This window comes from Kitasatospora sp. NPDC057940 (assembly GCF_042887425.1).
Lineage (GTDB): Bacteria > Actinomycetota > Actinomycetes > Streptomycetales > Streptomycetaceae > Kitasatospora.
This window is the reverse complement of the sequence record NZ_JBHVPH010000029.1, coordinates 1-56,593: the sequence shown is the minus strand read 5'-3', so window position 1 is coordinate 56,593 and position 56,593 is coordinate 1. Positions and strand designations below refer to the sequence as shown.

The window sequence follows — 56,593 nt, the reverse complement described above, 5'->3', positions numbered from 1 at the left end:
GACGAAATCGATGAGGTCCTCGAGTCGAATGCGGAAGATTTCGTCCGCGGATTCGTGCAGAAGGGCGGGCAATAGCCCGTCCCCGGTATTCGGGAATTCACGGTCGTGCCCGTCGAGGGCGGTCGGGCGGCGAGGGCCGCCCGACCGTCCGGCACCGGCCCCCTGCGCGCGTGGACAGTGATCGCCGGGCGGGTAGGGTGCGGGCAACGCGAGCTTCAAGCTACCTGGAAGGAATCGTGTGGAAGCCAACACTCGTGGCACCGGGCGTCTACCGGCTGCCTTCCTGACCCCGGGGTCCTCCTCGTTCGTGGACTTCCTCGCCGAGCACCGGCCGGAGCTGATCCCCGGCCACCGCGGGCTCCCCGCGGGGACCGTGGTCGACGCCCCGCACGGGACCACCATCGTGGCCGCGGTGTTCGACGGCGGCGTGGTGATCGCCGGTGACCGCCGGGCGACGATGGGCAACGTGATCGCCCAGCGCGACATGGAGAAGGTGTTCCCGGCCGACGAGTACAGCGCGGTCGGCATCGCCGGGACCGCCGGCCTCGCCATCGAGATGGTCCGGCTGTTCCAACTGGAGCTGGAGCACTACGAGAAGATCGAGGGCGCGGTGCTCTCGCTGGAGGGCAAGGCGAACCGGCTCACCGCCATGATCCGGGGCAACCTGGGCATGGCGATGCAGGGCCTGGCGGTCGTCCCGCTGTTCGCCGGCTACGACCTGGACCTCGGCCGCGGCCGGATCTTCAACTACGACGTCACCGGCGGGCGTTCCGAGGAGCGCGGCTTCGCCGCCACCGGCTCGGGCTCGGTCTTCGCCCGCGGCTCGATGAAGAAGCTCTACCGCGACGGCCTGACGGCCGACCAGGCCGCCACGCTGGTGGTCCAGGCGCTGTACGACGCGGCCGACGACGACTCGGCCACCGGCGGCCCCGACCTCGCCCGCAAGATCTTCCCGATCGTCTCGCTGATCACCGAGGACGGCTTCCGCCGGCTCACCGACGCGGAGGTCACCGAGATCGCGGTCGCGATCACCGACGAGCGCCGCTCGCACCCCAACGGCCCGCAGGCCCCGCTGCTCTAGCCATCACCTCTCAGGAAAGGGACGACCGCCGGTGTCGACACCGTTCTACGTCTCGCCCCAGCAGGCCATGGCGGACCGCGCGGAGTACGCCCGCAAGGGCATCGCGCGCGGCCGCAGCGTGGTCGTGCTCACCTACGCCGACGGCATCGTCTTCGTCGCGGAGAACACCTCCAGGGCGCTTCACAAGGTCTCCGAGATCTACGACAAGATCGCCTTCGCGGCGGTCGGCCGCTACAACGAGTTCGAGAACCTGCGCATCGGCGGCGTCCGCTACGCCGACCTGCGCGGCTACTCCTACGACCGGGCCGACGTCACCGCCCGGGGCCTGGCCAACGTCTACGCCCAGACGCTCGGCACCATCTTCTCCTCGGTCGGCGAGAAGCCCTACGAGGTCGAGCTGATCGTGGCCGAGGTCGGCCGCACCGCGGACGAGGACCAGATCTACCGCCTCACCCCGGACGGCTCGATCGTCGACGAGAAGAACTACGTCGTGGTCGGCGGCAACGCCGACTCGATCGGCAACTACCTGGGCCAGCGCCACCGGGCCGGGATGAGCCTCACCGAGGTGGTCCGGGCCGCCGTGGACTCGCTCGCCCGCGACCCCAACGGCGGCAGCCCGCGCGCCCTCACCCCGGAGCAGCTGGAGGTGGCCGTCCTCGACCGCCAGCGGTTCCAGCAGCGCAAGTTCAAGCGCATCCTGGGCAACCAGCTCGCCCGGCTGCTCGACGGCGACCAGTCCGCCGAGTCGGACGACGAGGACAACCCGGCGGACACCGCGCCGGAGTAGCAGTGCCTGCGGAGTCCCGTACGGCGGCCGGAAGGAGGCCGTACGGGACTCCGGTGCCCCTGCGGCGGCCCAGTCGTCGTGGAGGCGGTTTCGGACAGCTCCGACACAGAATGGAGTGCTCATGGACCGCCGGATTTTCGGGCTGGAGAACGAGTACGGCGTGACCTGCACGTTCCGCGGGCAGCGCAGGCTGTCGCCGGACGAGGTGGCGCGGTACCTGTTCCGCCGGGTCGTCTCCTGGGGCCGCAGCAGCAACGTCTTCCTGCGCAACGGCGCCCGGCTGTACCTCGACGTCGGCTCCCACCCCGAGTACGCCACCCCCGAGTGCGACGACGTGGTCGAGCTGGTGACGCACGACAAGGCGGGCGAGCGGATCCTCGAAGGGCTCCTGGTCGACGCCGAGCGGCGGCTGCACGAGGAGGGCATCGCGGGGGACGTCTACCTGTTCAAGAACAACACCGACTCGGCCGGCAACTCCTACGGCTGCCACGAGAACTACCTGGTGGCCCGGCACGGCGAGTTCTCCCGGCTGGCCGACGTGCTGATCCCCTTCCTGGTGACCCGCCAGCTGATCTGCGGCGCCGGCAAGGTGCTGCAGACCCCGCGCGGCGCGGTCTACTGCGTCAGCCAGCGCGCCGAGCACATCTGGGAGGGCGTCAGCTCCGCCACCACCCGCTCCCGCCCGATCATCAACACCCGCGACGAGCCGCACGCGGACGCCGAGCGCTACCGCCGGCTGCACGTGATCGTCGGCGACTCCAACATGTCGGAGACCACGACGCTGCTCAAGGTCGGCGCCACCGACCTGGTGCTGCGGCTGATCGAGGCCGGCGTGGTGATGCGCGACCTCACCCTGGAGAACCCGATCCGGGCGATCCGTGAGGTCAGCCACGACCTCACCGGCACCCACCAGGTGCGGCTCGCCAACGGGCGCGAGGCCAGCGCGCTGGACATCCAGGAGGAGTACTACACCAAGGCGCTGGAGTTCGCCGACCGCAAGGGCATCAACACCGGCACCATCGGCCAGGTGCTCGAACTGTGGGGCCGGACCCTGGAGGCCGTCCGCACCGAGAACCTGGACGACGTGGCCACCGAGATCGACTGGATCATGAAGTACAAGCTCATCGAGCGCTACCGCGAGAAGCACCAGATGAGCATGTCCAACCCGCGGGTGGCCCAGATCGACCTGGCGTACCACGACATCCACCGCCGGCGCGGCCTGTTCTACCTGCTCCAGGGCAAGGGCCAGGCGAAGCGGGTGACCACCGACCTCAAGACCTTCGAGGCCAAGTCCATCCCGCCGCAGACCACCCGGGCCCGGCTGCGCGGGGACTTCATCCGCCGGGCGCAGGAGCAGCGCCGGGACTTCACGGTGGACTGGGTGCACCTGAAGCTGAACGACCAGGCGCAGCGCACGGTGCTCTGCAAGGACCCGTTCCGCTCGGTGGACGAGCGGGTGGAGAAGCTGATCGCCGGGATGTGAGCCCCGCGGGGGATCCCAGATCTGTGATCAAGGCGGTGTCCGGCCCCGGTGGTGTCTACCGGGGCCGGACACCGTCCGGGCATACGCTGTCCGTCGAAGTCAGGAGAGCCGACCTCGATCGACAGTTAGGACCACCGTGCGCCGCACCGCCGGTTTGCTACTCACCCTGCCCCTGCTGCTGGCGGTCGCCTGCAGCAGTTCGCCCAAGGCGGCCGGCCCGGCGACTCCGTCCGCGGCGAGCGCGCCTCCGACGGTGCCCGCGCCGGTCGGCGAGGCGTCGCCGATGCCCACGCTCTCGGGGGGCGGTTTCGGCAGCAAGGCCACCATCACCCTCCCGGAGGGCCAGCCCGGCGGCCAGTTCGTGGTGAACACCGTCACCGAGGGCGAGCGGTCGACGGTCAACAAGGGCGACTGGGTGACGGTCAACTACACCGCGAAGGACTGGACCACCGGCAAGGACCTGCCCAGCTCGTACGACCCGAACGGGAAGCCTCAGCTCTACCAGGCCGGCAGCGGGCAGCTCGTGCCTGCGCTGGACCAGAGCGTGATCGGCAAGAAGGTCGGCAGCCGGCTGCTGGTGGTCGCCCCGCCGGCGGCGGCCTTCGGCGAGCAGGGCAGCACCCAGCTCGGCGTCAGCAAGGGCGACACCGTGGTGTTCGTCCTGGACATCATGGAGAGCCTGCCGCAGGACTCCACGCTGACCGGCGCCATGACCCCGCCGCCGGCGACGATGCCGCAGGTCAAGGACAACGGCAAGGCCCCGGTGACGATCACCGTGCCGGCCGGGCAGGCCGCGCCCACCGACCTGGAGCAGGCGGTGCTGATCAAGGGCGAGGGCAAGCAGGTCAAGAGCGGGCAAACCCTGGTGGTGCAGTACACCGGGGTGCTCTGGAACAACGGCCAGCAGTTCGACGCATCCTGGACGCACGGGGGCGCGCAGGCGGTGCAGATCGGCACCGGCAGCGTGATCGAGGGCTGGGACAAGGCGCTGGTCGGCCAGACCGTCGGCAGCCGGATCCTGCTCGTGGTGCCGCCCGCGCTCGGCTACAAGGACCAGGCGCAGGGCTCGGTGCCGGCCAACTCGACGCTGGTCTTCGTGATCGACGTCCTGGAAGCCGTTTAGGGAAGCGGCTTAGGGAAGCGGTTTAGGGCGGACACGCTCTAGGAAGTCCCCCCTGGGATTCCGTACGCTTGGGCGGACGCTCGTACAACGAAGCGTCCGCCCTCATCCTGAGCTGTCATACTGCCCTCGCACTGTGGCAGGCGCCGCCCGGCGTCGAGGTCCGGGGCGGACGGTGCGACGGCAGACCGGCAGTCAGCACGCCGGTCGCAGACCTGGAAGACCTCGTGGCGAGATGGATGGGGAGTCATGACTGAGAAGACGCCGAGCCCGGGCGGGGCCGGCACCGCGGCGAACGACAGCTCTGCGGGTGACCCGGCCGCCTCGCGTCCCGGCGGCCCGCTCCCGGGGGACGGCGAGTCGATCGTCGTCCCGCCGTCGATCCTGAAGCAGCAGGCCGGCTGGGCGCAGCCCGGCGAGCAGCCGCGGGCCTCGGGCGGGACCAAGACGGACGACACCCCGCAGATCTTCGCCTCCACCGTGCGTCGGGGCGACACCTCGGAGGCCGGGTACGACGAGAACCCGCCCGGGGTGGGCCGGCTGGGCGTGATCCTCGGCACGGTGCTGGCCGTGCTGCTGGCCGGCAGCGCCGTGACGCTGTACCTGGTGAACAAGGACGGCAAGTCGGACACCGCCGCCAAGCCGGCGGACGCAGCCAAGAGCGCGCCGCCCACGCCGACCGCCGACCCGGTGCCGCCGATCAAGGACAGCGCCAAGGTGCTGCCCACCGTCACCGGTGACTTCGGCAAGAAGGCCGAGATCCAGGTGCCGGGCGAGGCCTCCGACGGCTCCTTCGTGGTGAAGGTGCTGACCGAGGGCACCGGCCCCAAGGTGGACAAGAACTCCTGGACCTCGGTGGACTACACCGCCAAGGACTGGACCACCGGCAAGGACATCCCGAGCTCGTACGACAACAACGGCAAGCCGCAGATCTTCCAGGCCGGCACCGACGCGCTGATCCCGGCGCTGGACCAGGCCGTGGTCGGGAAGAAGGCCGGCAGCCGGGTCCTCGTGGTGGCCCCGCCGGCCGCCGCGTTCGGCTCCCAGGGCAAGGCCGACATGTCGATCGGGGCGAAGGACGACCTGATCTTCGTGATCGACATCCGCAACGCCAACGCGCCCGACTCCATGGTGAGCGGCACCGTCACGCCGCCGCCCGCGGACTTCCCGCAGGTCAAGGACAACGGCAAGAAGCCGGCCGAGATCACCCCGGTGGCCGGCGCGAAGGACCCGACCGAGCTGAAGTCGCACGTCCTGATCAAGGGCACCGGGCCGGCGGTGGAGAAGGGCGAGAAGGTCGTCGTCCAGTACACCGGCGCGCTGTTCAAGGACGGCAAGATGTTCGACTCATCGCTCAGCAAGGGCCAGGCGTTCTCCTTCCCGGTCGGCGGTGGCCAGGTCATCCAGGGCTGGGACCAGGGGCTGGTGGGCCAGACCGTCGGCAGCCGGGTGGAGCTGGTGATCCCGGCCGCGCTGGCGTACGGCGACAAGGGCCAGGGCGACATCCCGCCCGGCGCACCGCTGGTCTTCGTGGTGGACATCCTGGACGCCGGTCAGGGCTGATCCACTTTCGGGTGACAATGGTGTGCGTGTGACCTTCAGGTCCGGCCGCGTGGCCGGACCACCCCGGGCGGTGGGCGCCCGTACCGTGGTCCGGGAACGGACCGGGGTGCGGGCGCCCGCCGCTTGGTCGTGACTGCAATGCGAAACGTGAGAAGAGGGACTGTGAGCGTCAACCTCAACGAGAAGCCCGAGATCGACTTCCCGATCGGCGACGCCCCGGCGGACCTGCAGATCCGCGACATCGTCGTCGGTGACGGCGAGGAGGCCAAGTCGGGCCAGGTCGTCAAGGTCCGCTACGTCGGCGTGACCTTCGAGACCGGTGAGGAGTTCGACTCCAGCTGGAACCGGGGCACCGCCCCGTTCTCGTTCCCGCTGGGCGCCGGCCGCGTCATCAAGGGCTGGGACCGCGGTGTCGCCGGGATGAAGGTCGGCGGCCGCCGCGAGCTGACCATCCCGTCGCACCTGGCCTACGGCAACCAGTCGCCGACCCCGCTCATCCCGGCGGGCTCGACCCTGATCTTCGTGGTCGACCTGATCGGCGTCTGAGTCGTTCCAGAGCGTGGGCCGAACCCCGACCGGGGTTCGGCCCACGGTCGTCTCCGGAGGCGGCTTTTGCACTGCGTACCGCTACCGGTACGGTCGGTCCCGCCGGGTGACGACCGCCCGGCGGGCGCACCCCGCGCACCCCGCGCACGCGCGGCACACCGGAAGGGTCAGCGATGGCGATCGCCAAGGCAGAGCGGCTGATGAATCTCGCCCTGTGCCTGATGAACACCAGACGTCCGCTCTCCAAGAAGGAGCTGCGGGAATCCATCGAGGCGTACCGCGAGGCCTGGCAGAACAGCAGCGAGGACGCCTTCAACCGGATGTTCGAGCGGGACAAGGACGACCTGCGCGAACTCGGCCTGGTGATCGACGTCGACGAGAGCGCCCTGGACGGCGAGCTCGGCTACCTGGCCCGCGCCGACCGCAACCGGCTGCCCGAGATCGCGCTGGACGCCGAGGAGGCGGCCGCGCTGACCCTGGCCGCCCGGGTCTGGCAGCAGGCCAAGATGTCCGGCGCGGCCAGCGGCGCGCTGCAGAAGCTGCGCGCCGCCGGGGTGCCGTTCGCCGAGCCCGAGGGCCGGACCGCCCTGGAGCCGCGCATCCCCGCCCGGGAGGCCGCGTTCGAGCCGCTGCTCACCGCCGCCCGGGACCGCCGCCCGGTCGGCTTCGAGTACCGCAAGGCCGGCGCCGCCGCCGGCGAGCTGCGCACCGTCGAGCCGTGGGCGCTGGAGTGCTGGCGCGGGCACTGGTACCTGGCCGGGTGGGACCGCGACCGCGGTGACGCCCGGGTGTTCCGGCTCAGCCGGATCACCGGCAAGGTCCGGGCCAGGACCGGCGCCTTCCTCGGCACCGTGCCCGAGCACGTCGACGTCCGCGCGACCGTCGCCAAGTTCGCGGGTGAGGGCGCCACCGCCACCGCGACCGTCCGGGTCCGCCGGGGAGCGGGCTTCCCGCTGCGCACCAAGGCGCTGAGCAGCGCGCGGGTGGACGACGGCTGGGACGAGCTGGAGATCCCGTACGGCAACGGGCTGGGCGCCGACCTCGCCGAGTTCGGGCCGGACGTGCTGGTGCTCGGGCCCGAGGAGCTGCGGGCCGACGTGATCGACCGGCTGCGGGCCGTGGCCGGGCTGGACGTGGTGAACGGAAGCGGAGAGGTTCAGGCGTGAGCAACGCGATCGACCAGACGCGGCGGATGCTGTCGCTGGTCACCTACCTGCGCGAGCGGCCCGGCGCCGAGGTCGCCGAGGTGGCCCGCGCGTTCGGGATCTCCGAGCGCGAGCTGATCGGGGACCTCAACGTGCTGCCGATGTGCGGCACCAGCTTCCGCGGCGGCGACCTGCTCGACATCGACACCGACGGCGAGCGGATCTGGTGGCACAACGTCGACGACGTGGCCCAGCCGCTGCGCCTCGCCGCCGACGAGGCCACCGCGCTGCTGGTCGCCGCCCGTGCGGTGGCCGGGTTGCCCGGCCTGCGGGCCGGCGACCGGGAGGCGCTCACCCGGGCCGTCGTCAAGATCGAGAACGCGGCGGGCGAGAGCGCCGCCGGCAGCGCCCGGGTCGGCGTGACCTTCGAGGCGGAGGGCCACGTGTTCGCCGACATCGACCGCGCGCTCAGCGAGGGGCGCCGGCTGTGGCTGCGCTACTACTCGCACGGGCGCGGCGGGATGACCGAGCGCGAGGTCGACCCGATCCGGCTGCTCACCGAGGGCCACACCTACCTCGAGGCCTGGTGCCGCACCTCCGAGGACCACCGGATGTTCCGGCTGGACCGGGTCGCCGAGATCCGGGTGCTGGACGTCCCCGCCGACCCGCCGCGGCGCGAGCCGCGCGACCTGAGCGGCGGGCTGGTCAACCCGTCCGCGGACGACCCCGAGGTGGTCGTCGAGGTCTCCTCCGGCGGGCGCTGGGTGGCCGAGTACTACACCCACGACCGGGCCGAGGAACTGCCCGACGGCGGGCTGCGGATCACCCTGCGCAGCGCCGACCCCTCCCAGCTGCGCCCGCTGGCGCTGCGGCTGGGCCGGGACGGCCGGATCGTCTCGCCGCCCGGGCTGGCCGGGCAGGCCCGCGCGGCCGCCCTGGAGGCGCTGGCCGCGTACGGGGAGCAGACCGTCGCCGACGGGGAGGGGCGGGTCTGATCGGTGGAGCCCGGGACCAGATTCAAGGTGTACTGCTCCGAGTGCCGGGAGAAGGTCGAGCTCCCGGCGGAGGAGTTCCGGCTGACCCTCGGTCGCACCCCGGCCCAGGCGCACTACAGCTTCGGCTGCCCGCTCTGCGGGGCGGCGGTGCGCAAGCCGGCCGGGGAGAAGATCGTCGCGGCGCTCATGGGGGCCGGGGTGCGCACCATGCGGCTCGTACCGGCCGAGGGGTAGCGGGCGCTCTCCTGCGGACCGGGCCGGGGGGCCGGGCCCGATAGGGTGGGGCGCATGTCCTGGATGCTCGTCGCCGCCGTCCTGCTCGCCACCGCGGGCCTGCTGGTCCTCGGGGTGCTCGCGATCCGGCTCTGGCTGGACGTGCGGGCGCTGGCCAAGGGCGTGGACGCGGCCTCGCGGGCGCTGGCCGAGGCGGCGGGGGAGCTGGCGGAGGCCGTACCGGGCCGGTAGGCCGTCCGGCGGCGCCCTTCCGGTGCTGCCCGCCGGGGAGGCCGTCCGGAAGTGCCGGTCCGGAAGTGCCGGTCCGGAAGTGCCGGTCCGGTGGTGCCGGTCCGGTGGTGCCCGTTCGGTAGTGCCCGTTCGGTAGCACAGGAGGGCCGTCGGTGGTACGGGGGCTGCTGCGGGGAGGCCGGGGCGGGTTACGCTCTCAGATGGCTCCTGCAGATGGCTCCTGAACTGCGCACCGGGGCCGCTGTCCTGTTCGGGCGGCCGTCGTCGTGGCGTCATCCGCAGCGGTTACCATCCGCGGCGGGGGGCCCGACGGGTCGCCATGAGTGAAGGTGGTCGCGCAATGCGCATCTCGATGACCGCGATCGTGGTGGTCGTGATTTTCGCCGTCCTGCTGTTCGGCGCCAAGCGGCTGCCCGACCTGGCTCGCTCGCTCGGGCAGTCGATGCGGATCCTGAAGAGCGAGGCCAAGGCCATGCGCTCGGACGGCGCCGAGGAGGATTCCGCCGCGACGCCGCCCCCGGCGCCCCGGGTCGACGGCGGTTCGGCGACGACCGCGGCCAGGACCATCCAGGCGGCTCCGGGCGCCTCGGGCACCGCCCGCCCGGTGGCCGAGCCCGCCGCCGGGCCGTCCGCGGCCGACGGCGACCGCCCGCACTGAGCGCGGCGCACGTGACGAACGCGACCACGGAGGCCCGTCGACCGGCGGGCCTCGACGCACGAGTTGAGGACCGGGGTTGAGCAAGCTCTCCAAGGCGTCGAAGGCGTCCAAGGATCCTGAGGGGCGGATGGCCCTCACCGACCACCTGAGGGAACTGCGCAACCGCGTGGTCAAGTCGGTCCTGGCGATCGTGGTGATCACCATCGTGGCGGCGATCTACCACAGGCAGATCGAGAACTTCCTGCTGGAGCCGCTGCCGCGCTGCACACCGGAGACCGCCGACCAGTTCAAGGGCAAGTGCGCCCAGGTCTCCAACATCGGTCTGACCGCCGGTTTCACCTGGATGCTCAAGGTGTCGCTGACGGCCGGTGTGGTCGCGACCGTGCCGATCTGGCTCTACCAGGTCTGGGCCTTCGTGGCACCCGGTCTGCACCGGCACGAGAAGAAGTACGCCGTCATCTTCATGCTGTGCGGGGCGCCGCTCTTCCTGGCCGGTGTGGGCTGCGCCATCCTCGTGCTGCCGACCACCGTCGACGTGCTGATCTCGTTCACCCCGGACAAGACCACGCCGATCCTGCCGCCCGAGGACTACCTCGACATCGCCACCCGGATGGTGCTGGTCTTCGGCCTGGCCTTCGAGTTCCCGCTGCTGCTGGTCATGATGAACATGGTCGGCATGGTCAGCGGCAAGCGGCTGCTCGGCTGGTGGCGCGGCATGGTCATGGGCATCACGGTCTTCGCCGCCTTCGCCACCCCGAGCGCCGATCCGGTGAGCATGCTCACGCTGGCCGCGCCGATCTGGGCGTTCTACTTCCTCGCGGTGGGCATCGCGATCTACAACGACAAGCGCAAGGAGCGCCGCAACCCCGACGCCGGACTGAGCGACGAGGAGGCCTCGGAGCTGGACCTCTCGGTGCAGCCGGTGGCCGGTACGGAGATGGTCGAGGCCTCGGCCGCGCCGACGGCGGGCGCCCCGGTGCCGGCCGCCCGTCACGAGCAGATCGACGACATCACCTGAGCCGGTAGCGCACCCTGAGGCCCCGGCCCGCCGCCCGACGCGGTGGGCCGGGGCCTTTGTGCTGCTCCGGCCCGGTTTCGGGATTCGGCGGGTGGTCTTGGCAGGGTGGATGGCATGTGACATATTACTGACGTGCTCAAGACCCAGAGACCTCCCCTGGATGTCGTCGTGGTCGGCGCCGGCGTGGTCGGCGCCGCCTGCGCCTACTACGCGGCCCGCGCCGGGCTCGCCGTCGCCGTCGTCGACCGCGGGCCGGTGGCCGGCGGCACCACCGGTGCCGGCGAGGGCAACCTGCTGGTCTCCGACAAGGAGCCCGGGCCCGAACTCGACCTCGCCCTGCTCAGCACCCGGCTCTGGCGCGACCTCGCCGAACACCTCGGCGCGGCCGTCGAGTACGAGCCCAAGGGCGGCGTGGTGATCGCCTCCACCCCGGCCGGGCAGGACGCCCTGCGGGCCTTCGCCGTCGGCCAGGCCGCCGCCGGCGTCACCGCCGAGGAGATCCCCGCCGAGCGGCTGCACGAGCTGGAGCCGCACCTCGCCCCCGGCCTCGCCGGCGGCTTCCACTACCCGCAGGACGCCCAGGTCCAGCCCGCCCTCGCCGCCGCCCACCTGCTGCGCGAGGCCCGCCGGATGGGCGCCGAGCTGATCACCGGGGAGACGGTGACCGCCGTGCACCGGGGGCCGGACGGCGCCGTGCGCGGGGTGCGGACCGACCGCCGCCGACTCGACGCCCCCGCCGTCGTCAACGCGACCGGCACCTGGGGCGGCGAACTGGCCGGGCTGGCCGGGGTGCACCTGCCGGTGATGCCCCGCCGCGGCTTCGTCCTGGTCACCGAGCCGCTGCCGCGGATCGTCCGGCACAAGGTCTACGCCGCCGACTACGTCGCCGATGTCGCCAGCGGCTCGGCCGGGCTGCAGACCTCCGCCGTGGTCGAGGGCACCCCCGGCGGGCCCGTGCTGATCGGCGCCAGCCGCGAACGGGTCGGCTTCGACCGCACCCTCTCCCAGGAGGTGCTGCGGCGGCTCGCCGCCCAGGCCGCGGCGCTCTTCCCGGTGCTCGCGGACGTCACCGTGATGCGCACCTACCGGGGCTTCCGCCCGTACCTGCCGGACCACCTGCCGGCCATCGGCGAGGACCCCAGGGCACCCGGGCTCTACCACGCCTGCGGGCACGAGGGCGCCGGCATCGGGCTGGCCCCGGCGACCGGCCTGCTGATCAGCGAGCAACTGACCGGCAAGCAGCCGGAACTGGACCTCGCGCCGTTCCGGCCGGACCGCTTCGCGGCGGACGCCGGGGCCTGAGCCCGGGTTCCTCGACCGCCGTCTGCCTGCCTGCTGACCACGCTCGTTCGTCGACCGCCCCCGCCGTGTCGACCGCCCTCGTTCGTCGACCAACCCCGGAACGGAGAAGCCGCCGATGCGCCGCACCCCCGCCGACCTGGTCCGGGCCGAACCCGGCCCCGCCCACCACATCGAGTTCGACGGCCGACCCGTCCCGGCCCTGCCCGGACAGTCGATCGCCGCCGCGCTCTGGGCCGACGGCGTGCTCGCCTGGCGCACCACCCGGGTCGGCGGCCGGCCGCGCGGGGTGTTCTGCGGCATCGGCGCCTGCTTCGACTGCCTGGCCACCGTCGACGGCCGCCCCAACCAGCGCACCTGCCTGCTCCCCGCCGAACCCGGCACCACCGTCACCACCCAGGAGGGCAACGGCCGTGCCGACCTCGCCGTCTGACCGGACCGCCGCCGAAGCGGCCCGACGCCCCGACCTCGCGGTGATCGGCGCCGGCCCGGCCGGGCTCGCGGCCGCCGTGACCGCCGCCGACCTCGGGCTGCGCTGCGTCCTGCTGGACGCCGGCCGCAGCACCGGTGGGCAGTACTACCGGCACCCCGCGCCCGGCCTCGGCGCCGCCCGCCCGGACCGGCTCCACCACGGCTGGTCCGTCTACACCGGACTGGCCGACCGGCTCGCCGCGCACGAGCGGGCCGGGCGGGTCCGCTTCCTCGGCGGCCACCAGGTGTGGGCGCTGGAGCGGACCGGCGACGGCTTCGCCGTGCACGTCACGCGCGGACCGGAGGCCACCGGCCGGGCCACCGTCCCGGCCGCGTCCGTGCTGCTCGCCACCGGCGCGTACGAGCGCCAGCTGCCCTTCCCCGGCTGGACGCTGCCCGGGGTGGTCACCGCGGGCGGCGCACAGGCGATGCTCAAGGCCGGGCTGGTGCTGCCCGGGCGGCGGATCGTGGTGGCCGGCAGCGGGCCGCTGCTGCTCGCGGCGGCGTCCTCGCTGGTCACCGCCGGGGCCGAGGTGCCCGCGGTCGTCGAGGCCACCGACTACCTCGGCTACGCCCGGCGCCCCGGCGCCCTGGCGGCCGTCCCCGCCAAGCTCGTCGAGGGCGCCGGGCACGGGAGCACGCTGCTGCGGCACGGCGTGCGGCTGCGCCCGCGCAGCGCCGTCGTCGAGGCGCACGGGACCGAGCGGGTCACCGCCGTCACGGTGGCCCGGCTGGACGCCGACTGGCGGCCGGTGCCCGGCACCGAACGCCGGATCGCCTGCGACGCCGTCGCCGTGGGCCACGGGCTGCTGCCGCAGATCGACCTGGCCACCGAACTGGGCGCGGCCACCAGGACCGCCCCGGACGGCGCGGTCGGGCTCCAGGTCGACGCCCGGCTGCGCACCACCGTGCCCGGCCTCTGGTCGGCGGGGGAGACCAACGGCGTCGGCGGCGCGGACCTCGCGATCGTGGAGGGCGAACTGGCCGCGCACGCCGTGGCCGACCGGGCGCCGAAGCCGGTACTGCTGCGTCGCCGGGCCCGGCTGCGGAACTTCGCCGACCTGATGGCCGCGGCCCACCGGCCCGGCCCCGGCTGGACCGGCTGGCTGCGCCCGGACACCGACGTCTGCCGGTGCGAGGAGGTGCCGGTCTCGGCGATCCGGGAGGCCGTGGACGAGCTGGGCGCGGGCGATCCGCGCACCGTCAAGCTGCTCACCCGGGCCGGGATGGGCTGGTGCCAGGGCCGGATGTGCGGTCCGGCCGTGGCCTGCCTGGCCGGCTCGGGTGAGCCGGGGCCGGACCGGCGGCCGCTGGCCTGCCCGGTGCCGCTGTCGCAGCTGGCGGCCGGGCCGTCCGGGCCGTCCGGCGACGCCCGCGAGGCCGACAAGGCCGACAAGGCCGGCGACTCGGCCTGAGGTCCGTCGAACACGCGGGCCGGGGACTCTTGTCTCCGGCCCATCTCCTCTAATAAAATGTCACACCTCACCAAGGAGCTCACCGTGTCCAACACCCCACACGACACCACCCGGCCCTGGCGCGGCATCATGGTCGCCACCACGATCCCGCTGCGCCCGGACCTCTCCGTCGACTACGACGCGTACGCCGAGCACGTCCGCTGGCTGATCGAGTCCGGCTGTGACGGCGTCGTCCCCAACGGCTCGCTGGGCGAGTACCAGACACTCACCGCCGAGGAGCGCGCCCGCGTCGTCGAGGTGGCCGTCGAGGCGGCCGGCGACGGCTCCCGGGTGATGCCCGGCGTGGCCGCCTACGGCAGCGCCGAGTCCCGCCGCTGGGCCGAGCAGGCCGCCGAGGCCGGCGCCGGCTCCGTGCTGCTGCTGCCGCCGAACGCCTTCCGGGCCGACCACGCGTCCGTCCGGGCGCACTACGCCGAGGTGGCCAAGGCCGGACTGCCCGTCGTCGCGTACAACAACCCGATCGACACCAAGGTCGACCTCGTCCCCGCGCTGCTCGCCCAACTGCACGGCGAGGGCTCGATCGTCGCGGTCAAGGAGTTCAGCGGCGACGTCCGCCGGGCCTACGAGATCGCCGAACTGGCCCCCGGGCTGGACCTGCTGATCGGCGCCGACGACGTGCTGCTGGAGCTGGCGCTGGCCGGCGCGGTCGGCTGGATCGCCGGCTACCCCAACGCCCTGCCGGAGGCCAGCGTCGCGCTGTACCGGGCCGCCGTGGCGCACGAGCTGGACACCGCGCTGCCGCTGTACAAGTCGCTGCACTCGCTGCTGCGCTGGGACTCCAAGACCGAGTTCGTCCAGGCCATCAAGCTGTCCATGGACATCGCCGGGCGCACCGGCGGCCCGGTCCGCCCGCCGCGCCAGCCGCTGACCCCGGACATCGAGGCGGCCGTCCGCGCGGCCACCGAGAAGGCGCTGGCCGAGGGCCTGGCATAACCGGGAGACCTCGCCAGGCCGGCTGAGGGGGCAGCCGGCCCGGCCCCCACCCACCCGATCCCGCGTACGGTCACCACCTCCGTACGCCCACTCCGACGGGAGTCGTCAGAGCCATGCGCAGCCGTCACGTGTTCCACGCCGTCGACTCGCACACCGAGGGCATGCCGACCCGGGTCATCACCGGCGGCTTCGGCGTCATCCCCGGCGCCACCATGGCCGAGCGCCGGGTGCACTTCCAGCAGCACCTGGACCACTTCCGCACCCTGCTGATGTACGAGCCGCGCGGCCACGCCGCGATGAGCGGCGCCATCCTCCAGCCGCCGACCCGGCCGGACGCCGACTTCGGCGTGCTCTACATCGAGGTCTCCGGCCTGCTGCCGATGTGCGGCCACGGCACCATCGGCGTCGCCACCGTGCTGGTCGAGACCGGCATGGTGCCGGTGGTCGAGCCGGTCACCACGGTGCGGCTGGACACGCCCGCCGGGCTGGTGATCGCCGAGGTGCGGGTCGAGGACGGCGCCGCCACCGCCGTCACCATCCGCAACGTGCCGTCCTACTCGGCCGCGCTGGACGCCAAGATCGAGGTGCCCGGGTACGGCACGATCGGCTACGACCTGGCGTACGGCGGCAACTTCTACGCCGTCCTGCCGCTCGCCGAGTTCGGGCTGCCCTTCGAGCGCGAGCGCAAGCAGGACATCCTGGAGGCCGGGCTGGCCCTGATGGCCGCGATCAACGCGAGCCCCGACCGCCCGGTGCACCCGGAGGACCCGTCCATCCACAGCTGCCACCACGTCCAGCTGCTCGCCCCCGGCTCCACCGCCGAGCACTCCCGGCACGCGATGGCCATCCACCCCGGCTGGTTCGACCGCTCGCCCTGCGGCACCGGCACCTCGGCCCGGATGGCGCAGCTGCACGCGCGCGGCGAACTGCCGCTGGGGCGCGACTTCCGCAACGACTCCTTCATCGGGACGACCTTCATCGGGCGCCTGGTCGAGGAGACCGAGGTGGCCGGGCGGCCCGCCGTGGTGCCCACCGTCACCGGGCGGGCCTGGGTCACCGGCACCGCCCAGTACTTCCTCGACCCGCGTGACCCGTTCCCGGCCGGGTTCCTGTTGTAGAGCTGTCTGAGGCTGTTTGAAAGAGGAGCCGGCCCCTGGGGGAGGGGCCCGCTCCGACGTCCGCTGAACCACCTTCGAAGGGCTGCTGGTCGTGACCATCACCTCGTACAACCCCGCCGACCCCGCGGACCTCGTCGTCGCCGTCGAGGAACCCGGCGCCGAAGCCGTCCGGGCCGCCGTCGCCCGGGCCAGGGCCGCCCAGCCCGGCTGGCTCGCGGCCGGCGCGGGCGCCCGGTCCGCGGCGCTCGGCCGGCTCGCCGAAGCGGTCGAGGCGCACGCGGACGAACTGGCCGGGCTGATCGTGCGCGAGGTCGGCAAGCCGCTCGCCGAGGCACGCGGCGAGGTCGCCCGCACCGCGGCGATCTGGCGCTACTACGCGCAGGCGCCGTTCGCGCCGTCCGGGGCGGTGCACGAGACCGCCGCCGGGCCCGGGCTGCTGCTCACCCGGCGCCGCCCGTACGGCGTCGCCGGGCTGATCGCACCGTGGAACTTCCCGCTGGCGATCCCCACCTGGAAGGCCGCGCCGGCGCTGGCGGTCGGCAACACCGCGGTGCTCAAGCCGGCGCCCGAGGCGACCGCCTGCGCGCTGCGGCTGGCCGAACTGGCCGCCGGGGCCGGGCTGTCCGAGGACGTGTTCACCGTGCTGCCGGGCGGCGCCGAGGAGGGCGCGGCGCTGGTCGACACGGTCGACGTGGTCTCCTTCACCGGCTCGACCGGCGTCGGCCGGGCCGTGGTGCGGGCCGCCACCGAGCGCGGCGTGCCGGTGCAGGCCGAACTCGGCGGGCTGAACGCCGCGCTGGTGCTGCCGGACGCCGACCTCGGGCAGGCCGCCGCCCACCTCGCCGCCGCCATCGCCGGGTACGCGGGGCAGAAGTGCACCGCCACCAGCCGGGTGATCGCGGTCGGCGCCGCGTACGAGCCGCTGCGCGACGCCCTGGTCAAGGCGCTGGAACTGGTCGACGACACGGTCTGCGGGCCGGTCATCAACGCCGCCGCCCGGGACCGGCTGACGGCCGCCGTCGACTCGGCCGTCGCCGCCGGTGCCACCCTGCTCACCGGCGGCCGGGCACCCGAGCGGGACGGCTGGTACCTCGAACCGGCGCTGCTCACCGACGTGCCGGCCGAACACCCGCTGGCCCGGGAGGAGTTCTTCGGCCCGATCGCGCTGCTGCACGCCGCCGCCGACCTCGACGAGGCGATCGCGCTCGCCAACGACACCCCGCACAGCCTCTCCACCTCCGTGCACAGCCGCAGCCTGGACGTGGCGCTCGCCGCCGCCGACCGGCTGGACGCGGGCATGATCCGGGTCAACGCGCCGTCCAGCGGCGTCGACTTCCACCTGCCGTTCGGTGGCGCCAAGGGCGCCGCCCACGGCGAGCGCGAACAGGGCCAGGCGGCGCTGGACTTCTACACCGTCAGCCGCACGGTCAGCCTGCTGCCGGGCGGGGGCGCGTGATGCTCGTCCGCACCGTCGACTACCACGCGGCCGGTGAGCCGTTCCGGATCGTGCTGGACGGAGTGCCCGCGATCCCCGGCGACAGCGTCGCCGAGCGGCGGGCCATCGCGCTCGGCGCCGGCGGCAGCGCGACCGCGCCCCGGCCGAGCGCGCTGGACGACGCCCGGCAGCTGCTCAGCCGCGAACCGCGCGGCCACGCCGGGATGTACGGCGGGTTCCTGGTGCCGCCGGACGACGACGAGGCGCACTTCGGGGTGCTGTTCTGGCACAAGGACGGCTACTCGACGGCCTGCGGGCACGGCACCATCGCGCTCGGCGCCTGGGCGGTGGACTCCGGGCTGGTCGCGGCCCCCGCCGACGGCGTGGCCCGGGTGCGGATCGACGTGCCGTCCGGCCGGGTCACCGCGCTGGTGCACCGGGCCGGCGGGCGGACCACCGGCGTCACCTTCCGCAACGTGCCCACCCGGGTCGCCGCCCTGAAGTTGCCGTTGGCCACTTCACGGGGCACCGTGGAGGTCGCGGTGGCGCACGCGGGCGCCTGCTACGCCTCGGTGCCGGCGGCCGCCCTCGGCCTCGCGGTCGAGACCGCGCAGCTGTCCGAACTCACCGCCGCCGGGCGGGAGATCAGGGAGCTGCTGGCCGGCGCGGAGGCGGTGGCGCACCCGAGCGACCCGCTGCTGTCGGGGGTGTACGGGGTCATCCTGTTCGACGAACTCGTCTCGGAGGACGGTGTGCTGAACCAACGGAACGTCACCGTCTTCGCGGACGGGCAGATCGACCGCTCGCCCTGCGGCTCCGGGACCTCCGCCCGGCTCGCCGTCCTCGCCGCCGAGGGCCGGCTCGCGCCGGGGGAGGAACTGCGGCACGAGTCCGTCATCGGGACGGTCTTCACCGGCCGCGTCCTGCCCGGCGGCGACCCGCTGGACGGCGGCGTCGTCACCGAGGTCACCGGCAGCGCGCACCGTACCGGCGAGCACGCGTTCGTCCTGGAGCCGGACGACGACCTGGGCGCGGGGTTCCTGCTGTGACCGCGCCTGCGAACCCTCCTGTGAACCCGCCGGCGAAGCCTCCTGTGGACCCGCCTGCGAACCCTGCTGCGCCGCTTCCCGCGCCGCCTCTTGTGCCGCCCGGTACGGCGGCTGAGCCGCTCCAGTACGCCGTGCCGGGCGTCGGCGGGGTCGGGCCCGCGGCAGCGGTGGCGGCGCTGGAGCAGGTGCTGCTCGACGGGTTCGACCCGGAGCCCGCACCGGCCCGCTCGGCCGTCCCCGTCCCGGCCGGCGAGCTGCTGATGATGCCGGCCGCCGCCGGCCCGTACGCCGGGGTGAAGATCGCCGGGGTCGCGCCCGCCAACCCCGGCCGGGGGCTGCCCCGGATCACCGGCAGCTACCTGCTGCTCGACGGGCCCACCCTGCAGCCGCTCGCCCTGCTCGACGGCGCCGCGCTCACCACGCTGCGCACACCCGCCGTCACCGCCGTCGCGCTGCGCCGGCTGGCCGCGCCGGACGCCGCACACCTGGTGCTGTTCGGCTCCGGGCCGCAGGCGTACGGGCACCTGGACGCCCTGCTGGCCGTCCGGCCGCTGACCAGGCTCACCGTGGTGGCGCGGGACGCCGGACGGGCCGGGGCCCTCGCCGCGTACGGGCGGGAGCTCGGACTGGCGGCCGGGGTCGGCGGGCCGGAGGCGGTCGCCGAGGCGGACCTGGTGGTCTGCTGCACCACCGCGCGCACGCCGCTGTTCGACGGCGCCCTGGTGCCCGCGCACGCCGCCGTCGCGGCCGTCGGCTCGCACGAGCCGGACGCGCGGGAGGTGGACGAGGTGCTGGTCGGGCGGGCCGAACTGTACGTGGAGGCACGGACGGTGGCGGCGCGCGAGGCCGGCGACCTGATCATGGCGGGCGTGGCCGGCCGGCAGGTGTGGAACCTGGCCGAGCTGGTGCGCGGCGACGCGCTGGTGCCGGATGGGCGGCCGCGGTTCTTCAAGAGCGTCGGCATGGCGTGGGAGGACCTGGCGGTCGCGGCGGAGGTGTACCGGAACACCGGGGCCGGCTGACCTTCAGTCCCCGAGGAAGTGGAGCCAGCTGCCCGGGGTGGCGGCGCAGTGGGCGAGCAGGTTGCGCAGGTCGCGGACGGCCGCCCGCTCTTCCTCGGTGGTGCAGCGGGCGAGCAGGACGGTGGCCTCCTCGAAGGCGGCGCCGGCGTCCTGCTCGTTGAACCGGGTGTCGCCGTACGGGTCGATCCGGCCGAGCCGTCCGGGCCGGTGGTCGGCCGGCCGGGCGTGCGCGGCCAGGGCGGCGGCGAGGGCCGGGCCGTGGTCGACCGAGAGGTGCAGCAGGGTCGGGGCGGACCGGCCGCCCTTGTCCGGCCGGCCGTCGTACAGGGCGATCTCGATTCCCAAGTCCGTTGCTCCTGGCGGGTGTCGGGGGCTGTGAAGCGGGTGTCGGGGGCTGCGAAGCGGGAGTCGGCCCGGCGGGAAGGGATCCCCCGCCGGGCCGGCTCCGTATGGGCGGGCGGGCGACAGGTCGTGCGCCGTCGGTCGTTGTCACGGCCGGCGGCCGCTGCCACCATGGGTTTCGGCCGGGGCCTCGGGTGCTGAGGGACCGTTCGAATCGTGGAATGTTGCGCACTCAACGTAACGTGACATTGTACGCTGGTGTTCTGCACCCACCCGGAGGAACACCATGGCCGACCTCAAACCCCGCACCCTGATCTCCGTACAGGAGCGGCTTCGCGACCAGGTCGCCCACGCGCTCCGGGCGGCCCTGATCTCCGGCGAACTGCGCCCCGGCGTCGTCTACTCCGCACCCGCGCTCGCCGCCGACTTCGGCGTCTCCGCCACCCCCGTCCGCGAGGCCATGCTCGACCTCGCCCGCGAAGGCCTCGTCGAGGCCGTCCGCAACAAGGGCTTCCGGGTCACCGAGCTCACCGAGCGTGACCTCGACGACTACACCGAGATCCGCGCCCTGATCGAGGTCCCCACCGTCGGCCGGGTGACGCGCACGGCGACCAAGGAGCAGCTGGAGCGGCTGCGCCCGCAGGCCGAGGAGATCGTCGCGGCCGCGCGCAAGCACGACCTCATCGGGTACCTGGAGGCCGACCGGCAGTTCCACCTGGACCTGCTGGGGCTGGCCGGCAACGCCCGGCTGGTCGACGTCGTCAGCGACCTGCGGAAGCGCTCGCGGCTGTACGGCCTCAACCGGCTCGACGAGCGCGGCGAGCTGACCTCCTCGGCGGAGGAGCACCTGGAACTGCTCGACCTCATGCTGGCCGGCGACGCCGAGGCGGCCGAGGCCTGCATGACCCGCCACCTCAGCCACGTCCGCTCGCTGTGGGCGGGGCAGGACGAGGCGGCGGAGGAGGCCCGCCCGGCGCTGAAGCTGCGGGCGCGGTAGGGCTAGCCGGGGCTAAACCGCCCGTTCGGGTGAACAGCCTGGCGGCAGCGGACGGGCACGGGCGAAAAGGCGGGAGGATCCGCTCGTGTTGAACAGAGCGCTCGACATGGCGGAAGTCCTCTTCGAACGGTTTCCCGGGCACCGCGTGGAGGTGCTCGGCGGGGAAGTCTCCATCGAGCCCGTTCCAGATGTGGGCCACGCCAGGGTCCTGACCCGCGTGATGCGGGCATGCGTCAGGTCAGGTCTGGACGACGGGGATTTCGAGGTCTTCGAGCGGATTGCGATCCGGCTGCCCACCGGACCGGACGATTTCGCGATGCCGGATCTCTCGATCGTCGATGCGGCGATCCACGATCACCTCGTCACGTACAACTGCTACCACCCGAAGTGCTTTCGGCTTGTCCTGGAGGTGACCTCGGCGGCGTTGAGCAGCGACCTCACCAGGAAGCCCGCTGTCTACGCGAGGGCCGGGGTGCCGGGCTACGTCATCGTCGATCGTGTCGATCGGCGGGTCCTGGTACTGACCGAGCCCGTGAACGGCGCGTACCGGGGACAGGTCGTCCACGGTCCCGGGCAGGTGTTCACACTGCCCGGGACTGCGGTCACGCTCTCGGTGGACGAATTGTTGCCCTGAGTCAGGCGGCCGCCGGGACGGTCAGGCGGCCGTCGTGGACTTCGGCGATCTGGTCGACGGCCGTCAGGTGGGTGCGGTCGTGGGTGACCAGGACGGTGGCGGTGGCGCGGCGGTGGGTGAGGTCGGTGATGAGGTCGAGGACGGCGGCGCCGCGTTCGTGGTCGAGGGCGCTGGTGGGTTCGTCGACCAGCAGGACGGTGGGGTCGTTCATCAGCGCGCGGGCGATGTTGACGCGCTGGCGCTGACCGCCGGAGAGCTGGTGCGGGCGGCGGGCGGCCTGGTCGCGCAGGCCGACGGCGCCCAGCAGGTCCAGGGCCCGGGGGAGGGCGGTGCGCGGGGAGCGGCCGTCCAGGTGGGCCATCACCTGGAGCTGTTCGACGGCGGTGAGCGAGGGCAGCAGGTTGGCCTGCTGGAAGACGATGCCGATCCGGGTGCGGCGCAGCGCGGTGAGTTCGGCGCGGCCGAGGCCGGTGGTGTCGGTGCCGTCCAGCACCACCCGGCCGGAGTCCGGGGTGATCAGGGTGGCGGCGACCGCCAGCAGGCTGGACTTGCCGGAGCCGGACGGGCCGACGACGGCCGTGATGGAGCCCTTGGGGACGGTCAGCGACACGTCGTCCAGCGCCGTGAGCCGGCCGTCGCCGTCCGGGTAGGTGAGGGTGATGCGGTCGAGGGTCAGGCTCATCGGGCACTCCCCAGGGCGGTCAGCGGGTCGACGGAGGTGATCCGGCGGATGGACAGGGCGGCGCCGACCGCGCCGAGCGCGATCATGACGGCGGCGGGCAGCAGCAGGGTGGGCGCGTCGAGGACGAAGGGGACGGCGGAGCGGATCAGCGCTCCGGCGCCCAGGGCGAGCGCGGTGCCGACGGCGGTGCCGAGCACCAGCAGCAGGACGGCCTGGCCGAGGGCGTCGCGCAGCAGGTAGCGGGTGGAGGCGCCGAGGGCCTTGAGCACCGCGACGTCGCCGCTGCGCTGGATCGTCCAGACGGTGAAGAAGGCGCCGATCACCAGGGCCGAGATGGCGAACAGGAAGCCGCGCATCAGCTGGAGCGAGCCGTTCTCGGAGGTGTAGGAGCCGATCGCGGCGAGGGAGTCGTCGCGGGTGAGGGTCTCGGTGCCGTGGCGGGCGTCGGCGCCGTGCAGGTCGGCGCCCTTGGCGGTGGTGAGCGCGATGACGGTCGCGTGGCCGGAGCCGCCGGGGACGGCCTGCTGCCAGTCGGTGAGGCTGGTCCAGATCACCGGGGTGTGGCTGTACGCGGCGTCGCCGTCGACGGCCGCGACCTGGAGGCGGTGGCCGGCCAGGGTGAAGTCGGCGCCGGGGGCGAGGTCGCCCAGGTTCTTGGCGGCGGTCTTCGACAGGACGGCCTGGCCGGGGGCGATCCGGGCGCCCTGCGGGGCGAGCGCGGAGCCGTCCGGGACGCCGAAGGCGGACAGCGCCGTGGTGCGGGTCCCGGCGGCGGCCTTGGTGGTGGTGATGCCCAGCGGCTGGGCGGAGGTGACGCCCGGCTCGGCCGCCCAGGCCTGCCACTGCCCGGGGGTGACCTGGGAGTCGGTGAAGGAGAGCTTCTGCCCGTCGGCGGGCTTGCCGAACACCAGGTGGTCGGCGGACAGGCCGGTGATCGCGGAGATGTTCTGCCGGCCGAGTCCGGCGGTCAGTCCGGACAGCAGACCGACCAGTACGGTGATCAGCACGATGACGGTTCCCATCAGGGCGAACCGCCCCTTGGCGAACCCCAGATCCCTCCAGGCGACGAACACGGTGGGCCTTCCTGCTGAACGAGTGATTCCGACGCTTCCACCGTCCCGGAGAAGGGGCCCCGCGGGCATCGCACCGCGGATTGCATCCTCGGCATCAAAGGGCAGAAGCGGAGTTCAACCTTTTGATTGATGCCGGGGCCCGGTTCGGAACCTAGGCTGGACTGATGGCGACCGAACGATCCCGCACCACCCCCGTCGCCCGCGTCCTCCAGGTCTGCCTGCACCTGCTCGTGGCGGGCCTGCTCGCCCTGGCCGTCGCCCGCGCCGTCGTCGGCCGGGACGGCGACCCGGTGTCCGTCGCCGCCGCGGCCACCGCGATGGCCGCCGTGTACGCCGTCGGGCCCCGGCTGGCCGCCGTCCGCCGCTCGCGCCGGGCCGCCGCGCTGTGGCTGGCGCTGCTCGGCGTCACCTGGGTGGGCGTGCTGATCGCCACCCAGGACGGGGTGTGGCTGGCGTTCCCGCTGTACTTCCTGGAACTGCACCTGCTCGGGCGGCGCGGCGGCCTCACCGCCGTCGGGCTGACCGCCGCCACCGCCATCGCCGCCTGGTCCTGGCACCAGCACACCTTCAGCCTGCCCGCCGCGATCGGGCCCGCGCTCGGCGCGGCCGTCGCCACCGCCACCGTGCTCGGCTACCAGGCGCTGTACCGGGAGAGCGAGGAGCGCCGCCGGCTGATCGACGAACTCACCGCCGCCCGCGCCGACGCCGCGGCCGCCCACCACACCGCCGGGGTGCTCGCCGAACGCGAGCGCCTCGCCCGGGAGATCCACGACACCCTCGCGCAGAGCCTCAGCTCCATCCAGCTGCTGCTGCGGGCCGCCCAACGGGCCCTGCCGGAACGCACCGAGGCCGCCTCCGGGTACGTCGAGCAGGCCCGGCAGGCCGCCCAGGACAGCCTGGACGAGGCCCGGCGGTTCGTCCGCGCGCTCACCCCGCCCGCGCTCGACGGCGACCCGCTGCCGGTCGCGCTGGAACGGCTGTGCGCCACCACGGCGGCGCACAGCGGCCTGCCGGTGAAGCTGCACGTCTCCGGGGACCCGGTACGGCTGCCGGTGCCGCAGGAGGTCGCGCTGCTGCGGATCGCGCAGTCCGCGCTCGGCAACACCGTCCGGCACGCGCACGCCTCGCACGCCGAGGTGACGCTCAGCTACATGGAGGGCGAGGTGGCGCTGGACGTGTTCGACGACGGGGCCGGCTTCGACCCGGCGGCGGTCGCCGGGCGCAGCGGAGGGGACGGCGGGTTCGGGCTGCCGTCGATGCGGGCCCGGGCGCGGGCGCTCGGCGGCACCTTCACGGTGGAGTCGGCGCCCGGCGGGGGCACGGCGCTCGCGGTGCAGCTGCCGGTGACGGAGGGCGGGGCGTGAACGGGCGGAGCGAAGGCGGGCAGGGAGAAGGCGGGCGGGGAGAAGGTGGGCGGGGCGTGAACGGGCGGAACGAGGGAGGGCAGGGCGTGAACGAGCGCAGTGACGGCGGGAGCGGCGCGGTGATCCGGCTGCTGCTGGCGGACGACCACCCGGTGGTGCGGGCCGGGCTGCGGGCCGTCCTGGAGGGCGAACCGGACTTCACCATCGCCGCCGAGGCCGCGACCGCCGAACGGGCCGTCGAACTGGCCGCGGCGGGCGGGGTCGACGTGGTGCTGATGGACCTCCAGTTCGGGCCCGGCTCGGCCATGAACGGCGCCCAGGCGACCGCCGCGATCACCGCCCGGCCGGGCGCGCCCCGGGTCCTCGTCGTCACCACCTACGAAACCGACGCCGACACCCTGCCCGCGCTGGAGGCCGGCGCCACCGGCTACCTGCTCAAGGACGCCCCGCCGGAGGAACTGGCCCAGGCCGTCCGGGCCGCCGCCGCGGGACGCTCGGCGCTGGCGCCCAGCGTCGCCGACCGGCTGCTGGAGCGGATGCGGACGCCGGCGGCGGCGCTCAGCGCGCGGGAGACCGAGGTGCTGGGGCTGGTCGCGGACGGGCTGACCAACCAGCAGATCAGCCAGCGGCTGCACCTGAGCCAGGCCACGGTGAAGTCCCATCTGGTGCACGTCTACACCAAGTTGGCGGTGGACTCGCGGACGGCGGCGGTACGGGCGGCGCGCGGGCGGGGGCTGATCCGCTGAGCGTAGGGTGGGCCGGGTTCGAACCGTTCCCGGAGTGGAGGACCCCGATGGCCGTGCGTCTCGATGAACTTTCCGTGCCGGTGATCGGCGCGCCGATGGCGGGCGGGGCGTCCACCCCGGAGCTGGTGGCGGCGGTGAACCGGGCCGGCGGGCTGGGGTTCCTCGCCGCCGGGTACCGGAGCGCCGCCGCGATGGCCGAACAGGTCGCGCTGGTCAGGGAGTTGACCGGTGGGCCGTTCGGCGTGAACCTGTTCGTCCCGGCCCCGCCCGGCGATCCGGCGGCCGTCGCCGCCTACCGGGAGCGGCTGCGGCCCGAGGCCGAGCGGTGGGGCGTCGCGCTGCCCGAGGAGATCGGGCCGGACCGGGACGACTGGGAGGCCAAGCTCGCCGTGCTGCTGGCGGAGCCGGTCCCGGTGGTCTCGTACACCTTCGGCCTGCCGACGCCGCAGGAGGCGGCGGCGGTCCGGGCGGCCGGGTCGTTCCAGGTCGGCACCGTCACCACGGCCGCGGAGGCGCGGGCGGCGGAGGCGGTCGGGATGGACGCGCTGTGCGTGCAGGGCCCGGAGGCCGGCGGGCACCGCGCCACCCACCGGATCGGGGACGAGCCCGGCGACGTCCCGCTGCTGGAGCTGCTGCCCGCCGTCCGGGCGGTGACGGCGCTGCCGCTGATCGCGGCCGGCGGGCTGGGCGACGGCCCGGCGGTCGCGGCGGCGCTGCGGGCCGGGGCGGCGGCGGTGCAGCTGGGGACGGCCCTGCTGCGCGCCGACGAGGCCGGCACCTCGGCCGCGCACCGGGCGGCGCTCACCGAACTCCCGGAGACGGCCGTCACCCGGGCCTTCACCGGCCGCCCGGCCCGCGGCCTGCGCAACGCCTTCATCGACCGCCACGGTCCGTACGCCCCGCCCGCCTACCCCGAGGTGCACCACCTCACCCAGCCGCTGCGCGCCGCCGCGACCCGCCGCGCCGACCTCCAGTCCATGCACCTCTGGGCCGGCACCGCCCACCGGAAGACCCGCACGGGCCCGGCGGCGGACCTGATCGCGGAGCTGTGGGCGGCGGCACGGGCGGTGTGAGCGGCCGCCCCCCGGGCTCAGCTGAGGAGGTCGGCCATCCAGGATTCGATGGCGGGGGCGGTGCGGGGGAGGGCGTGGGACATGAGGTGGGCGCCGTCGGGGGTGATGACGAGGTCGTCCTCGATGCGGATGCCGAGGCCGCGGAGTTCGAGGGGGAGGGTTTCGTCGTCGGGCTGGAGGTAGAGGCCGGGTTCGACGGTGAGGACCATGCCGGCTTCCAGGGTGCCGTCGAGGTAGCGGTCGGCGCGGGCCCTGGCGCAGTCGTGGTAGTCGAGGCCGAGCATGTGGCCGCTGCCGCAGAGGGTGTAGCGGCGGTGGAGGCCGTTGTCCTCGGCGAGGGACTGTTCGGCGGGGATGCGCAGGACGCCCCAGTCGGCGAGGCCTTCGGCGATGACCCGCATGGCGGCGTTGTGGAAGTCGCGGAAGCGGGCGCCGGGGCGTAGCGCGGCGATGCCGGCGCTCTGGGCGGCGAGGACGAGGTCGTAGGCCTGCCGCTGGACGGGGGTGAAGGTGCCGCTGAGCGGGAGGGTGCGGGTGATGTCGGCGGCGTAGAGGGTGTCGGTTTCGACGCCGGCGTCCAGCAGGAGCAGGGAGTTCGGGTCGAGGGCGCCGTCGTTGCGGATCCAGTGCAGGACGCAGGCGTGGGCGCCGGAGGCGGCGATGGTGGTGTAGCTGGTGCCGTTGCCCTCGGCGCGGGCGCGCAGGTCGAAGACGCCCTCGATCCAGCGTTCGCCGCGGGGGTGGCGCAGGGCGGTGGGCAGGGCGCGGACGACGTCCTGGAAGCCGGTGACGGTGTGGTCGACGGCGAGTTGCAGCTGGTCGATCTCCCAGGTGTCCTTGACCAGGCGCAACTCGGCGAGGACGGCGGCGAGTTCGCCGTCCCGCGTGGTGTGGGCGCCGGGGCGTCCGGTGGCCTCGTCGACGAGGGGGTCGGCGCCGGCGAGGACGCGGGTGGGCGGCTGGGGGCCGGCGAGGAGTTTGTCGAGGTCGTCGAGGTGTTCGGTGCGCAGTCCGGTGAGCGCGGCGGCTTCGGCGAGGTCGGGGCGGCGGCCGACCCAGAACTCGCCGTAGCGGCGGTCGCGGTAGAACTCGGTGCCGTTGGCGTGCTGCCGGCCGCGGGGGGAGCGGGGGCGCAGGTACAGGACCGGCTCGTGGCCGTGGGGGCCGGTCGGTTCGAGGACGAGGACGTGGTCGGCCTGGTCCTCGCCGGTGAGGCCGGTGAGCCAGGCGTAGGCGCTGTGCGGGCGGAAGCGGTGGTCGAGGTCGTTGCAGCGGACCTTCAGCCGGCCGGAGGGGACGATCAGCCGTTCGCCGGGGAAGGCGTCGGAGAGGCGGGCGTGGCGGCCGGGGAGGCGGTCGTGGCCGGGGGCGCGCTGGTCGGCGGGGAGGGGGGTGGCGGCCCAGCGGGTGCCCATGAAGGCGTCGAGGGCGGGGGAGACGGGGAGGTCGTGGCTCCCGGTGTTGAGGCCGGTCTGGCGGAGGGGCACCGGTGAACTCCTAGGTGGGGCGGTGGTGGTGTGGCCTGGACACAGCTCGGTAACGGGGGGCGTCACCTCTTGTGCAGTGCAATTTCACATTACTATGTTACGGGTCACACCGCGGAGCGGCCAGATCTCGAAGGTCGCCTCCCGGTCGGGTCCCGGACCACCTCCCGGGGCGGACCACGGGCTTCACGGCAGGCCCCCCACAGCGGAGTTGCACATGACCAGGCGCACCCACGCCGCCCTCGCGGCGGCCCTCGCGGCGACCCTCACCCTCGGCCTCGGAGCCTGCAAGAACGACAAGAGCGACAGCGGCACCGGCGCCGCGGCGGGCAGCACCAAGGGCCCGGGGGCGGAGTCCGGGTCGATCGTCGGCGGCACCCCGGTCAAGGGCGGCACCCTCACCGTCCTGTCCAACCAGGACTTCGCCCACCTCGACCCGGCCCGCAACTGGACCATGCCGAACATGGACTTCGGCATCCGGCTGCTCTACCGCACCCTGGTCACCTTCAAGGCCGAGCCGGGCGCCGCCGGCAGCGAGCTCGTCCCCGACCTCGCCACCGACCTCGGCCGCTCCTCCGACGGCGGGAAGACCTGGACCTTCACCCTCAAGGACGGCCTCAAGTACGAGGACGGGACGCCGATCAAGTCCGCCGACGTCAAGTACAACGTCGAGCGCTCCTTCGCCCCGGACCTCACCGGCGGCCCCGACTACGCCCAGCAGTACCTGGCCGGCGGCGAGAACTACAAGGGCCCGCTGAACGGTGAGCACCTGGCCAGCATCGAGACCCCGGACGAGAAGACCGTCGTCTTCCACCTGAAGCGCCCGGTCGCCGAGTTCTCCTCCACCGCGACGCTGCCGACCTTCGCCCCGGTGCCGCAGTCCCAGGACAAGGGCACCCAGTACGACCTGCGGCCGTTCTCCTCCGGCCCGTACAAGATCGAGACCTACGACCGCGGCAAGCAGCTGACGCTGGTCCGCAACACCAACTGGGACCAGTCCACCGACCCGGTCCGCAAGGCCTACCCGGACAAGATCGTCGTCGTCGAGGGGCTCAAGGCCGGCCAGATCGACGACCGGATCATCGCGAGCGAGGGCGAGGACGCCTCCACGATCGAGTGGGCGACGCTGCGCCCGGAGTCCATCTCCAAGGTGCTGCCGAAGCCGGACGTGAAGAGCCGGCTGATCGCGGAGCAGCAGGGCTGCACCGACATGCTCTACCCCAACACCTCCAAGGCGCCGTTCGACGACCCCAAGGTGCGCGAGGCCCTGATGTACGCGGTGGACCGGGACGCCCAGGTCACGGCGTTCGGCGGCCCGGCGACGGCCGACGTGGCCACCTCCTACCTGCCGCCCGCGCTGACCGGCGGCACCAAGCAGGACACCCTGAAGATCGCCCCGACCGGCGACCCGGAGAAGGCCAAGCAGCTGCTCAAGGAAGCCGGCAAGACCGACCTCAAGGTCTCGCTGACCGTCTCCTCCGGTGACAAGACCCGGGCCGAGGCCCTCCAGCAGTCGCTGGCCAAGGTCGGCATCCAGGTCACCATCACCACCGCCGACCCGTCGGTCTACTACGACACCATCGGCGACACCAAGAACGCGCCCGACCTCGCGATCCTCGGCTGGTGCCCGGACTACCCGTCGGGTGCCACCTTCCTGCCCCAGGTCTTCGACGGCCGCACCATCAAGGAGAAGGGCAACCAGGGCAACGTCGAGCAGTTCCGCGACCAGGCCACCTCGGACCGGATCGACCAGATCAACGCGATGAGCGACATCACCGAGGCCAACAAGGCCTGGATGCAGCTCAGCGACGACCTGCTGAAGAAGGCGCCCACCGTGCCGCTGCTCTGGTTGCGCCGCCCGCTGCTGGCCGGCACCAACGTGGCCGGCGCCTTCGGCCACCCGGTCTGGACCGGCCAGTGGGACTTCGCCACCATCGGCCTCAAGGACCCCTCGAAGAGCAAGGGCTGAGGGGCCGTCCACGATGAGCACACGCACTGAGCCCGCCGCGCCGGTCGCGGCGGCGGGCCCCGCGAAGGCCGCCGGCCGCGGGCCGTGGCGGCTGGTCTGGGACCAGCTGTGGGCCAGGGGCTCGGCCCGCTTCGGCCTGGTCACGGTCGCCCTCCTGGTCCTGCTGACCGCCCTGGCCGGACCGCTGAGCGCGCTCGGCGGCTGGACCCCCGACGAGTTCGACAAACGCGCGATCGACCCCTACCTCGGCGGCCTGCCGATCGGCGACTTCGGCGGGATCGGCACCCGGCACTGGCTGGGCGTCGAACCCGCGACCGGGCGCGATCTGTTCGCCCGGGTCCTGCACGGCGGCCAGACCTCGCTGCTGATCGCGTTCACCGCCACCGTGCTGGTCGTGGTCGCCGGCACCCTGACCGGCATCGCCGCCGGCTACTTCGGCGGCCGCACCGACGCCGTGCTCTCCCGGCTGATGGACCTCACCATGTCCTTCCCGTCCCTGATCTTCATGATCTCGATGATGTCGGTGGCCAAGGACGTCAACCGGATCCTGCTGATGACCCTGGTGATCGGCCTGTTCGGCTGGCCCGGCATCGCCCGGGTGGTCCGCGGCCAGACCCTCTCTCTCAAGCACCGCGAGTACGTCGACGCGGCCAAGGTCGGCGGCGCCCGCTCCTGGCGGATCCTCACCCGGGAGATCCTGCCGAACGTCTCCGGCCCGATCATCGCCTACACCACGCTGCTCGTCCCCGGCATGATCGCCACCGAGGCCGCGCTCAGCTACCTCGGCGTGGGCGTGCGCCCGCCGACCCCGTCCTGGGGCCAGATGATCGCCGAGAGCATCGTCCACTACGAGACCGACCCGACGTACTTCCTGATCCCGACGGTCTTCCTGTTCCTCGCCGTGCTCGCCTTCACCCTGCTCGGCGACGCGCTGCGCGACATCCTCGACCCCCGGGGAGGCCGGTCGTGACCCTCTCCCCCGACCCCCGAGGAGGCCGGCCGTGATCCTCTACCTCGGACGCCGACTGCTCGCCGCGGCCGGCATCCTGCTGGCCGTCTGCGCGATCACCTTCACCATCTTCTACCTGCTGCCCTCCGACCCGGCGGTGGCCGCCTGCGGCAAGACCTGCAGCCCCGAACGGGTCGCCGAGGTCAAGACGGCGATGGGCCTGGACAAGCCGGTCTGGGAGCAGTTCGCCACCTACCTCACCGGCATCTTCGCCGGGCGCGACTACGGCAGCGGCGCCAGCGCCACCCACTGCGGCTTCCCCTGCCTCGGCTACTCCTACGAGTACTCGCTGCCGGTCTGGGACCTGCTCACCGACCGCCTGCCGGTCTCCGTCTCGCTCGCCATCGGCGCGGCCGTGCTCTGGCTGGTCCTCGGCCTGGGCGCCGGCGTCACCTCGGCGCTGCGCAAGGGCGGGCTCACCGACCGGACGCTGATGGTGGCGTCGGTCGGCGCCGCGTCGCTGCCGGTCTACTTCACCTCGATCATGCTGATCTGGGGCGTCGTCCGGACGGCCGGCCTGCTGCCGTACCCGGCGTACCACGCGTTCACCGACGATCCGTTCGCCTGGGCCTCCAACCTGCTGCTGCCGTGGATCGCCCTGGCCCTGCTGTACGCGGCCATGTACGCCCGGCAGAGCCGCAACTCGATGATCGAGGCGATGGCCGAGCCGTACATCCGCACCGCCCGGGCCAAGGGACTGCCGCCCGCCACCGTCGCCGTCAAGCACGGGCTGCGCTCCGGGATGACGCCGATCCTCACCATCTTCGGCATGGACCTCGGCGGCCTGCTGGCCGGCGCCGTCATCACCGAGTCCATCTTCGGCCTGCCCGGCGTCGGGCGGCTGTTCTACGACGCGCTGGTCCGCTCCGACCAGCCCGTCATCCTCGGCGTCACCCTGCTCGCGGCCTCCTTCATCGTCGCCGCGAACCTGCTGGTCGACCTGCTCTACGCGTACGTCGACCCGAGAGTGAGGTACTGATGACTCTGTTGGAGGTCGACGACCTCAGGGTCTCCTTCGACACGCCCCGGGGCGTCGTCCGGGCGGTGGACGGCATCTCCTTCGCCGTCGAGGCCGGGCGGACCCTCGGCCTGGTCGGCGAGTCCGGCAGCGGCAAGTCCGTCACCTCGCTCGCCGTCATGGGCCTGCACCGCGGCGCCGCCGTTACCGGCTCGATCCGGCTCGACGGGATGGAGCTCAACGGGCTCGGCGAACGGGAGTTGGGCACCGTCCGGGGCCGCCGGATCGCGATGATCTTCCAGGACCCGCTGTCCAGCCTGCACCCCTTCTACACCGTCGGCGAGCAGATCGCCGAGCACTACCGGGTGCACTTCAAGGCCAACCGCAAGGCGGGCCGCGCGCGGGCGGTCGAGATGCTGGCCGAGGTCGGCATCCCGGAGCCGGCCCGGCGGGTCGACGAGTACCCGCACCAGTTCTCCGGCGGCATGCGCCAGCGCGTCATGATCGCCATGGCCCTCGCCTGCGAGCCCGAACTGCTGATCGCCGACGAGCCCACCACGGCCCTCGACGTCACCGTCCAGGCGCAGATCCTCGACCTGATCGCCCGCATCCAGCAGGAGCGCGGCCTCGGCGTCGTCATGATCACCCACGACCTCGGCGTGGTCGCCCGGGTCGCCCACGAGGTGCTGGTCATGTACGGCGGCCGGGCCGCCGAACAGGCCTCGGTGGACCGGCTGTTCGCCACCCCCGGGCACCCGTACACCCGCGGCCTGCTGGACTCGCTGCCGCGCCTGGACGACACCGACGACGCCCCGCTGCGGGCCATCCCCGGCAGCCCGCCGTCGCTGATCGCCCCCGCCCCCGGCTGCTCCTTCGCCCCGCGCTGCGCCCGCACCGACGCCGCCACCGCCGAGGAACACGCCCGCTGCCTGGCCGAACGACCCGAGCTCGGCCCGCTCGCCCCCGGCCACCAGGCCGCCTGCCACCTGCCGCTGGTGCCGGAAGGAGCCCGGCCATGACCGAAACCCTGTTGTCCGTGAGGGACTTGGTGAAGACCTTCCCCGGCCGACGCGGGCGCACCGGCCGCGCCGGCGCCCCGGTCCGGGCGGTCGACGGCGTCAGCTTCGACGTCGGCAAGGGCGAGACGCTCGGCCTGGTCGGCGAGTCCGGCTGCGGCAAGTCCACCACCGGGCGGATGATCGTCCGGCTGCTCGACCCGACCTCGGGCACCGTCACCTTCGACGGCACCGAGATCGGCGGGCTCTCCCAGGCCCGGCTGCGACCGCACCGGCGGCACCTGCAGATGGTCTTCCAGGACCCGTACTCCTCGCTCAACCCCCGGCAGACGGTGGCCCGGATCATCTCCGAGCCGCTGATGCTCCAGGGGGCGGGCGCGGCCGACGCGCGCAAGCGGGCCGGCGAGCTGATGGAGCTGGTCGGGCTGATCCCCGAGCAGATCGACCGCTACCCGCACGAGTTCTCCGGCGGCCAGGCGCAGCGCATCGGCATCGCCCGCTCGCTCGCCACCTCGCCGAAGCTGGTCATCGCCGACGAGCCGGTCTCCGCGCTCGACGTCTCCATCCAGGCCCAGGTGGTCAACCTGATGGAGCGGCTCCAGCAGGAGCTCGGCCTGGCGTACGTGTTCATCGCGCACGACCTCTCGGTGGTCAAGCGGGTCTGCGACCGGGTGGCGGTGATGTACCTCGGGCGGATCGTCGAGATCGGCGACAAGGCCGAGGTGTACGGCAGCCCGGCGCACCCGTACACCAGGGCGCTGCTGTCCGCCGTCCCGCTGCCCGACCCGGCGGCGGAGCGCGCGCGGGAGCGGATCGTGCTGCTCGGCGACCCGCCGAGCCCGGCGAACCCGCCGTCCGGCTGCACCTTCCACCCGCGCTGCCCCAAGGCGCAGGAGATCTGCCGCACGGACCGCCCGCTGCTGCAGATCGCCGGGCCGGGCAGCCGGGAGGCGGCCTGCCACTTCCCGGAGGTCTGATTCCCGGAGGTCTTCGGGGAGCGACCGAGCCCGGCTGAGGCCGGGCACACAGAGCCGCCGTACCGCCCAGTTGCCCCCACGCCGGGCGGTACGGCACCCAACGGGCGAGGGACGCGATCCCTCGCCGCAGACGCCCGGTCGGGCGCGGCGGGGAACCTCACGAGGGCCGCGTCCGACCGGGTTCCGCCGTGTTCACGGTCGGGCCGTTCTCGCGGTCCGGACGTTTTCGCGGTCGGGCCGTTTTCGTGGTCGGGCTGTTCTCATGGCCCCGGCCGCTTTCGTGGCCCGGCCGTTCTCACGGTCCGCCCGGCCCGCTCGCCTCGCCCGCCTCGCCCGCCGTGCCCGGCAGCAGCCGGCGCGGGCCGGGCCCCTCGGCGGCCAGTTCGTCCCCGGGGTTGAGCACCCGGCAGCGGCGCAGCGACACGCAGCCGCAGCCGATGCAGCCGGTCAGCTCCTCCTCCAGCCGCTCCAACTCGGCCCGCCGGGCGCGCAGTTGTTCGGCCCAGCGTCGTGAGATGCGGTCCCAGTCGTGTTTGCCCGGCATCCGGTCCTCGGGGAGCCCGGTGAACACCTCGGCCACCTCGGAGAGCGGGATGCCGAGCCGTTTGGCGACCAGGATGAGCGAGATCCGGCGCAGCACGTGCCGCCGGTAGCGGCGCTGGTTGCCCGGCGACCGCTCGGAGGAGATCAGCCCCTGGTCCTCGTAGAAGCGCACCGCCGAGGTGGCGATCCCGGCCCGCCGGGCCACCTCGCCGACGCTCAGCAGGTCGACCGGTGCGGTGTCCATGCCTGCTCCTCGACTCCTCGGCCTCTTGACTTCTTGACTTCTTGACTTCTTGACTTCTTGACTTCAAGTCCTGTTGAAGATCCAGCGTACCGGACGTGGCCGTACCGGTTGCTGCGCAGAGCGTTACCGACCGTGCTGAGCAGGATGGTTGCCGGCTGGAGCCGGTGCCGAAAGGCCTCGCCGGAGGTCGGGGTGAACCCGTTCTCCGGGTGCGGCGAGACCCATGAGCCGGCCCCGGGCCCCTTTTCGTCGGGGGCCCGGGGCCTTCGCCGCGGGTTCCTACGAGGCCGGGCCGACCCGGACGGTGGTGATCCGCCCGCCCTGGGACTCCCGGACGACCTCGATCCTGGTGTTGGTGTCCGGGACCTTCACCGCGAGCTGCGGGAGGGCCGGGTCGGTGTACGTGCCGGTGTGGTCGTTGAAGACCGGGACGGCCGGCTCGGACGGGATCCGCACCGCGACGCCGCCCTTGTGCAGGGTGAACGCCGTGGTCGGCTTGAGCGAGAACGGCGCGTCGTAGGTCTGCGCCCGCCCGTTGACCAGGGTGCCGTCGGCGAAGCGGACCGCCGCCGGGTGGGCGTCGATCGGCAGGATCAGCCCGCCGCCGGGGTGGTCCTTGGTGTTGTTGTCGCCGTACGCGGTGTCCCACAGCCAGAGCAGGACGCCCTCCTGGTACGGGTAGGTGTCGACGACGTCGGCCTTGCCCGCGACGCCGCTGTACCCGAAGTTGTACGGGCCGGTCTTCAGGAACGCGCCGTAACCGGTGTAGCGGCGGTTCTCGGCGAGGTAGGCGCGCGGGTGCTGCTTGACGGCGGTGCGGCCGGTGATGACGGTGAAGCCGGTGGCGGTCCAGCCGTTGGCGCCGTTCTCGGCGCCGTCGGCGAAGAGCTCGGTGCCGCCGGCGGTGATCCTGACGGCGTCGACGAGCACGCCCCGGCCGTGGGTGTTGTTGTCCGAGGTGACGTGGAAGCGCAGCCGGACCTGCCGGCCGAGGTAGCCGTCCAGCGGGATGTGCAGCTTCCGGTAGGTGCCCGAACTGCCGCTGAGACCGGGGGTGTTGGCGCTGGTGTTGCCGATCGGCGCGCCGTCGACGGTGCCGCCCAGGGCCGTCCAGTGCTTGCCCTGGTCGGTGGAGGCCTCGACGGTGAGGAAGTCGTAGTCCTGCTCGGTGTCGTACCAGGCGGCGGCGTCCAGGGCGGCCGGGCCGGTGGTGGTGCGCAGGTCGACGTCCCGGCTGAGCGAGTTGTCGAGGTTGTCGCCGGTGTCGCTCCACCACTGCCTGGCGCCCTCGTACGGGTCGGCGAGGTCGGTGCTGGTGGTGCTGTCCGGCAGGTGGACGAGCAGCGCCTGGGCCTGGTCGGTGTTGTAGCCGCTCACGCCGAGGGCGTGGCTGGACCGGGTGGCGGCCTGCGCCTCGTCGTAGTCGAGCCAGCCGAACTGGAGCTTGCTCCAGGCGTCGAGGTCGCCGGGGTAGCCGCCGGTGGTGTTCGGCCCCTTGCCGAGGTAGGAGCCGGAGGACATCAGCGACCAGAAGTTGACGCTGTTGTCGCCGCCGTTGGTGCTGTACAGGTCGGGCAGGCCGAGGTTGTGGCCGTACTCGTGGGCGAACAGGCCGACGCCGCTGTTCTCGCCGGCCTGGACGTAGTCGTAGACGTAGAGGCCGGTGTCGCCGACCGGTGCGCCGCCGATCTTGTTGCCCTCCGGGCCGGTCTGGCCGGTCGCGTCGGGGAAGGTCCAACTGCGGTGCGCCCACAGCGCGTCGGCCCCCTGGGCGCCGCCGCCCCAGGTCTCGTCGACGCCGGCGTGCACCACGATGACGTTGTCGAGGTAGCCGTCGGGCTGGTTGAACTCGCCGGTCTTGGTGTGGTCGTAGCGGTCGTAGACGTCGTACTGGGCGAGCTGCGCCTTGATGTCGGCCACGCTGCGGCCCTTGGCGATCTCGCCGTCGTACCAGGCCTTGACGGCGTCCCGGATGAACTCCTGCCCCTGTGTCCAGGCGCCGGAGCCCTGCGGGCCCTTGTTGCTGCCGTAGCGGGCCTCGTTGTACGGGACGGTGACCCAGTCGCTGACGGTGCCCTGGACGTCGTAGCGGCCGGAGGACTGGGTGCGGTAGTAGTTGCGCATGGACACGGCGCCGGGCGTGTCGTCGAAGAACATCTTCCGGTAGTAGTCGCGGCTGAAGTCCGGCTCCCACAGCGTGTGGTTGTCGCCCTTGCCCGGCTTGGGGATCTGGTCGTGGCGCGGGCCGGGGGTGCCGCCGTAGCGGGGCTGGCCGTTGTACTGGGTGGTGTTGTCGACCTGGTCGCCGAACTGGGCGAGGATCACGAAGACCTTGTCCGTGCGCTGGTGCGCCAGTTGGACGTAGTCGTTGCCGACCTTCACCTTGGCGGGGGCCCGCTTGCCGGCGGCCTTGGCGACGGCGCCCTGGTTGAGCTGTTCCAGGGCCTTGGTGCGGAGCGCCTGGCGCTCGCGCTCCTGGGGGGCGAGCGGCGCGGGCGGGGCTTCGGCACCCTGCTCCGCCGGGGCGGCGGCGATCGTGGCGGGGGCGGGGGCGGCGGCCTGGGCGGGGGTGCCCAGCAGGGTGGCGGCTATCGCGCTCGTGGTGAGCGCGGCCGCGAGAGCGGCGGACAGTCTGCGCAACTGACCGGTCCTTTCGGGGGGATGGGGTCTCGGGGTGGGAGTAATCGTCTGGTGAAGCGCAGGTAATATTTCACATGTCACGGGTCACGTGGAAGAGGTGGAGGCAAGGCGAAGGGCGCCGCACCACCGGTGCGACGCCCCTTGTCCGGAATCCGGCGAATCAGCCCAAGGATGCCCGCAGGAAGGCGAGTTCGGCCTGGGTGACCTGCTCGTTCACTCCGCCCGGGGTCATGTGGGTGACGCCCGGCAGCGGCAGCACGCTGTGCGGCCGGCCCGCCTTGGTGAGCGCCTCGGAGAGCAGCAGGGTGTGCGAGGGGTGGACGTTGTCGTCGGCCAGCCCGTGGATCAGCAGCAGCGGCCGGGTCAGCCCGGGCGCGTCGGTGACCAGGCAGTCGTCGGCGTAGCCCTCCGGGTTGTCCTGCGGCAGCGCGAGGTAGCGCTCGGTGTACGCGGTGTCGTAGTGCCGGAAGTCGGTGGGCGGGGCGCCCGCGCAGGCGGCGTGGAAGACGTCCGGGCGGCGCAGCACGGCGAGCGCCGCGAAGTACCCGCCGTACGACCAGCCGCGCACGCCGACCCGGCCGAGGTCGAGGTCGGGGTGCTGTCCGGCGAGCGCCTGCAGGGCGTTCACCTGGTCGTCCAGCGCCACCTGGGAGAAGCGGCGGAAGATCGCCCGGGTGAACTCCGGCGAGACGAACGGGGTGCCGCGGTTGTCGGTGGTGACGACGGCGAAGCCCTGGTCGGCCCACCACTGGCGGAGCTGCCAGCGGCGCGGTTCGGTCGCCACGGCCTGGAAGCCGGGCCCGCCGTAGACGTCCAGCAGCACCGGCAGCCGGCGGCCGGGGACGTGGTTGCGCGGGTACACCACGGCGGTGGGCAGGCCGAGTTCGGTGACCCGGGCGAGCCGTGGCCGCACCCGGTAGGGCAGGGCGGCGCTCAGATCGGTGAGCGGCAGCGCGGGGCCGTCGGGCGAGGCGTCGAGCGAGCCGTCGCGCAGCAGTCGGCGCCGGATGCCGTCGGCGTCGGCGGTGGTGAGCAGCAGGGTGCGGCCGGCGGCGAGTGCGGAGTGCACGCCGGGGCCGGTGGTGACGGGTTCGGGTGCGCCGCCGTCCGGGTCGACCAGGTGGACGTACTGGTCGGCCGGGTCGCCCTGGCCGGTCTCGCAGAGCAGCCGGCCGTCCAGCTGCCCGACCACCCGGCGGATCTGGAGCCCGGTGGTGTCCAGCGGCTTGCCGTCCAGGGCGAGGCCGCGGGCCTGCGGGGTGTCGTGGGCGGTGAGCAGTCGGCCGTCGGCCAGCCGGGCGGGGGTGCCGGGCAGGTCGTCGACCCAGAACTCATCGGTGGTGCGGGAGAGTTCGCGGGTCTCGCCGGTGGCCGGGTCGGCGGTCAGCAGCAGGACGTGCTGCTGGAGCCGGTCGGCGACGGTGAGCAGCAGCTCCTGGTCGGAGGCCCAGGTGGCGGCGCAGAGGTACGGGAACGCGGCGGCGTCCCAGCGGAGCCGTACCCGGCTGCGGTCGAGGCCGAGCACCCAGAGCTGGACGTCCGCGTTGGGGCCGCCGGCCTGCGGGTAGGCGAAGTCCTCGGCGGGCTCGCCGGGGTGGGCGGGGTCGGCGAAGTAGCGCCGGGGGAGGGCGGATTCGTCCACCCGGGCGGCCAGCAGCGCGCCGCCGTCGGGGCGCCACCAGTGGCCGCGGGAGCGGCCGAGCTCCTCGGCGGCGGCGAACTCGGCGACGCCCCAGCGGGCGCCGTCGGCGGGGGAGAGCGGTTCGAGGTCGGGGGTGACGTACAGGATGTCGTCGGCGACGTAGGCGACGCGTTCGCCGGTGGCGTCCGGCCGGGGGTCGAACGCGGGCCCGGCGACGGGCAGTTCGGTGCCGGTGCCGGTGGCGGTGTCGATCCGGAACAGCCGGCCGTCGAGGACGAGGACGGCGGTCGCGAGGTCGGCGGTGGCCGCGTACGTGCCGATGCCGGCGGCGACCAGGCGGGTGCGTTCGCGCAGCCGTCGTTCGACGGCGGGCAGGTCGTCGCGGCGGCCGGCGCGTCCGGGGGAGAGGACCGCCGGATCGGCCACGAGCCGTTCCTCGCCGGTGGCGGTGTCGAGCAGGTGGAGGCGGTCGACCGGATCCTCGGAACCGGTCGAGCGGAGCAGCAGCAGCCGGGTACCGTCCTCGGCGAGGGTGAACGCGCGCGGCGCACCGAAGGTGAACCGGCCGGTGCGGGCGCTGAGCGACAGGAAGGGGTCGGTGATGGTCACGGCCCGATCGTCGTCTCGGGGCACGCCACCCGACCAGTACCCTGTCATGTGAAATGTCACACATCACAATGCGGAGGATGCCGTGATCGAGGACCTGTGGACCGCCGAACCCCCGGCCCCGCTGCCCGCGGCCGACGGGCTGTTCGGCGTCTCACCGGACGCGGCGCACCTGAACCACGGTTCGTTCGGCGCGGTGCCCGTCCCCGTGCAGCGGGCGCAGCAGCGGCTGCGCGCCGAACACGAGCTGGACCCGGACGGCTTCTTCGCCGACCTGCCGGCCCGGGTCGGCGCGGCGCGGACCAGGATCGCCGCCGACCTGGCCGTCGACCCGGACCGGCTCGCCCTGGTCTCCAACGTCACCGAGGCGGTCGCGATCGCCCTGGACACCATCCCGTTCGCGCCCGGCGACCGGATCCTGGTCACCGACCACGGCTACGGCGTGGTCACCCGGGCCGCCGAGCGCCGGGCCGCCGAGACCGGCGCCGAGGTGGTCGAGGTCGAACTGCCGCTGGACACCCCCGACGAGCAGGCCGTCCGGGAGGCGGTGCTCGCCGCCGTCGACGAGCGCGTCACCGTCGCGGTGCTGGACCAGATAACCTCGCCCACCGCCCGCCTGGTCGCCGGAGCGGGCCTGCTCGCCGACCTGCGCGAGCGCGGCGTGACCACCGTCGTGGACGGCGCCCACGCCCCCGGCATGCTGCCCGCCCCGGTCGACCCGAACGCCGACTTCTGGTTCGGCAACCTGCACAAGTGGGCCTTCGCCCCGCGCGGCACCGGCGTGCTCGCCGTCCGCCCGGAGTGGGTGGACCGGGTGCGCCCGCTCACCTTCTCCTGGGAGCACGACCGGGGCTTCCCGTGGAACGTCGAATGGCGCGGCACCTGCGACTACACGGGCTGGCTGGCCGCCCCGGCCGGGTTCGAGCTGCTGCGCGAACTCGGCCCCGAGGCGGTGGCCGCGCACAACGCCGCGCTCGCCGGGTACGGCCAGCGGATGCTCGTCGAGCGGGCCGGCCTGTCGCCGCTGCCCGCGACGCCCGGGGTCTCGATGCGCTCCGTCCGGCTGCCGGCCGGGTGCGTCGAGGCGGAGCAGGACGTGAGACCGCTGCGGGACGAGGTGTGGCAGCGGCTCGGCACCCGGATCGCGATCCGGCCGTGGGCCGGCGGCGGGGTGCTGCGGGTCAGCGCGCAGCTGTACAACCGGCCGCGGGAGTACGAGCGGCTGGCGGACGGGCTGGCCGACCTGCTGAAGGGCTGACCGGCTCGCGGGGCCGGCCTGCGCGCGCGGCTGGTCCGGGCCGGTCCGCACGGCTACTCCGGGCCGGCCCGCTCGGAGCTGGCCCGCAGCTCGGCGAGCAGCAGGTTCTGGTCGGCGAGCAGCCCGGTGAGGATGCGCCGGGCCGCTCGCAGCAGGTCGGCGACGTCGCCGCCGGCCAGCGCGTACACCACCGTGCTGCCCTCCCGGGTGGCGGTGACGATGCCGGACCGGCGCAGCACCGCGAGCTGCTGGGAGAGGCTGGAGGGTTCGACCTCCAGCTCGGCGAGCAGCCCGCGGACGGGCGTCGGTCCGGCCTGGAGCAGTTCCAGCACCCGGATCCGGACGGGATGGCCGAGCATCCGGAAGAACTCGGCCTTGGCCTGGTAGAGCGCTACCGCCACGAGTCCCCCCTTCCCTGGTGTCGGTCCGCTCAGATCTCCAGCGAGAGTTCGATCCGCTTGAGCTGGTGGCGGGCCATCGCGAGGTTGGAGCGGCCGCGGTTGAGCGCCAGGAAGAGGAAGAGGCCGCGTCCGGTGGGCGTCGTGATCGGTCGGACCATGTGGTACTGGTTGGTGAGGCTGATCAGGATGTCCTCGATCTCGTTGTCGTGCAGGTTGAGCATCTCCATCGCCCGCATCTTGGCGCGGACCACGTCGGTGTTCCCGGCGGCGGCGACGTTGAGGTCCAGTTCGCCGCCGTCGCCGAGGCTGCCGAGCGCCATGCCGCTGCCGTAGTCGACCAGGGCCACGCCGATCGCGCCGTCGATCCCCATGGCCTCTTTGAGGGACGTCTCCAGGTTCGCCATCGTCGGTGTCCTCCCGTGAGTTGGTGGCGGTCGCTCCGCCGTGGCAACGACGGTAGGGAGACCGGCGGCGGTCCACCGGAGATGACCGGAGACGTCCGAAGCTGGTCGGACTCCGATCACTTGAAGATGTTTGCAACTATGGATGTGAGAGGGAAGCGATCCCGGAATGATCCCGCGGCCGATCCCGCCGTGCGGAAGCCCCACGGAAGCCGCACGGAAGCCGCAGGGAAAGCCGTACGGAAGCCGTGGGGAAGCCGCACGGAAAGTCGCACGGAAAAACGGTGCTATCGATGTCAGTGCCGCCGGGTAACCTCTCGCTGAGATGCGAGATCACACCAACCACACCCGGACGGCGATGAACACCCCTGAGCCCCAGCCCCACGACGACCAGGAGCTCAGCCCCGCCGAGGCGTACGCGGCCAGCCGCCGCCGGGCCAAGGAGCAGGCGACCGCGCTCCACGGCTTCCAGCAGCTGTACGACTTCCCGCTGGACGACTTCCAGCTGGAGGCCTGCGAGGCGCTGGAGGCCGGCTCGGGCGTCCTGGTCGCCGCGCCCACCGGCTCGGGCAAGACCATCGTCGGCGAGTTCGCCGTGCACCTGGCCCTCCTGGGCGGCCGCAAGTGCTTCTACACCACGCCCATCAAGGCGCTGTCCAACCAGAAGTACGGCGACCTGGTCAAGCGCTACGGCGCCGCCAAGGTCGGCCTGCTCACCGGCGACAACACCGTCAACGGTGACGCCCCCGTGGTGGTCATGACCACCGAGGTGCTGCGCAACATGCTCTACGCGGGCTCCAGCACCCTCGACGGCCTCGGCTACGTCGTCATGGACGAGGTGCACTACCTCGCCGACCGCTTCCGCGGCGCCGTCTGGGAGGAGGTCATCATCCACCTCCCCGAGTCGGTCACCCTCGTCTCGCTCTCCGCGACCGTCTCCAACGCCGAGGAGTTCGGCGACTGGCTGGACACCGTGCGCGGCGGCACCCGGGTGATCGTCTCCGAGACCAGGCCCGTGCCGCTGTGGCAGCACGTGATGGCCGGCAACCGGATGTACGACCTGTTCGCCAACCCCGACCGGGACGGCCGCCCCAAGGACGGCCCGCGCAACCCCGGCAAGGCCGTCAACCCCGAGCTGGTCCGGCTCGCCCGCTCCGAACTGGACCGCAACCCGCGCGACCGGTTCGGCCGCGGCCGGGGCCGCAGCATGCCCAACGGGCGCCCCGGCCGGGTCTGGACGCCGGGCCGGGTGGACGTCATCGACCGGCTCGATGCCGAGGGGCTGCTGCCCGCGATCACCTTCATCTTCAGCCGGGCCGGCTGCGAGGCCGCCGTCCAGCAGTGCCTCAGCTCCGGCCTGCGGCTCAACAAGGACGCCGACCGCGCCGTCGTCCGGGCCTTCGTCGAGGAGCGCTGCGCCGACATCCCCGACGAGGACCTGCACGTCCTCGGCTACTTCGAGTGGCTGGACGGGCTGGAGCGCGGCATCGCCGCCCACCACGCCGGGATGCTGCCGCGGTTCAAGGAGGTGGTCGAGGAGCTGTTCGTGAAGGGCCTGGTCAAGGCCGTCTTCGCGACCGAGACCCTGGCCCTCGGCATCAACATGCCCGCCCGCTCGGTGGTCATGGAGAAGCTGGTCAAGTGGAACGGCGAGACCCACGCCGACATCACCCCCGGCGAGTACACCCAGCTCACCGGCCGGGCCGGGCGCCGAGGCATCGACGTCGAGGGCCACGCCGTGGTGCTCTGGCAGCGCGGACTCGACCCGGAGGCGCTGGCCGGCCTGGCCGGCACCCGCACCTACCCGCTCAAGTCCTCGTTCCGGCCGTCCTACAACATGGCCGTCAACCTGGTCTCCCAGTTCGGCCGGCACCGCTCGCGCGAACTGCTGGAAACCTCCTTCGCCCAGTTCCAGGCCGACCGCTCGGTGGTCGGCATCGCCCGCCAGGTCCAGCGCAACGAGGAGGGGCTGGAGGGCTACCGCGAGTCGATGACCTGCCACCTCGGCGACTTCGACGCGTACATGGACCTGCGCCGCCGGCTCAAGGACCGCGAGAACGAACTCGCCCGCGAGGGCAGCAGCCAGCGCCGCGCGGCCGCCGTCGAGTCGATCGAGCACCTCAAGCCGGGCGACGTCATCCACGTCCCCACCGGCAAGTTCGCCGGCCTCGCCCTCGTGCTCGACCCGGGCCTGCCGCCGGTCAGCCGCAACGGCCGGGTCGGCCGCCACCCCGACTTCCAGGACGGGCCCCGCCCGGTGGTGCTCACCGCCGAGCGGCAGGTCAAGCGGCTCGCCATGATCGACTTCCCGTACCCGGTCGCCGCCGTCGAGCGGGTGCGCATCCCCAAGTCCTTCAACCCGCGCAGCCCGCAGTCCCGCCGCGACCTCGCCTCCGCGCTGCGCACCAAGGCCGGCCACCTCGAACCCGAGCGGTTCCGCCGGGGCCGCGCGGCCGCCGCCGACGACCAGGAGATCACCCGGCTGCGCACCGAACTGCGCCAGCACCCCTGCCACGGCTGCGACGAGCGCGAGGACCACGCCCGCTGGGCCGAGCGCTACCACCGCCTGCACCGCGACACCGAGGTGCTGGAACGCCGGATGCGCTCCCGCACCCACACCATCGCCCGCACCTTCGACCGGGTCTGCGGGCTGCTCACCGACCTCGGCTACCTGAGCGGCGACACCGTCACCGACGACGGCAAGCGCCTCGGCCGGCTCTACGGCGAACTCGACCTGCTCGCCTCCGAGTGCATCCGCGAAGGCGTCTGGAGCGGCCTGGACGCCGCCGAACTCGCCGCCTGCGCCTCGGCGTTGGTCTACGAGGCGCGCCAGTCCGACGACGCCGCCGCCCCCCGGGTGCCGGAGGGCGCGGCCAAGGAGGCGCTCGGCCAGATGGTCCGGATCTGGGGCCACCTGGACGCCCTGGAGGAGCAGCACCGGATCAACACCGCCGAGGGCGTCGGCCAGCGCGAGCCCGACCTCGGCTTCGCCTGGGCCGCCCACCGCTGGGCCCTCGGCCACAGCCTGGACCAGGTGCTGCGCGACGCCGACATGCCGGCCGGCGACTTCGTCCGCTGGACCAAGCAACTGATCGACGTCCTCGGCCAGATCCAGGACGCGGCCGGCGAGGACGCCGAACTGCGCCGGACGGCCCGCAAGGCCGTCGACGGCCTGCGCCGCGGCATCATCGCCTACTCCTCGGTGGGCTGACCACCGAACACCAGGGGGCCCGCCCGTTCGACACCGAACGCGCGGGCCCCTTCGCATGGTTGCTCAGCCGTCCACCGGTGGCCCCCTGGTGATGACTTGGGTGGAAGCCGCCAGGCCTGCGGCCCTTGGCGGCTTCCGCCCCCCGCCCCCCGCCCCCCACCCCCCACCCCCGTGTGGCTTCGGCTTCGCCTCGCCGCTGGGGCTTCCCGCGCAGAGGCATGCTGATGGCAGAAGCGAGATTCCAAGTCGGTGCCGCTTCGGCGGGGCCGAAGCGGCACCGGAATTGTCAGCGGCTGCATGGGAAGTCGATCAGGTCGACTTCTCGTGGAGGAGAGGCAGCCGAAACGAGCCGGGCGATGCCGATGGTCAGGGCGTGGGAGGTGCCGGGGCGAAGTAGTCACGGAGCATCTCCGTGGTCCATGCGGGCTGGCGTACTTCTCCGCGTGGAGTGATAGTCGGCGCTCCGGGCGAGTACGGCAGAGTCGGTGAGTAGGCCGTGCGGGATGTGCCAGTCACGCATCTCGCTTGCCCCGAACTCTCGGCAGGGGAACTGGCTCGACCATTGTGGAGCCGACAGTTGGGTTCTTGCGGTCAGCGGCGCTGCAACGGGCACGGTGGGGGTGTCTCGTCGGTCGGGTTGAAGGTTCGGGGGCATGACACGGCCGAGACCGCTCGGAGTTGCTGGCCTGGGGTCCAGTACGTCCACACCACGTCGTGGGGGAACGTGTCGAGGAAGGTCCAGGCTCGTTCCAGCCGGGTCGTCGGGTCAAGGTCGGTCTCCAGCGCCGGGGAGTCGGCGAGCTGATTGCCCAGCCACTCCAGCGCCTCGGCCGGGTCGTTCGTCGTGAGCTTGATCTGCGCCGTCGACTTGGCGAGCCAGTGCATGACCTCCAGCGGCGGAAGGGGGCTCGACCACTCGGGTCTCACGCCGTTCTGCCCTGTGGCGGGTCGTCGTTCGGAGTCGTCCGGTCGTCTGTTGCCTGCCCAGGCGTAGCAATGCCAGTGCAGGCCGGGCCTATTCCAGTGATCCATGAGCGCCCTGCCATGATGAGGAACGGGCCCCGTTCCCAGTTGCGTTGGGAGCGGGGCCCGCCTTCGCGGTGTGTGTCAGGCGATGGTGGTGAAGCGGTTCGGGTCGATGCCCGCCGCGCCCAACTCCGCTGTGGTGAAGCGGAGCTCCCGGTTGGGGGCCTTGGTGTCGCCCATGACCCAGAGGCCGCCGGCCACGCCGGGCACCTCTCGGAGGGTCATGCACGACTCGCCGTCGTCGCCCCCGCCCTGGTTCCCACCGCAGGCTTTGTAGGCGGCGGATCCGACCGGGATGTCGATCTCGTACAGGTCGCTCATGGTGCTGCCTTCCTGTTCGATGCTTGAGGGGAATCCGTCCCCGCGCGGTTGTGCACCCGCAGCCGCCCGGGCTTCCGAACGGCCGGCTGTGGGAGTCTCGGGCCCACCCTGCGTCAGCGGTACGGGTGGTTGGTCTCGCGCGTCCGGGCCGTCAGCCCCGTTCGCCACCGACGATTCCCGGGGCGTCACTCGTCACCCGGTGCCATCCGGGCTCAGACACTCTCCGGATTCTTCGTGCCGTAGGCGCAGCCCCCGCGCGTTCGCCAGCTTGGAGAGGTCCAGGCCCTCCGGGCTCTTGGAGGACTCCCGCTCCATGGCGTCGAACCATTGGCAGGACGGGCACTTGTCCGCTTCGACGGTGGGTCGGCCGGGCTCGCGTAGAGCGATTTCACGCAAGGACATCGCCGACCGCCTTCCAGCGCTGCTGGTTGGCATCGACGCTCACTCCGATGTGTGAACCAGTCGTCAACCGCTGCGAGTTCGTGATCATCACTCAACTCTCGTGCCGATCAAAGCCATCGGCAGGACGTTAAGCGGTCGAGATTCGCTGGCGGGAGCATGATTCTCGAATATTCCAGCCCTGGCAGCTGGGGTGCGTGGGAATTCTCAGGCAGAGCCGAGTGCCCTGCGGCAGCGCGTGATGATGCGGTGGGCGTCCGGTCCGTAGACGGCCGCGCCGGCCAGCGTCTCCCACGCACGCAGGTACAGCGATACGTTGTCGGGCTGGTCCAGCCACAGCTCCGCGTGCCAGTCCTCGACGATGACAAGCCGTTCGTCATAGATCCAGAAGCCGTTGGCAGGAGGCAACTTGAGCGAGGCTTCGAACGGCACGATGCCCAAGGAGACGGTATCCAGTCCGACCACACCGCTGAGTCGGTCGAGTTGCGCGGCCAGCACGGTCGGTGGGCACACCAGGGCGCGTAGTGCGGATTCCCACATGACGATGTGGTACCGCTTGCCTGGCCGGTACAGGCTTTCCTGACGCTGGATGCGGGCTCGAACGGCGTCCTCTACATCGCGCGGTGACTGGTGGAGGTCTACGTACGCGCTGAAGATGTGCCGGGCGTAGTCGGCCGTCTGGAGCATGCCGACGATCATGGAATTCTGCCACGCGCGCATGACGCGTGAACGCTCGTGCTCGGCGGTCAGCGTGTCCTGCACCGGTTTGTGCCCGGCGGCCAACTGTCGTCGCCAGGTGCGGGTCCCCGACTCGAAGGCCCGCAGCCTGGCCGACAGCTCGGGTGCTGTGTGGGGTTGTCCGACGCCGTCGGCCCAGGCCTTGAGGTCCTCGTGGGTGGCCGTCTGTCGGCCGGTCTCCAGCTTGCTGACCTTGGATTGCGTCCAGCCCAGACGGTCGGCCAGCTGCCTGCCTGTGAGGCCGCCCTCGGCGCGCAGCTCACGGAGCCGCAGACCGAGGGCGATTCTTGCCTGTTGGAAGTCGGTGCTCACACGGCGGACGGTACCTCAGCGCCGAATTCACGGCTCGGCGTGGCGAAGTGCCAGGCAGCGTCCCGCACCTGGCAGGCGCGGGCCACCTGCGCAGGGTCGGTGATCAGTTCGATGCCGGTCAGGTCGTCGTCGGTGTCGAAGTGCAGCAGGGCGATGACGCGCGAGTCGAACAGCCAGGCGTCCTCCTGCGGAAGGTCCAGGCGTTCGGCGTCGGCCCGCCAGAGGTACCGGATGTCCTCGCCGACGGCGTTGTTCCGTTCGGCGTTGTCGAGCAGGTACCGCTGCCCCGGGGTGGGCGGGTTGTCCATGATCCGCACCCGCTCGAACCGCTTGCCCAGGGCGGCCTGTTCGCGGCGCGAGCGGCACCAGGGGTCGTCCAGGTCCCATCCGGGCGCCAGCCCGGCAGCGAACCGGCGGTAGGTTTCGGTCTGTTCGTCGGAGCGGTACCGGCGGCGGGTCTCCAGCCGGAAGGCCGTGTGCTGGAAGCTCTTGAACATGTTCTCGAACTCTTCGTAGCCGATCAGCACGGGTGCTCGGTCCACGTCGCGCGGCGCGAAGTCGGCGAGCAGCGCGCGCGGCACGATCACGAACCCTTCGCCGGGCTTGATGTTGCGGAGCTGGGCGATCTCGTCGGGGTCGGTCACGACATCGCCCTGCACCAACACCTCCCCGGTTTCGACGTCCTCGTAGAGCGTCGGGCATCCGTCGTTCCCTGAGGTGCTCCCGATGTACCGCAGTCGTCGGCTCACAGCCGCTCCCCTCGCCGTCGGTCAGGCGGAACCAGGATGCCCGGGGACCAACGCGAGGGGAGTGCCGATTCGCGAATATTCGCCTGGGGCAGCGAAAGGCCCCACCGCGTGGTGCTCAGCGGGTGGCGAGGGATTCGAGGAGGCGGTCCAGGGAGGTGCCGAGGCCCCAGCGGGTGGCGAGGTCTTCGAGGGTCATCGGGTCGAGCGGTTCGTGGGGGAGGGCCGGGTCGAAGGGGGGGAGGGGGGCGTCGGGGGCGACGCGGACGACGGTGGGGGCGACGTCGAGGTAGGCGGCGCCTTCGACGAGGTTGCGGCGGCGGGCCGGGGTGAGCTTGGAGGAGAGGTCGAGGGCGGCGGCGCGGATGGTGGTGAGGTCGCCGTACTCGTTGATGAGCTGGGCGGCGGTCTTCTCGCCGATGCCCTTGACGCCGGGCAGGCCGTCGCTCGGGTCCCCGCGCAGGGCGGCCATGTCGGCGTACTGGGCGCCGCGCACGCCGTACTTCTCCAGGAGCAGCGCGTCGTCGGTGATCTGCAGGTTGCCCATGCCCTTGACCGGGTAGAGCACGGTGATCCCGCGGGCGTCGTCGACCAGTTGGAACAGGTCGCGGTCGCCGGTGACGATCTGCACGGGGCCCTCGGCGCGGGCGGTGAGGGTGCCGATCACGTCGTCGGCCTCGTAGCCGGGGGAGCCGACGCGGGCGATGCCGAGCGCGTCCAGCACCTGTTCGATCACCGGGACCTGCGGGGCCAGCGTGTCGGGCACCTCCTCCTCGCCGTCCTGGGCCGCCTCGGCGACCCGGTGGGTCTTGTACGAGGGGAGGAGGTCCACCCGCCACTGCGGGCGCCAGTCGGCGTCCATGCAGGCGACGAGCTGGTCGGGGCGGTGGTCGTGGACCAGCCGGGCGATGAAGTCCAGCAGGCCGCGGACGGCGTTGACGGGTTCGCCCTGCGGGGAGCGCAGGGTGTCCGGCACGCCGTAGTAGGCCCGGAAGTACAGGCTGGCGGAGTCGAGGAGCATCAGTCGCGGTGCGGTCACGTGTCAGATCATGCCGCACCGCGACGACAGGAGGGCGGCTTCAGTGCTCGTGCGGGCCGGCGCGGTGGACCGGGCCGTGCGCGTCGGCGCAGTGTTCGGCGGGCTGTTCGCCGGGGGCGGCGATCTGGAGCAGGGCGCCGGCCTCGTCCTCGCCGACGTGGTCGACCTGGAGCGTGCTGTGGGTGATGCCGTACTCGTCGGCGAGTCCGCGCTGGAGCTCGCGCCGGACGGCGTGGCAGTCGCCGCCGGGGGTGACCAGGATGTGCGCGGACAGGGCCGGCTGGTTGGAGGTGATCTCCCAGATGTGCAGGTCGTGGATCTCCTCGACCAGCGGCTGGGCGACCATCCGGTCGGCCACCGCGTCCGGGTCGATGCCGGCCGGGGCGGCCTCCAGGAAGATCCGCCCGGAGTCGCGGACCAGGCCGATGCCGGCCTTGAGCATCAGCGCGACCACGATCAGCGAGGCGATCGCGTCGGCCCGGACGAAGCCGGTGGTCAGCATGACGGCGCCGGCGACGGCGGTGGCGATGAACGCGTACAGGTCGGTGAGCACGTGCTGGAAGGCGCCCTCGACGTTCAGCGAGCTGCGGTTGGCCTTCGACATGCACCAGGCGGCGGCCAGGTTGACCACGACCCCGATCAGCGCGGTGACCAGCACCAGCGAGCCGGCGACCTCCGGCGGTTCGAACAGCCGGGTGACGGCCTCGTAGCCCAGCCAGGCGGACAGCACCAGCAGGGTGACGCCGTTGGCCTGGGCGGACAGGATCTCGGCGCGCTTGAGGCCGTAGGTGTAGCCGCCGCGGGCCGGGCGGGCGGCGAGGCGCATCGCGACCAGCGCGAGGACGATCGAGGCGGCGTCGGTGAGCATGTGCGCCGCGTCGGAGATCAGGGCCAGGGACTTCGCGGCGAAGCCGACGACGACCTCGCCGGCCATGAAGACGACGATGAGCGTGAGGGCGCCGAGCAGCCAGCGGCGGTCGGCGTCGGCGGCGACACCGTGCGAGTGTCCGCCGTGCCCGCCGTGTCCGCCGTGCCGGTGTCCGCCGTGGTCGTGCGCCTGCTTGTGGTCATGCGCATGATCAGTGTGGGAATGCTCGTGCCCGGCCATCGAAGTCCTCTCTGGACGCACGGGTGGGGAGGGGAGGGGCGCGATCGCCCTGCACCCGAAGTGAACCGCAGAACGGACAAAGATCCAAAGGCTGTACTGGTGACCGTTGTCGTTGCCGTTGAGCGGTCGTTCCGAGGGGGCGGGCGCGCCCCGGCTACCCGATCAGCGCGGTGTCCAACTGCGCCGCGGTGGCCGCCCGCACCAGGGCCCGCATCACCCGCAGGTCGTCCCCCTGCTCCGGGTGCCACTGCACGCCCAGGGTGAAGCCCGGGCCCTCGACCGCCTCGACCGTCCCGTCCGGCGCGTGGGCCGAGACCCGCAGGCCCGCCCCGACCCGGTCGACGGCCTGGTGGTGGAAGGTCGGCACCTCCACCTCGCTCTCCGGCAGCAGCCCGCCGAGCAGCGTCCCCGGCACCGGCCGCACCAGGTGCGTCCCGTAACCGCCGCCCGCGCCGCCGTGGACGTCCACCGGCACGACGTCCGGCAGGTGCTGGACGAGGGTCCCGCCGCAGACGACGTTGAGCACCTGCATGCCCCGGCAGATCCCCAGCAGCGGCATCCCGGCCGCCAGGGCCGCCCGCAGCAGGGCCGACTCCCACCGGTCCCGTTCGGGGGAGTCGACCTCGGTGCGGGGGTGGGCGGGCTGACCGTAGTAGGCGGGGTCGATGTCGGGCCCGCCCGCGATGACGAGGGCGTCGAGCCGGGCGAGCACCTCGGGTGCGCGGTCGGGGGAGTCGGGCGGGAGCAGCACCGCGATCCCGCCGGACTCCTGGACGTACGCGGTGTACCGCTCGGGCACCAGGGCCACCCGGCGGCCCTGCCAGTTGCTCCAACTCGCGTCGACCAGGTAGGTGCTGACGCCGATGAAAGGCCTGCGATCCATGGCGGGCATTCTCCACCCGCACCGCCTGATCCACCGTCAACCACGCATGTCGGCGCGCCACACCCGCCCGCCCTCTTCCGCGCCGTCCGCCGCAGGCCGTACGGTTCGCTGTGACCGTTCGAACTCGAAGAGTGATCGTGGAGGGTTCCGTCATGCCCGAGAACGCCGCCGCGGGCGTGCCGCCCCGGGCGCCGCTGACCCTGGACGAACTGCGCATGCTGGTGGACACCGGCGAGGTCCACACCGTGGCGCTGGCGTTCACGGACATGCAGGGGCGCCTGCAGGGCAAGCGCTTCGCCGCCCGCTTCTTCCTGGACGAGGTGGTCGAGCACGGCGCCGAGGCCTGCGACTACCTGCTCGCCGTGGACGTCGACCTGAACACCGTCGACGGCTACGCCTTCTCCTCCTGGGCCACCGGCTACGGCGACTTCGCGATGCGCCCCGACCTCGGCACCCTGCGGCTGACCCCCTGGCAGCCGGGCACCGCGCAGGTGACCGCGGACCTGGCCCGGCACGGCGGCCACCCGGTGGACGCGGCCCCCCGCCAGCTGCTGCGCCGCCAGATCGCGCGCCTGGCGGAGTACGGGCTGGCCGCCGACATCGGGACCGAGCTGGAGTTCCTGGTGTTCCGGGACACCTACGAGCAGGCCTGGCTGGGCGGTTACCGCGGCCTGACGCCGGCGAACCTGTACAACGTGGACTACTCGATGCTGGGCACCGCCCGGGTCGAGCCGCTGCTGTCCCGGATCCGCAACGAGATGGCGGGCGCCGGGCTGGTGGTGGAGTCCGCCAAGGGCGAGTGCAACCTCGGCCAGCACGAGATCGCCTTCCGCTACGCGGACGCGCTGACCACCTGCGACCAGCACAGCGTCTACAAGACGGGCGCGAAGGAGATCGCCGCGCAGCAGGGGTGCGCGCTGACCTTCATGGCCAAGTACAACGAGCGCGAGGGCAACAGCTGCCACATCCACCTGTCGCTGCGCGACGCGGTGGGCGCGCCGGCCTTCGCCGACCGGGACGGCCGGATGACCGACACCATGCGGCACTTCCTGGCCGGCCAGCTGACGGCGCTGCGCGAGTTCAGCCTGCTGTACGCGCCGAACATCAACTCCTACAAGCGCTACCGCCAGGGCTCGTTCGCCCCGACGGCGGTGGCCTGGGGCCGGGACAACCGGACCTGCGCCTACCGGGTGGTCGGCCACGGCCCGGGCCTGCGGATGGAGAACCGGGTGCCGGGCGGGGACGTCAACCCGTACCTGGCGGTGGCCGGGATGATCGCGGCCGGCCTGCACGGGCTGCAGCGGAAGCTGGAGCTGCCGGCGCCGTGCCTGGGCAACGCCTACGCCGTCGAGGAGTACGCCCGGGTGCCCGGTTCGCTGCGCGAGGCCGCGGAGTTGTGGTCGGACAGCGAGCTGGCCCGGGTGGCCTTCGGCGACGACGTGGTCGAGCACTACCTGAACATGGCCCGGGTGGAGCAGTGCGCCTTCGACGGCACCGTCACCGACTGGGAGCGTTACCGATCCTTCGAACGGATGTGAGGCCGATGACCGACCCCACCGACCCCACCGTCAGCACCGTCCGCAATCCCGCCACCGGCGAGGTGCTCGCCACCGTCCCGGACACCACCGCGGGGCAGGTGGACGCGGCGGTCCAGCGCGCGTCGAAGGCCCAGCCGGCCTGGGCGGCGCTGGCACCGGGCGAACGGGCCCGGCTGCTGCGCCGGTTCGCCGACCAGGTCGAGGTACACGTGCCGGAACTGGCCGCACTGGAGGTGCGCGAGGCCGGCCACACCGTGGCCAACGCCCGCTGGGAGGCCGGCAACGTCCGGGACCTGCTGGAGTACGCGGCCGGGGGAGTGGAACGCCTGGCCGGCCGCCAGATCCCGGTGGCCGGCGGCCTGGACGTGACCTTCCACGAACCGGTCGGCGTGGTCGGGGTGATCGCGCCGTGGAACTTCCCGATGCCGATCGCCGCCTGGGGCTTCGCGCCGGCCCTGGCGGCGGGCAACGCCGTCCTGCTCAAGCCCGCCGAGGCGACCCCGCTCACCGCGCTGCGGCTGGCCGAACTCGCCCTGGCGGCAGGGCTGCCCGAGGGCCTGTTCCAGGTGCTGCCCGGCCCGGGCGGGACGACCGGCCGGGCCCTGGTGGACCACCCGGCGGTCCGCAAGATCGTCTTCACCGGCTCGACCGTGGTCGGCAAGGAGGTGGCCGCCCGCTGCGCGGCCCGGGCCAAGCGGGTCACCCTGGAGCTGGGCGGCAAGAGCCCCAGCATCGTCTTCGCCGACGCCGACCTCGCCCGCGCCGCGGACCCGATGTCCTTCGCCGACAACAGCGGCCAGGACTGCTGCGCCCGCAGCCGGATCCTGGTCCAACGCGAGGCGTACGACGACTTCCTGGCGCTGCTGCTGCCCGCCGTCGAGGCGCTGCGCACCGGCGACCCGGCGGACCCGGAGACCCGGCTGGGCCCGCTGATCTCGGCCGCCCAGGTGCGCCGGGTCGCCTCCTACGTCACCCCGGACCTGCCGGTGCTGGCCCGCGGCGCGGTGCCGGACGGGCCCGGCTACTGGTACCCGCCGACGGTGCTCGCGCCGACCGACCCGGAGGTGCCGGCGGTCACCGAGGAGATCTTCGGCCCGGTCGCCGCCGTGCTGCCGTTCACCGACGAGGCGGACGCGCTGCGGCTGGCCAACGCCACCCGCTACGGCCTGTCCGGCTCGATCTGGACCAGGGACCTCGGCCGGGCGCTGCGGCTGGCCCGCGGCGTCGCGGCGGGCAACCTGTCGGTCAACTCGCACTCCTCGGTGCGGTACTGGACGCCGTTCGGCGGCTACGGCGAGTCCGGGGTCGGCCGGGAGCTGGGGCCGGACGCGCTGCGCCACTTCACCGAGACCAAGAACGTCTTCATCCACAGCGAGGAGTAGCAGCCGATGACGGAGAACGACGCCCCGGTGTGCCGCCGCCTGGTCGGCCGCACCGCCGTGGTCACCGGCGCCGGCAGCGGGATCGGCCTGGCGGCCGCCCGCCGGCTCGCCTCGGAGGGCGCGAAGGTGGTCTGCGCGGACCTGGACGAGCAGTCCGGGCGGGCGGCCGCCAAGGAGGTCGGCGGCCTGTTCGTGCACACCGACGTCACCGACCCGTACATGGTCGAGGCGCTGTTCGACGAGGCGTACGAGACGTACGGGAGCGTGGACGTCGCGTTCAACAACGCGGGCATCTCGCCGCCGGAGGACGACTCGATCCTGACCACCGGCCTGGACGCCTGGCGCAAGGTCCAGGACGTCAACCTGACCTCGGTGTTCCTGTGCTGCAAGGCCGCGCTGCCGTACATGCGGCGGCACGGGCGGGGCTCGATCATCAACACGGCCAGCTTCGTGGCCCGGATGGGCGCGGCCACCTCGCAGATCTCGTACACCGCCTCCAAGGGCGGGGTGCTGGCGATGTCCCGGGAACTGGGCGTGCAGTTCGCCCGGGAGGGGATCCGGGTGAACGCGCTGTCACCGGGGCCGGTGGACACCCCGCTGCTGCGGGAGCTGTTCGCCACGGACCCGGAACGGGCGGCCCGCCGGCTGGTGCACATCCCGCTGGGCCGGTTCGCCCGGGCCGAGGAGATCGCCGCCGCGGTGGCCTTCCTGGCGAGCGACGACTCGTCCTTCATCACGGCGAGCGAGTTCCTGGTGGACGGCGGCATCTCGGGCGCCTACGTGACCCCGCTGTAGCCCCGGGCGGGCGCGGCGGTCCTGAGCGTGCCCGACACGGCCCTTCTCACCGTAATCTCATCGAAAACCACCGGAATTCGAGGCCGCGCTGATTTCGCGTTTATCCGCGTGCCTTTAGATTCTCTGTTGTGAGCGAGCAGATTCCCGCCGGGTGGTACCCGGACCCGAAGGACACCGGCGGCGACCCGAGGCCGCAGCGCTGGTGGGACGGCAGGGGTTGGACGGCCAGCACCCGGCCCGCACCCTCGGACGCCCCGGAGCCGGTGCCCCCGGCGGCCGGGGCTCCGGGGCCGGTGCCGGCCGACGAGCCCACGGTGCTGCAGGGCGAGGTGCTGGACAGCGGGCTGACCGTCCGCTACCCGGAGCCGCCGCCCTTCGGCACCGCCTACGGCCACGAGGCGCCGCCGCGCAAGCCCCGGCGCCGGCCGTCCCCGATGGTGGTCGCCGCCACCGTCGCGGCGCTGCTCGGCCTGGGCGCCGGCTCCGGGATCACCTACCTGGCGATGGACGGCCACAGCGACAACCGCCCGCAGCGCAGTGCCCGGCAGGCCGTGCCGAACGGCGAGAACGGCCCCTGGAACGGCTTCCCGGGCCTCGGCGGCAACGGGAACGGCGGGAACGGGAACGGGAACGGCAACAACGGGAACGGCAACAACGGGAACGGCGGCAACAACAACGGCAGCGGCGACGGCAGCAACGGGACCGGTGGCAACGGCGGGCCCGGTGGGAGCGGCGGCAACAACGGCGGCAGCGGCAAGACCAGGCCCGGCGGCGGGCCCGCGATCGACCTGGTGAACGGGCTCACCCTGCCCGTCCCCTCCGGCTGGCAGGGCGGCTACACCCCCGACGGCTACGCCTCGGTCGTCGTCGGCTCGTACCAGTGTCCGGACGGCAACGGCTCGTGCAGCCTCGGCGGGGTGACCACCGGCCGGATCGACGGCGGCGGCACCGACGTCCAGGCGGCCGCCAAGGCCGACATCGAGAAGGCGGCCAAGGACTCGTACGGCGCCATCACCGGGCACCAGGAGCTGAAGTCCGAGGCGGTCAAGGTCAACGGCCAGGACGGCTACCTGGTCCGCTGGAAGGTCGACGCTCCCAAGGGCAACAACGGCTACGTGCAGACGGTGGTCTTCCCGTCCACCGACGGCAAGGCGCTGATCTCCGTGCACTTCGGCTTCGACATCGCCGACAAGGCGCCGGACCTCGGCCTGATGGACACCATCGTCAACGGCATCGCCGACTTCAAGGGCAAGCTGCCGTCCATCCCGGGCGGCGGGCTCCCCGGCGGCGCCACCGGTGGCACCGGCGGCACCAGCACCTGAGCCACCCGCTCCTCACACGGCGGCGGCCCACCCGGAGACACTCTCCGGGTG

Annotated in this window: 53 protein-coding genes and 1 pseudogene (1 of these 54 cut by a window edge); 38 read left to right on the top strand and 16 right to left on the bottom strand. The window is 73.0% G+C overall.

Features of this window, described 5'->3' with window-relative positions:
• The 22 genes and pseudogenes from ACFVTF_RS31780 to ACFVTF_RS31675 form a co-directional block, all read left to right on the top strand.
• Positions 1-75, top strand: the 3' portion of a protein-coding gene (locus ACFVTF_RS31780) for a ubiquitin-like protein Pup (protein ID WP_031069167.1). 144 nt of this gene lie to the left of the window's left edge; 75 of the gene's 219 nt are visible here — the last part of the coding sequence; its start codon lies off the left edge, out of view; its stop codon occupies positions 73-75.
• 83 nt (positions 76-158) lie between these two features.
• Positions 159-287 (top strand): annotated as a pseudogene (locus ACFVTF_RS31775) (recombination endonuclease VII); the annotation flags it as partial.
• Positions 239-1,081 carry a proteasome subunit beta gene (gene prcB, locus ACFVTF_RS31770; RefSeq protein WP_371516311.1) on the top strand — a complete coding sequence of 281 codons (843 nt, stop codon included), beginning with the start codon at positions 239-241 and terminating at the stop codon, positions 1,079-1,081. The pseudogene ACFVTF_RS31775 and the gene prcB, both read left to right, overlap by 49 nt.
• Before the next feature lie 31 nt (positions 1,082-1,112).
• The gene (prcA, locus tag ACFVTF_RS31765; RefSeq protein WP_350877989.1) at positions 1,113-1,868 is read left to right on the top strand and encodes a proteasome subunit alpha; all 756 of its coding nucleotides are present in this window, start codon (positions 1,113-1,115) and stop codon (positions 1,866-1,868) included.
• Between the two features lie 121 nt (positions 1,869-1,989).
• The gene (gene pafA, locus ACFVTF_RS31760; protein WP_371516310.1) at positions 1,990-3,351 is read left to right on the top strand and encodes a Pup--protein ligase; all 1,362 of its coding nucleotides are present in this window, start codon (positions 1,990-1,992) and stop codon (positions 3,349-3,351) included.
• Positions 3,352-3,487: 136 nt separating this feature from the next.
• The gene (locus ACFVTF_RS31755; RefSeq protein WP_371516309.1) at positions 3,488-4,474 is read left to right on the top strand and encodes an FKBP-type peptidyl-prolyl cis-trans isomerase; all 987 of its coding nucleotides are present in this window, start codon (positions 3,488-3,490) and stop codon (positions 4,472-4,474) included.
• Positions 4,475-4,720: 246 nt separating this feature from the next.
• Positions 4,721-6,034 (top strand): FKBP-type peptidyl-prolyl cis-trans isomerase, encoded by a 1,314-nt coding sequence (locus tag ACFVTF_RS31750; RefSeq protein ID WP_387817667.1) that lies wholly within the window; start codon positions 4,721-4,723, stop codon positions 6,032-6,034.
• A gap of 162 nt (positions 6,035-6,196) precedes the next feature.
• Positions 6,197-6,580 carry an FKBP-type peptidyl-prolyl cis-trans isomerase gene (locus ACFVTF_RS31745; protein WP_350877985.1) on the top strand — a complete coding sequence of 128 codons (384 nt, stop codon included), beginning with the start codon at positions 6,197-6,199 and terminating at the stop codon, positions 6,578-6,580.
• 173 nt (positions 6,581-6,753) lie between these two features.
• Positions 6,754-7,746, top strand: coding sequence for a helix-turn-helix transcriptional regulator (locus ACFVTF_RS31740; protein WP_371516306.1), 993 nt, complete (start codon positions 6,754-6,756; stop codon positions 7,744-7,746).
• A gap of 26 nt (positions 7,747-7,772) precedes the next feature.
• Positions 7,773-8,720: a WYL domain-containing protein gene (locus tag ACFVTF_RS31735; RefSeq protein ID WP_350878052.1), complete on the top strand. Its 948-nt coding sequence runs from the start codon at positions 7,773-7,775 to the stop codon at positions 8,718-8,720.
• A 3-nt stretch (positions 8,721-8,723) separates the two neighbouring features.
• On the top strand, positions 8,724-8,954 hold the full coding sequence (locus ACFVTF_RS31730; RefSeq protein ID WP_371516305.1) for a hypothetical protein: 231 nt from the start codon (positions 8,724-8,726) through the stop codon (positions 8,952-8,954).
• Between the two features lie 54 nt (positions 8,955-9,008).
• Complete coding sequence (locus ACFVTF_RS31725) at positions 9,009-9,185, top strand: hypothetical protein (protein ID WP_159398379.1); 177 nt, start codon at positions 9,009-9,011, stop codon at positions 9,183-9,185.
• A gap of 340 nt (positions 9,186-9,525) precedes the next feature.
• Positions 9,526-9,843 (top strand): Sec-independent protein translocase subunit TatA, encoded by a 318-nt coding sequence (gene tatA / locus ACFVTF_RS31720; protein WP_371516304.1) that lies wholly within the window; start codon positions 9,526-9,528, stop codon positions 9,841-9,843.
• A 127-nt stretch (positions 9,844-9,970) separates the two neighbouring features.
• Positions 9,971-10,861: a twin-arginine translocase subunit TatC gene (gene tatC / locus ACFVTF_RS31715; RefSeq protein ID WP_387817690.1), complete on the top strand. Its 891-nt coding sequence runs from the start codon at positions 9,971-9,973 to the stop codon at positions 10,859-10,861.
• Positions 10,862-10,993: 132 nt separating this feature from the next.
• Positions 10,994-12,163 carry an NAD(P)/FAD-dependent oxidoreductase gene (locus ACFVTF_RS31710; protein WP_387817666.1) on the top strand — a complete coding sequence of 390 codons (1,170 nt, stop codon included), beginning with the start codon at positions 10,994-10,996 and terminating at the stop codon, positions 12,161-12,163.
• Positions 12,164-12,278: 115 nt separating this feature from the next.
• A complete protein-coding gene (locus tag ACFVTF_RS31705) occupies positions 12,279-12,593 on the top strand; it encodes a (2Fe-2S)-binding protein (RefSeq protein ID WP_063346903.1) in 315 nt (104 codons plus the stop codon).
• Complete coding sequence (locus ACFVTF_RS31700) at positions 12,574-14,046, top strand: NAD(P)/FAD-dependent oxidoreductase (protein ID WP_387817665.1); 1,473 nt, start codon at positions 12,574-12,576, stop codon at positions 14,044-14,046. The genes ACFVTF_RS31705 and ACFVTF_RS31700 overlap by 20 nt, the downstream gene beginning before the upstream one ends.
• A 57-nt stretch (positions 14,047-14,103) precedes the next feature.
• Positions 14,104-15,039: a dihydrodipicolinate synthase family protein gene (locus ACFVTF_RS31695; RefSeq protein WP_387817664.1), complete on the top strand. Its 936-nt coding sequence runs from the start codon at positions 14,104-14,106 to the stop codon at positions 15,037-15,039.
• Positions 15,040-15,152: 113 nt separating this feature from the next.
• The gene (locus ACFVTF_RS31690; RefSeq protein WP_371516300.1) at positions 15,153-16,157 is read left to right on the top strand and encodes a proline racemase family protein; all 1,005 of its coding nucleotides are present in this window, start codon (positions 15,153-15,155) and stop codon (positions 16,155-16,157) included.
• An 85-nt stretch (positions 16,158-16,242) separates the two neighbouring features.
• Entirely contained in the window at positions 16,243-17,613 is a 1,371-nt protein-coding gene (locus ACFVTF_RS31685) for an aldehyde dehydrogenase family protein (RefSeq protein WP_387817689.1), read from the top strand.
• Positions 17,613-18,641, top strand: coding sequence for a proline racemase family protein (locus tag ACFVTF_RS31680; protein ID WP_371516299.1), 1,029 nt, complete (start codon positions 17,613-17,615; stop codon positions 18,639-18,641). The genes ACFVTF_RS31685 and ACFVTF_RS31680 overlap by 1 nt, the downstream gene beginning before the upstream one ends.
• Positions 18,642-18,733: 92 nt before the next feature.
• Positions 18,734-19,663, top strand: coding sequence for an ornithine cyclodeaminase family protein (locus ACFVTF_RS31675; protein ID WP_387817663.1), 930 nt, complete (start codon positions 18,734-18,736; stop codon positions 19,661-19,663).
• A gap of 3 nt (positions 19,664-19,666) precedes the next feature.
• Here ACFVTF_RS31675 and ACFVTF_RS31670 read toward each other — a convergent pair whose 3' ends face one another.
• Entirely contained in the window at positions 19,667-20,008 is a 342-nt protein-coding gene (locus ACFVTF_RS31670) for a hypothetical protein (RefSeq protein WP_387817662.1), read from the bottom strand.
• 283 nt (positions 20,009-20,291) lie between these two features.
• Between ACFVTF_RS31670 and ACFVTF_RS31665 the strand changes: the two genes are divergently transcribed.
• Positions 20,292-21,002 (top strand): GntR family transcriptional regulator, encoded by a 711-nt coding sequence (locus ACFVTF_RS31665; RefSeq protein ID WP_063346897.1) that lies wholly within the window; start codon positions 20,292-20,294, stop codon positions 21,000-21,002.
• An 88-nt stretch (positions 21,003-21,090) separates the two neighbouring features.
• Entirely contained in the window at positions 21,091-21,636 is a 546-nt protein-coding gene (locus ACFVTF_RS31660) for a Uma2 family endonuclease (RefSeq protein ID WP_387817660.1), read from the top strand.
• Between the two features lies 1 nt (position 21,637).
• Here ACFVTF_RS31660 and ACFVTF_RS31655 read toward each other — a convergent pair whose 3' ends face one another.
• Both ACFVTF_RS31655 and ACFVTF_RS31650 read right to left on the bottom strand, forming a co-directional pair.
• On the bottom strand, positions 21,638-22,318 hold the full coding sequence (locus tag ACFVTF_RS31655; protein WP_387817659.1) for an ABC transporter ATP-binding protein: 681 nt from the start codon (positions 22,316-22,318) through the stop codon (positions 21,638-21,640).
• Positions 22,315-23,391 carry an ABC transporter permease gene (locus ACFVTF_RS31650; protein ID WP_387817658.1) on the bottom strand — a complete coding sequence of 359 codons (1,077 nt, stop codon included), beginning with the start codon at positions 23,389-23,391 and terminating at the stop codon, positions 22,315-22,317. Before ACFVTF_RS31650 ends, ACFVTF_RS31655 begins: the two co-directional genes overlap by 4 nt.
• A 164-nt stretch (positions 23,392-23,555) precedes the next feature.
• Here ACFVTF_RS31650 and ACFVTF_RS31645 point away from each other — a divergent pair, with 164 nt between their 5' ends.
• From ACFVTF_RS31645 to ACFVTF_RS31635, 3 genes are all read left to right on the top strand, one after another.
• Entirely contained in the window at positions 23,556-24,755 is a 1,200-nt protein-coding gene (locus ACFVTF_RS31645; RefSeq protein WP_387817657.1) for a sensor histidine kinase, read from the top strand.
• An 86-nt stretch (positions 24,756-24,841) separates the two neighbouring features.
• Positions 24,842-25,501, top strand: a complete 660-nt coding sequence (locus ACFVTF_RS31640) for a response regulator transcription factor (protein ID WP_387817656.1) — start codon at positions 24,842-24,844, stop codon at positions 25,499-25,501.
• A 47-nt stretch (positions 25,502-25,548) separates the two neighbouring features.
• Positions 25,549-26,574: a nitronate monooxygenase gene (locus tag ACFVTF_RS31635; protein WP_387817655.1), complete on the top strand. Its 1,026-nt coding sequence runs from the start codon at positions 25,549-25,551 to the stop codon at positions 26,572-26,574.
• A 17-nt stretch (positions 26,575-26,591) separates the two neighbouring features.
• On the opposite strand, the gene ACFVTF_RS31630 is transcribed toward ACFVTF_RS31635, so the two are convergent.
• A complete protein-coding gene (locus ACFVTF_RS31630; RefSeq protein WP_387817654.1) occupies positions 26,592-28,061 on the bottom strand; it encodes an aminopeptidase P family protein in 1,470 nt (489 codons plus the stop codon).
• Between the two features lie 214 nt (positions 28,062-28,275).
• On the opposite strand from ACFVTF_RS31630, the gene ACFVTF_RS31625 reads away from it, so the two are divergent.
• The 5 genes from ACFVTF_RS31625 to ACFVTF_RS31605 are packed head-to-tail and all read left to right on the top strand — an operon-like array spanning position 28,276 to position 33,987.
• The gene (locus tag ACFVTF_RS31625) at positions 28,276-30,027 is read left to right on the top strand and encodes an ABC transporter substrate-binding protein (RefSeq protein WP_371516286.1); all 1,752 of its coding nucleotides are present in this window, start codon (positions 28,276-28,278) and stop codon (positions 30,025-30,027) included.
• Positions 30,028-30,040: 13 nt separating this feature from the next.
• The gene (locus ACFVTF_RS31620; protein WP_371516285.1) at positions 30,041-30,997 is read left to right on the top strand and encodes an ABC transporter permease; all 957 of its coding nucleotides are present in this window, start codon (positions 30,041-30,043) and stop codon (positions 30,995-30,997) included.
• A gap of 31 nt (positions 30,998-31,028) precedes the next feature.
• Positions 31,029-32,015, top strand: coding sequence for an ABC transporter permease (locus ACFVTF_RS31615; protein ID WP_371516284.1), 987 nt, complete (start codon positions 31,029-31,031; stop codon positions 32,013-32,015).
• Entirely contained in the window at positions 32,015-33,013 is a 999-nt protein-coding gene (locus ACFVTF_RS31610) for an ABC transporter ATP-binding protein (protein ID WP_387817653.1), read from the top strand. The genes ACFVTF_RS31615 and ACFVTF_RS31610 overlap by 1 nt, the downstream gene beginning before the upstream one ends.
• Positions 33,010-33,987 (top strand): ABC transporter ATP-binding protein, encoded by a 978-nt coding sequence (locus ACFVTF_RS31605; protein ID WP_387817651.1) that lies wholly within the window; start codon positions 33,010-33,012, stop codon positions 33,985-33,987. The genes ACFVTF_RS31610 and ACFVTF_RS31605 overlap by 4 nt, the downstream gene beginning before the upstream one ends.
• Before the next feature lie 295 nt (positions 33,988-34,282).
• Here ACFVTF_RS31605 and soxR read toward each other — a convergent pair whose 3' ends face one another.
• The 3 genes from soxR to ACFVTF_RS31590 all read right to left on the bottom strand — a co-directional run bounded on the left by soxR (position 34,283) and on the right by ACFVTF_RS31590 (position 39,665).
• Positions 34,283-34,774, bottom strand: coding sequence for a redox-sensitive transcriptional activator SoxR (gene soxR, locus ACFVTF_RS31600; protein ID WP_387817649.1), 492 nt, complete (start codon positions 34,772-34,774; stop codon positions 34,283-34,285).
• A 279-nt stretch (positions 34,775-35,053) separates the two neighbouring features.
• Complete coding sequence (locus ACFVTF_RS31595; RefSeq protein ID WP_387817648.1) at positions 35,054-37,414, bottom strand: immune inhibitor A domain-containing protein; 2,361 nt, start codon at positions 37,412-37,414, stop codon at positions 35,054-35,056.
• 160 nt (positions 37,415-37,574) lie between these two features.
• Positions 37,575-39,665, bottom strand: a complete 2,091-nt coding sequence (locus tag ACFVTF_RS31590; protein WP_387817647.1) for a prolyl oligopeptidase family serine peptidase — start codon at positions 39,663-39,665, stop codon at positions 37,575-37,577.
• Between the two features lie 82 nt (positions 39,666-39,747).
• Between ACFVTF_RS31590 and ACFVTF_RS31585 the strand changes: the two genes are divergently transcribed.
• A complete protein-coding gene (locus tag ACFVTF_RS31585; RefSeq protein WP_371516278.1) occupies positions 39,748-40,920 on the top strand; it encodes an aminotransferase class V-fold PLP-dependent enzyme in 1,173 nt (390 codons plus the stop codon).
• Between the two features lie 53 nt (positions 40,921-40,973).
• Here ACFVTF_RS31585 and ACFVTF_RS31580 read toward each other — a convergent pair whose 3' ends face one another.
• Both ACFVTF_RS31580 and ACFVTF_RS31575 read right to left on the bottom strand, forming a co-directional pair.
• On the bottom strand, positions 40,974-41,321 hold the full coding sequence (locus ACFVTF_RS31580) for an ArsR/SmtB family transcription factor (RefSeq protein WP_387817646.1): 348 nt from the start codon (positions 41,319-41,321) through the stop codon (positions 40,974-40,976).
• Positions 41,322-41,350: 29 nt separating this feature from the next.
• Positions 41,351-41,725: a hypothetical protein gene (locus ACFVTF_RS31575; protein ID WP_350877952.1), complete on the bottom strand. Its 375-nt coding sequence runs from the start codon at positions 41,723-41,725 to the stop codon at positions 41,351-41,353.
• A 355-nt stretch (positions 41,726-42,080) separates the two neighbouring features.
• Here ACFVTF_RS31575 and ACFVTF_RS31570 point away from each other — a divergent pair, with 355 nt between their 5' ends.
• Positions 42,081-44,933: a DEAD/DEAH box helicase gene (locus ACFVTF_RS31570; RefSeq protein ID WP_387817688.1), complete on the top strand. Its 2,853-nt coding sequence runs from the start codon at positions 42,081-42,083 to the stop codon at positions 44,931-44,933.
• Between the two features lie 591 nt (positions 44,934-45,524).
• Here ACFVTF_RS31570 and ACFVTF_RS31565 read toward each other — a convergent pair.
• From ACFVTF_RS31565 to ACFVTF_RS31535, 7 genes are all read right to left on the bottom strand, one after another.
• Positions 45,525-45,818 carry a hypothetical protein gene (locus tag ACFVTF_RS31565; RefSeq protein WP_387817645.1) on the bottom strand — a complete coding sequence of 98 codons (294 nt, stop codon included), beginning with the start codon at positions 45,816-45,818 and terminating at the stop codon, positions 45,525-45,527.
• Positions 45,819-46,040: 222 nt separating this feature from the next.
• Positions 46,041-46,280 (bottom strand): DUF397 domain-containing protein, encoded by a 240-nt coding sequence (locus tag ACFVTF_RS31560; RefSeq protein ID WP_387817644.1) that lies wholly within the window; start codon positions 46,278-46,280, stop codon positions 46,041-46,043.
• Positions 46,281-46,886: 606 nt separating this feature from the next.
• Entirely contained in the window at positions 46,887-47,729 is an 843-nt protein-coding gene (locus tag ACFVTF_RS31555) for a helix-turn-helix domain-containing protein (protein ID WP_387817643.1), read from the bottom strand.
• On the bottom strand, positions 47,726-48,478 hold the full coding sequence (locus ACFVTF_RS31550; protein WP_387817642.1) for a DUF6879 family protein: 753 nt from the start codon (positions 48,476-48,478) through the stop codon (positions 47,726-47,728). The genes ACFVTF_RS31555 and ACFVTF_RS31550 overlap by 4 nt, the downstream gene beginning before the upstream one ends.
• Positions 48,479-48,593: 115 nt before the next feature.
• On the bottom strand, positions 48,594-49,496 hold the full coding sequence (locus ACFVTF_RS31545) for a 5'-3' exonuclease H3TH domain-containing protein (protein WP_387817687.1): 903 nt from the start codon (positions 49,494-49,496) through the stop codon (positions 48,594-48,596).
• A 58-nt stretch (positions 49,497-49,554) separates the two neighbouring features.
• Complete coding sequence (locus tag ACFVTF_RS31540; RefSeq protein WP_387817641.1) at positions 49,555-50,622, bottom strand: cation diffusion facilitator family transporter; 1,068 nt, start codon at positions 50,620-50,622, stop codon at positions 49,555-49,557.
• 154 nt (positions 50,623-50,776) lie between these two features.
• Positions 50,777-51,505: a gamma-glutamyl-gamma-aminobutyrate hydrolase family protein gene (locus ACFVTF_RS31535; protein ID WP_387817640.1), complete on the bottom strand. Its 729-nt coding sequence runs from the start codon at positions 51,503-51,505 to the stop codon at positions 50,777-50,779.
• A gap of 152 nt (positions 51,506-51,657) precedes the next feature.
• On the opposite strand from ACFVTF_RS31535, the gene ACFVTF_RS31530 reads away from it, so the two are divergent.
• From ACFVTF_RS31530 to ACFVTF_RS31515, 4 genes are all read left to right on the top strand, one after another.
• Positions 51,658-53,043 (top strand): glutamine synthetase family protein, encoded by a 1,386-nt coding sequence (locus ACFVTF_RS31530; protein ID WP_371516264.1) that lies wholly within the window; start codon positions 51,658-51,660, stop codon positions 53,041-53,043.
• A gap of 5 nt (positions 53,044-53,048) precedes the next feature.
• Positions 53,049-54,425 (top strand): aldehyde dehydrogenase family protein, encoded by a 1,377-nt coding sequence (locus tag ACFVTF_RS31525; protein ID WP_387817639.1) that lies wholly within the window; start codon positions 53,049-53,051, stop codon positions 54,423-54,425.
• Positions 54,426-54,431: 6 nt separating this feature from the next.
• Complete coding sequence (locus ACFVTF_RS31520) at positions 54,432-55,220, top strand: 3-oxoacyl-ACP reductase (RefSeq protein WP_371516262.1); 789 nt, start codon at positions 54,432-54,434, stop codon at positions 55,218-55,220.
• Positions 55,221-55,348: 128 nt separating this feature from the next.
• Positions 55,349-56,542, top strand: a complete 1,194-nt coding sequence (locus ACFVTF_RS31515) for a DUF2510 domain-containing protein (RefSeq protein ID WP_387817638.1) — start codon at positions 55,349-55,351, stop codon at positions 56,540-56,542.
• Positions 56,543-56,593 lie beyond the last annotated feature (51 nt).

What these genes read in the sequence shown, in the direction of transcription:
- ACFVTF_RS31530 (WP_371516264.1), top strand. Translation starts at nt 51,658, where the DNA reads ATGCCCGAGAACGCCGCCGCGGGCGTGCCGCCCCGGGCGCCGCTGACC.
- ACFVTF_RS31750 (WP_387817667.1), top strand. Translation starts at nt 4,721, where the DNA reads ATGACTGAGAAGACGCCGAGCCCGGGCGGGGCCGGCACCGCGGCGAAC.
- ACFVTF_RS31570 (WP_387817688.1), top strand. Translation starts at nt 42,081, where the DNA reads ATGAACACCCCTGAGCCCCAGCCCCACGACGACCAGGAGCTCAGCCCC.
- soxR (WP_387817649.1), bottom strand. Translation starts at nt 34,774, where the DNA reads ATGGACACCGCACCGGTCGACCTGCTGAGCGTCGGCGAGGTGGCCCGG.
- ACFVTF_RS31535 (WP_387817640.1), bottom strand. Translation starts at nt 51,505, where the DNA reads ATGGATCGCAGGCCTTTCATCGGCGTCAGCACCTACCTGGTCGACGCG.
- ACFVTF_RS31545 (WP_387817687.1), bottom strand. Translation starts at nt 49,496, where the DNA reads ATGCTCCTCGACTCCGCCAGCCTGTACTTCCGGGCCTACTACGGCGTG.
- tatC (WP_387817690.1), top strand. Translation starts at nt 9,971, where the DNA reads ATGGCCCTCACCGACCACCTGAGGGAACTGCGCAACCGCGTGGTCAAG.
- ACFVTF_RS31540 (WP_387817641.1), bottom strand. Translation starts at nt 50,622, where the DNA reads ATGGCCGGGCACGAGCATTCCCACACTGATCATGCGCATGACCACAAG.
- ACFVTF_RS31740 (WP_371516306.1), top strand. Translation starts at nt 6,754, where the DNA reads ATGGCGATCGCCAAGGCAGAGCGGCTGATGAATCTCGCCCTGTGCCTG.
- ACFVTF_RS31620 (WP_371516285.1), top strand. Translation starts at nt 30,041, where the DNA reads ATGAGCACACGCACTGAGCCCGCCGCGCCGGTCGCGGCGGCGGGCCCC.
- ACFVTF_RS31525 (WP_387817639.1), top strand. Translation starts at nt 53,049, where the DNA reads ATGACCGACCCCACCGACCCCACCGTCAGCACCGTCCGCAATCCCGCC.
- ACFVTF_RS31635 (WP_387817655.1), top strand. Translation starts at nt 25,549, where the DNA reads ATGGCCGTGCGTCTCGATGAACTTTCCGTGCCGGTGATCGGCGCGCCG.
- pafA (WP_371516310.1), top strand. Translation starts at nt 1,990, where the DNA reads ATGGACCGCCGGATTTTCGGGCTGGAGAACGAGTACGGCGTGACCTGC.
- ACFVTF_RS31625 (WP_371516286.1), top strand. Translation starts at nt 28,276, where the DNA reads ATGACCAGGCGCACCCACGCCGCCCTCGCGGCGGCCCTCGCGGCGACC.
- ACFVTF_RS31735 (WP_350878052.1), top strand. Translation starts at nt 7,773, where the DNA reads ATGCTGTCGCTGGTCACCTACCTGCGCGAGCGGCCCGGCGCCGAGGTC.
- ACFVTF_RS31520 (WP_371516262.1), top strand. Translation starts at nt 54,432, where the DNA reads ATGACGGAGAACGACGCCCCGGTGTGCCGCCGCCTGGTCGGCCGCACC.
- ACFVTF_RS31645 (WP_387817657.1), top strand. Translation starts at nt 23,556, where the DNA reads ATGGCGACCGAACGATCCCGCACCACCCCCGTCGCCCGCGTCCTCCAG.
- ACFVTF_RS31705 (WP_063346903.1), top strand. Translation starts at nt 12,279, where the DNA reads ATGCGCCGCACCCCCGCCGACCTGGTCCGGGCCGAACCCGGCCCCGCC.
- ACFVTF_RS31665 (WP_063346897.1), top strand. Translation starts at nt 20,292, where the DNA reads ATGGCCGACCTCAAACCCCGCACCCTGATCTCCGTACAGGAGCGGCTT.
- ACFVTF_RS31560 (WP_387817644.1), bottom strand. Translation starts at nt 46,280, where the DNA reads ATGAGCGACCTGTACGAGATCGACATCCCGGTCGGATCCGCCGCCTAC.
- ACFVTF_RS31690 (WP_371516300.1), top strand. Translation starts at nt 15,153, where the DNA reads ATGCGCAGCCGTCACGTGTTCCACGCCGTCGACTCGCACACCGAGGGC.
- tatA (WP_371516304.1), top strand. Translation starts at nt 9,526, where the DNA reads ATGCGCATCTCGATGACCGCGATCGTGGTGGTCGTGATTTTCGCCGTC.
- ACFVTF_RS31725 (WP_159398379.1), top strand. Translation starts at nt 9,009, where the DNA reads ATGTCCTGGATGCTCGTCGCCGCCGTCCTGCTCGCCACCGCGGGCCTG.
- ACFVTF_RS31680 (WP_371516299.1), top strand. Translation starts at nt 17,613, where the DNA reads ATGCTCGTCCGCACCGTCGACTACCACGCGGCCGGTGAGCCGTTCCGG.
- ACFVTF_RS31655 (WP_387817659.1), bottom strand. Translation starts at nt 22,318, where the DNA reads ATGAGCCTGACCCTCGACCGCATCACCCTCACCTACCCGGACGGCGAC.
- ACFVTF_RS31565 (WP_387817645.1), bottom strand. Translation starts at nt 45,818, where the DNA reads ATGCACTGGCTCGCCAAGTCGACGGCGCAGATCAAGCTCACGACGAAC.
- ACFVTF_RS31610 (WP_387817653.1), top strand. Translation starts at nt 32,015, where the DNA reads ATGACTCTGTTGGAGGTCGACGACCTCAGGGTCTCCTTCGACACGCCC.
- ACFVTF_RS31695 (WP_387817664.1), top strand. Translation starts at nt 14,104, where the DNA reads ATGTCACACCTCACCAAGGAGCTCACCGTGTCCAACACCCCACACGAC.
- ACFVTF_RS31605 (WP_387817651.1), top strand. Translation starts at nt 33,010, where the DNA reads ATGACCGAAACCCTGTTGTCCGTGAGGGACTTGGTGAAGACCTTCCCC.
- ACFVTF_RS31575 (WP_350877952.1), bottom strand. Translation starts at nt 41,725, where the DNA reads ATGGCGAACCTGGAGACGTCCCTCAAAGAGGCCATGGGGATCGACGGC.